The following is a 57,671-nucleotide window of genomic DNA, read 5'->3' on the forward strand; positions in this document are numbered from 1 at the left end:
GCGTGTAGTCGTGGTGTCTATCATATTTTTTGGCACTGATTTTGACTGTCTCTGAGACAGTCATAATAATGTGTTAAATTTATCTGTTTGAACTCTGTATATTTTCTACCCTTTTGCTTCTCACTATTGCTGGCAATTTTAGTGTAACACTGTGTGGCCTTTGTAAAACAGGACTTTCGCCCTATTGCAATAAATCTTTATTCGGCCTTCGCCTCTTTTTTTTTATCTCCGACCACCAGACGTATTTTGTAAAAATTAGGGTTGTAATTTGATGAATAAATATATATACTGATTATTATAAATATGATAGAATTTATTCTTTTCGGCAATAGCATACACCAAATAGCCTGTATTTAAGCTATTGTAGCAGTACGGACAGTTGTCTATTGCTATTATTTACAGTATTTATTAATCATAATTGGGCCCTAATGAAAGAATGCCTTGACCTTGTAGAATATTTTAAAAACCCTCCTTCACAACGACAGAAACAGTACGATGCCATACGTGCTATTGTCCTTGAAAAGCAATCAGTTGAAATGGTTGCAAAAAAATATCATTACAAACGCAGCACGATCTACGCTTTGCTAAGAGATGCAAAAGCGAGAAAAATAGAACTTTTTCCGGTTGTGCAAAAAGGACCACAGCACAAACGAACTCCCTCTGACGTGCAGAAAAAAATCATTGCCTATAGAAAACAAAGGCTTTCAACCCCTGATATTCAATTCCGTTTAACACAAGATGGCATTGATTTGTCAGTAAGCACAGTAGAGCGTATTTTAAAACAAGCCGGCTTTGGCAAGTTAAAGCGTAGAACGAACAAGGAGCTCGGAAAGACTCGTGATGGAAAGATCATAGCGGAACGCACGCAAGAGTTAAATTTTACTGAGCTTGAGAAATTCCATGTTGACTGTCCCAGTGTGGGGGTATTCTTTTTTATCCCCTATATTTTAGAATCCGGCATACTGGATTTAATAAAAGAGTGTAAACTACCCGAATCAAGCGATATTGGAGCAACTCAAGCCTGTTTATCAATGTTACTTCTCAAATTAATAGGCGGCAAACGGCTCAGCCATATTGGCTCTTATGATAAAGAACCGGGGTTAGGGGTTTTTGCCGGGTTAAACATCCTCCCGAAACCTACGTATATGTGTACCTACTCTTGTCGTTGTTCTGAACAACAGTTAATGGACTTACAACAAAAAGTCGTATCGCTTTTTCATAAAAAGTATCCTGCCTTTTATGGAAACGGGTTCATTAATCTGGATTTTCACTCAATCCCACATCATGGAGATGAATCAGAAATGGAAAAGGTTTGGTGCGGAGCGAAAGGCAAAACGATGAAAGGGGCTAATACAATTTTTGCTTCTGATGGTATTAGCAATGCCATTGTGTATACGAGGGCAGATGTATTACGCAGGGAAGAGGCCAATGAGATTAATAAATTTGTAGAGTACTGGAAAAGCATAAAAGAGAATGTTGCGGAAACACTGGTTTTCGATTGTAAATTTACAACATATAGGATACTCGATGATCTGACACAGAGGAAGGTGAAGTTTGTAACCCTGCGGAAACGTTATGCCAGATTGATAAAAGAAACCAGGGAGTTGCCCAGAGGGGTTTGGAAAAAGATTTACGTGCCTATTCCAAAGCGAAAATATAAAAGAGTATCAGTTTATGAGAGCCAGCTCAGGTTAAAGGATTGCAAAAGCTCATTTCGTCAAATAATAGTAAAAGATCATGGCCGCAGCGAGCCTACTTTTATTGTGACAAACAATACGGAATTGCCCCTTCAAAGTATTTTGGAGGTGTATGCGAAACGTTGGAGGATAGAAAACAAGCTTGCAGAGTTAGTGGCGTTTTTCAATCTTAACGCCCTCTCTTCACCACTGATGATTCGGATACATTTTGATATTTTATGGTCAATGATAGCAGATACATTCTATCACAGGTTAGCAAATGATTTACGAAGATTTGAAAATAATCTTGCACCTACAATCTTTAAGAAATTTATTGATGTGCCCGGCAGGGTAGTCTATGATGGCAATAAGTTTTTGATCAAAATAAGAAAAAGAAGTCACACTCCTGTGCTGCTTGGGGTAGAAAAATTACAATCGCCTTTTCACGTGCCATGGCTTAATGGAAAAACTATAGAAATTATTTGGACTGCTTGATTAGGGGAATATTGTGATTATTTCAGAGCCTGTGAAAATCGGTGTTAAAAGCTCCTAACATTTACTTTTATATTTGTTCTACAAATTAGTGAAACTATAAGTCTGCCCAGTCTATTGCTAATTAGTTTTATACGTGTTTCTTCAAAAATACTTGATAATATATTTATTAACGAAAAGAGTAAATATTTATCATTATATTGATTACTTATAAGTTACGTATATGGCTATATTACGCTTCAAGAACGGTTATGTGCGTGATAAGAAAGTTCATATGTTTACCTCCCTGTAAAACAAACTTTATTTAAAACAACTTATCCACCTCATCCTATGTGGTATAGTCTTTATGCTGTATGAATTGAATGAATTTGAATAATAAACCTATATATTGTTGAAATCAAGATAAAAAGAAGTATGATATCTCAGACTAACTGCCTAATGTCGCTTGATATGAGTAGGAAAATATAGATTTTCCATAAACGTGGATAACTCAAAAAATAGTTACTTCACCCACACCCCATCATGGTGAAGTTGATGCAACTATAACTCGTACAAATTGATACAAGATGAGCCAGTTCAAATATAATTAATTTTAAGCTTCTTTTTGTAAATGCTCAATCTGTACTAAATATTCGTAAGTAATTCTAGTGAAGTCGTTATATTCCAGTTTAGACGGTATCGGCAAACGTTTCTCCTTACAGGTTTCTTCTAGCCTCTTGATAAATTTAGAATATAAATCCCAAATATACAGCCCACTAGGTAAAGTATCTTTTACATAAAAAAAACCGTTGAACCAATTTCTTATTTTTATCATAGCTTCTTTTGCCTTATTTTGATGAGATTGTATATCATGATTTTCCAAATCAGAAATATATTTCTTGTATAGTGTCGGTCGAGTCTTGTTTTCCCCATTTACGATAAAACATTCTTTTTTTTCTTCCCAAATTCTTTAGCACCTAAGAAAATACCTAATTCTAAAGGCATATTGAACCTTGGGAGTGCTTTATGAGAATGTGGCCTAAATTTTGAAATATCATGAATGGCTAATCCACACTCACTGATAATATCATATATTTTTCTCATCCTTGTTATGCCAAAATCAGTGGATTCCAGCGTGCATCTTGGTTTAAACCCACAGTATATTGTTGTAAATATTATTGAATGAAATATTTTTGTGAATTGACTGTCAAATGGACAATTTATGAAAACATTAAACCTGTATTCGTTACTCTGTCTAGAAGTGCTCATTTGCCCTCGGAAGGATATTTTTTTATTAATGCATTTATTATTTTTGTACCCACTCCAGTTGGTTTGTGCTTTGGCTTTTTAATTACCCATTTTCTAATCAATTGTTTTTTGGCATCTGATACCTCTTTTCCAACACCAGTTGATTTGAATTTGGTAGCTTTCCTATTTTTTGGTTGTTTCCTCATTTAAATTAAGTTGCAACTATGGTAAAATGTTGCTTTTAAGTTATAATTAACAAAGTAACAATATGCTACTTGGCGTGTTCAGCTATAGTCTAACACGTATAATGCTACATATCAAAATACTTTTTATTGACAACCTAGCGTGTTTGTTTTGCAATCTTTGTCATTATCAATATTTCTTAAATTAATGCAAACAAATTTAGACAAATAAACATATGAGTGTTGGACATTCACTCACAGTATTTTCAGACTTACCACCTAATTACGCTTAATATTTCTATGTACTTTAGAGGAATGAAAACAAACTTGGCTTATGCAAAATTTTCGACGTTTTTGAGATGGACTTACATTGTGCATGTGGGATTTAGATGTTTCCGTTCCACCATTATTACCACCTTCTCCATAACATGATCAAACTTTCACATGTTACTACCTCCTTATAAATGCAACTTATGCAAAATGGTTTTCTCTTGTTATGTAATGGTAATTTTTAGGTGTCCAAAATAGTCATTATTTTCAACAATTACCAATTTATCCAACAGCACTTAAACCTTGTCAAATTAACCAGTTATTTGCAATACATGGACTTAGCAAAAACCTTATTAGAGAGCTCATAACCCGGAAGTCGTAGGTTCTAATTCAGTTCCAGCTACTCTCTACTTTATTAAGCCATTAATAATAAAAGGCTGAGTAAATGTCGAAGCGAGGATTCAAACCCCTTTAGGGTATAATAAAAAAGGGGCATAGCAATTTGCTCACCATACCCCTTGAAATTTTGGTCACAAAATGGTCACACTTTTCAGGATTTCACTGCCTACCACTTGCCGTAAGTCCTTGTTTGATAATATGGGCGATACTGGACTCGAACCAGTGACCCCTTGCTTGTCGAGCAAGTGCTCTAGCCAACTGAGCTAATCGCCCAAAATTTTCTTTCTAAATCTCCTGCCGGCAGCAGATTTTAGATTTTTTTGTGATTTTAATCTTAGCAAAGACTGAGATAGTGTCAAGCAAATTCAAAAGTGTTTAAGCTTCTGTTGTTTATATTAACACTATTGAACCGTCTGCGCTAGAAGGCGCGTCTGAGGCTGGCGAAGGGAATTGCCGGGCAGGCACAAAATAGACATCTATAATTATAATGGAAAAATATTATTATAAAGAAAATGTTTAGATTACCGATAAGTAAGATATCTGAGAAATTTGCCAAGGCAATATGGCAAGCACACATTGCTTTTTATCATTATCACCTTTAAAGAATAAGGACACAAGAAATGGATATTGATCAGGAAGAGTACGTACAACTTTTTAAGTCTATTAAAAATGGGATTGAACTTCTGGAAGCAAACGATCCGGATAACGAAAACATTGATGAACTGAAACTCATACTATCTGATAATGTTTCAAAGGACGGTAAAATCTACAACAGATCTTCTTTAATGAATAAAAACTTTCATCTTTTCTACTCAAATTATAAGGATTGTATGCATAAATACGAAACAGGCCACTTGTACAATTAGTCTTTAAATGATGAATTTTATTACCTAACTGTCTCTAACTGCAAAACCAGCAGAGACTGATCCCCGCGAAGATTGTCCTCGTGTTCACCCGAATCAATTCTCTGGCCAGTCAAACGCACATTCAGGCAGGAACGAAAAAACGGGAAAACATGCGGGAATGACATACTTACACTGATGTAAATTGATATGCGCTTTTATCAATCAGAATTAAACTTTGTGCTTTCAGGATTCCACATTATATGTACTCATAATAAAAACACAACCCAGATTAGAACTTTGGATTTCCTTTCCGAGTAACTTGATGCTCTTTGTACTCTCTGTTTCCTCTATCGTCACTATGTCTCGGTGGATTCATTATATCAATTAAATTCGCATATTTTCCTCCTGCGACTCTTACCTTCTGCTTTAAAACTGTTTTGTCAAGCTGCAGCCTTTTTATCTCATCAACATCCAATTGTAAAGCCTGATAGTATCCATTCATATATGCTATCACAAGTTCCTTGCGTTTAGAAGGTGATAATTGTGAGTATGTGTAGTTTATACACAAGGAAAAAAGAATTATTACCATAAAAATGATGATAATTAACTGTCTTTTTGAACGCACTTCAACTCCTTCAATTAAAATATAAAACACGGTTTGACATGTATCTGTAACCTGTCTAATGCCTAATTCATTAATATTATTCTATTTCAGTCTTAAACGAATAGGCAATTTCCTTAATGCGAGTAAAATGTAATTCTTGATATTTCTCATCATCAAGTTCCCTGCATACCGACTGAAGCTCTTGTATCTGTTTTCTCCAACTCTCTTTTACATTAATAATATCAACAAACAGTTGCTTGAATTCATCCTTGTTTCTCAGTCGACTTACCTGACTCCTCAAGTCCCCCTGTGCCATCTCATCCAGAAGCCGTCGCATGCGGTAAACTGCTCCAGCCATTCTTTGAGAAATAATTAAACTGAAGAAAAAAGTAAAAACTATTGTGACCACCAGGCAAATCGACATTACCGGCCATAAAAGGTCTAAAAGAGAAGATGTTTTTACAACTTTGCCATCTGGAAGACTATCTAAAAAATCAAATGGAATTGGCTGTACAGCAGAAATCTGCAAATCTCCATATTGATAATAGACAAGAACAAGAAAAGAGAGAGAACCAATAACTATGGACGCTGCCAAGATTGCAAATTTACTTATCAAACGATATTGAAATCGACTATCTACAATATATTGCCGTCTTTTGTAACTTCCCTTACCCATTTATCCTTCCACTTTAAAGTTATTAGACCATATAATTGTTAAACCGGAAAAAGCAACTGATATGCTCTGATGCTTGCCGATAGAAAAATTTCTTAATAAACAGAATATTACAACATGTTGCAATTATGTGTAAAATATAAGCAACTTCAGTACCGTAGTACCAGCGACTCCAACACAAAATTTTGCATACTTGTTGTATCAATCTAAGACAACTGCAGTTAGGATATTCTGAAGAACCGATATAATTTATTTTTAGTTTTATCCGTGCCATATTTTAAATCTGGTATCACAACCTAATGCGAAAAAAGTGTTTAATTATAAAACAGAAAAAATGATATCCTGAATGATTTTCTTATTAACTACCTGTATTCAGGAAGAGACACAGATATCAGATAAGCTCGTCCCCGTACCCACCCGGATGAATCAGTTTGCCAGCCTGACAATCATTCTGGCAGGGGCGGGAAAACGAAGAGGAATTCGGGTATGACAAAAGCAGTTTATGCAAAATCTTAACCTGACACTACTGAAGAATTATGAAATTCACTTTCTTGATTGGATTTTATATATAAGAAGGCAGGCTGCTTTTGTTTATGAAACAGGGGTAATGGTCCAAGTGGTAGTTATAGTAGAAGAGAAGAGTATCAATACCTGTTCTGGTACGCCTGACATGGTGAAACAGACAAACCGGAACTGATGATTCGTACTTCTGCCAGACAGTTAGACTGTCGGACATACAAAATAGCAGTAGTTCCACTTGGGCCATATGGAATGAAAACTAAAGGTGTATTGTAATTGTTTCGTGATATTGCTTAAACTTCAATACATTTCAAAAAAGTAGAACTTTATCATCCTGCTGTTCGACAGTTCTACTGTCGAACAGCAGAGTGTTACCCACTACTAAGTCATATTATTTATATGCAGTCAAGAAGCTTCTTCTAATCGCTTTTCCAAAGCGTCTATCTCATCTTTAAGCCCCTGAGGCAATCTATCACCGAATTTTGCAAGGTGCTCCCTTATTAAAGGCACCTGCTTTTTCCACTCTTCCGGATCTACTTTTAACAGTTCATCTAAATCACTGCCTGAGATATCCAGACCGTCAAGATCCAGTGCGTCCCTGGTTGGGACCCATCCAATAGGTGTTTTTTCGGCCTTTCCTTCGCCGCAGACTCTTTCAATTACCCATTTCAAGGCACGGCTGTTTTCTCCATACCCCGGCCACAGGAACTTACCGTCTTTTCCCTTACGGAACCAGTTTACGTAGAAAATCTTTGGCAAATTATCCGGATCAGTCTTTTTCCCCATTTCCAACCAATGTTTAAAATAATCTCCCATGTGATAACCGCAGAATGGCAGCATTGCAAATGGATCGTATCGCAGCTCTCCAACTTTACCGGCAGCAGCGGCAGTTTTTTCAGATGAGGCTATAGAGCCAAGGAAGGTCCCATGCTGCCAGCTGAATGATTGATGTATCAGAGGCACAACACTCGGCCTTCTCCCACCAAACAAAAACGCTGAGATTGGAACTCCTTTTGGGTCTTCCCAGGCAGGATCAATTACAGGATTTTGACATGCATGTGCCGTGAAGCGCGCGTTTGGATGTGCCGCAGTAGTACCTGACTCAGGCGTCCATTCATTACCCTTCCAGTCTGTTAATTTAGCAGGCGGCTCATCTGTCATCTCCTCCCACCACACATCGCCATCTTCCGTATAAGCCACATTGGTAAATATGCTGTTTTCCTTCATTGTAAGCATGCAGTTTGGATTAGTTTTCATTGATGTTCCCGGAGCAACCCCGAAATAGCCGGCTTCCGGATTTATTGCGTATAGACGACCATCTTCACCAAATTTCATCCATGCGATATCGTCGCCTACACACTCTACTTTCCAACCGGGAATAGTCGCATTCAGCATCGCCAGATTTGTCTTTCCGCATGCACTCGGAAATGCTGCTGTAATATATTTTTTCTCTCCACCGGGAGGTGTAATGCCTAGTATAAGCATGTGTTCCGCAAGCCAACCTTCCTCCCTGGCCATCGAAGAAGCGATACGTAAAGCAAAGCATTTCTTTCCTAATAACGCGTTTCCACCATAGCCAGACCCGTATGACCAGATAGTTCTTGTTTCAGGGAAGTGAGTAATATACTTGTTATCGGCATTACATGGCCATGGAACATCCTTTTGGCCTTCTTCCAATGGGCTACCGACAGAGTGAAGGCATGGGATAAAAACGCCATCTTCACCTAAAACATCTAATACCGCTTTCCCCATACGTGTCATAATTTTTAAATTATTTGCAACATATGGAGAATCTGTAAGTTCTATACCAATATGGGCGATTTTTGAACCTAATGGCCCCATACTGAAAGGAACAACATACATAGTACGCCCCTTCATGCAACCGGTATAAAGCGCAGTCATTTCTGCCCTCATCTCATCCGGATCACACCAATTATTGTTTGGGCCGGCATCTTCCTTGTTTTTTGTACAGACAAAAGTCCTGTCCTCTACACGGGCAACATCTGCAGGATCTGAAATTGCCCAATAACTGTTTGGCCTTTTTTCATCATTTAATCTAACATATGTACCGCTCTTAACGAGCATATCTGCCATTTCATCATACTCTTCCTTGCTGCCATCACACCAGACAACCTTATCAGGTTGACACATCCTTGCCATCTCGTCTACCCATTCCAGAAGTTTTTTATTATTAGTTAGCGGGGTTGTGCTGCCCATAGCGTCTCCTGTCTACATTATAATAATAAGATTAGTTAATAATTTTTATGATATAAGATTTTGAAAACCAATTGGGTATTGTAAAACAAATCACCATTAAATTCCAACCATTTTTTCTGTTTTAAAATCATACTTTCCTGGTGCAAATCATTTGAAATATTATATAATCAAAGTTGAAAGTGCTTAGTTGGTTTTTCCACCTGAATCGAATAAGCCTGCCAAGTTACACGCTGAATATGAATTCCTTATACAATAAAAATCTTTTATTGAATCAAGTAAAATGAAAAATGTGTGTGTGTATTGTGGATCAAGGCCTGGAAGAAAGAGTGACTACTCACTGGCAGCCAGACAGCTGGCACGTACCTTGGCAAGCAGAAATATCGGGCTGGTTTATGGTGGGGCCAGCGTTGGAATAATGGGCGAATTAGCTAATGCCATCCTTGAAGAAGGCGGAAACGTAATCGGCGTGATACCAAAGGGACTATTTAAGAGGGAAGTTGCGCATGCCGGCCTTACTGAATTACGGGAAGTTGGTTCTATGCATGAACGAAAATCATTGATGGCGGACCTGTCTGATGGTTTTATCGCTTTGCCCGGAGGGTTCGGTACGATTGAAGAGATCTTTGAAATTATTACATGGTCACAGTTGGGGATGCACAGGAAGCCTTGCGGCCTGCTCAATGTATGCCACTATTATGATAACTTAATTCGTTTCCTTGATCATGCTGTTACAGAGCAGTTCATAAAAGCTAAGCATCATTCCACAATATTAATAGATGAGCGCCCGGATGTTTTGTTGGATAAATTCGAAGCATACAAAGCGCCTGAAACCGCGCAATGGATTGATAGAAAAACAATTTAAGCTGCTATCACCACAATAACAATCCTCTGACTCCTCGTCCGAGCCGGTACGGAGTGTAAAAGCGTATCAATCTTAGATTTTCTCATGTATACTTGTGTAAAACACTATGAAGATATATTTACTTACTTTTCTTATACTCTTTGTCACAATTATTGTGATATTAAAATTAATCACATCACCAACACCAGTAACTACTACTCAGAATCCACCTGGTTTTAAGAATTATAACACAGAAATCTCAACACATCGAAATCGAGACAAAGCATATTATGAGCAAAGTACAAATTCAATAATAGACGACAGAAAATTAATAGCTTTTGCAAAAGCATTTGTTGCGGTACAATCATACATGAATAAAGCTGGTAGTAAGGCAAGTTATAAAGAAACGAGCAAGATTGTTCAAAGCTACGGTTTAAACGTGGAAGATTATACAAAGATAGCATCAAAAATGAATGAGAGTTCAGATTTCCAAAACAGAGTTCAGAAAATGATTAATGACTCAAACTAGCCTGACATCTATTTCAATTCTGATGTTTCCCTTTTTTTACCGACAGGAAGGTGTCATCTTCAGGTATTCTAAACCTGGCTGCCTGACCAACTATGCGATTCTAATTACTGGCAACTATACCTCACTGAAAGGTCTAAAATGAAAACGAAATATATCAAATATACATTAATAATACTTATTTTTATATTTTCAATAAACAAAACAAGCTACGGAATTGGAAAAATTGTAAACTACTTTCTGGACGACCCGAATGCCTGGAATGATACAATGCGGGTTACGAGCAGCACACCAACAAAGATTGTAGTGAAAGATGGTACGGATGGATTGGTTTTTAAACTTACAGATTTGACCGTAGGTGATGTTGTTGCGCTAGTCTTTCTGGAAACAAAAAAAGTAGCAATATTTAACAGCAAGAACATTTGTGATGCCAGTGACAAACTGATACACGGTAAAAACAAAATTGTGTCTGTTATTACAAAGAACTACGGTAATCGCAAAAAATTCTACTATCAATTTTTATTGCAAAAGACAATTAATGCAGTAACCATTGATATATACAACAATGGAGAAGCAGTTCTTGAAAGTAGATACGATGGCACTAAACCGGTTGGAAACATGTCGGAACTGTCCGGCATCAAACTGTTAGAGATTGATGTCCGTTAACGATTTATAAAACACATCTGCTAAAATAACAATACTTAACCTTATCAATTATAATCTGAAGTGGATCCCCATTTATATAAGACAAATAAAATATAAATATTTAAAAATATTGTTGGAATTATACGAGTTTTAGCGTTAACATATCCATGTTCAAGTAAGTTGTTTTCCAAATGACACTTGCTTTCAGGATAACAACTGCATGTAATTGTATATTTCTACATTATTATTTTTGAATCTGAATAGTTGGATTGTTTCACTGACAATCTACTTTTTCTGTCCCGTTATAATTCTTGATAAAAATAGAATAATAGTTTATATCGCTCTATTAATCACATGAACAACAAAGAAAAAGTATCTTCTGAAAACAGAAACTCTGTAAGAATTCCAGACTCCTTCATAATCAAATACAATGTAATTACCCAGAAGGAGTATGATAAGAAAGCCCCTCTTTATATCAGCCGTCGTACATTAAACAGGTCAACAGCCAGGAGAAATGAAGTAGAAAAATTTGATTTTGACTGGTCTCATATAGAGGATGAAGTAGATTTCGACCCGGTACTGGTCAAAATACTGTTTTATCTGGATCAGAAGATTGACAAAGTTATTGCTAATCAGGATAAAATACTCAAAAAATTTGATAAAGTAGAGGAGGTACAAGATGAATCTTCGGCAGGAGAATGTATTGATATAAGCGGATCAGGTGTCAGCATGCTCGTTTCAGAAGAGTTAAATCCACATGCTTTATTAGAGTTGATCATTGACCCTCCTATTAATCCTCCTAAACAGATTATACTCTTAGGAAAACTCACAAGGATATGCCAATCAAATGATAATGAGAACAAGAGCTTTGAATCGTCGGTAACATTTACTGCTATTAATGAAGATGATAGAGAGGATCTGATAAAATACATCTTCCAGAGACAGCGTGAATTGATTTCATCCAGAAAGAGAAGTGGTAATCTTTCTCCTGATACTTAACAAGTATCGGATAGACAGATCAACACTTTGACCGCCTTTTCATTAACCAGTCAGAAAAAATCTCCTTAAAGCATTCTTATATGTTTTTCTTCCCATTTTCTGTACTGAAATGCCATGTATAGCCATTAACATTTCCATTACAGACAAATAATGTATCCACTGTTAACGTAATTTTGGCAGGAATTGGTCGTGAACTACGCCAGGATAACCGTTAGAAAATATAATCTACATATTTATTACGAGGTAACAAACAACGGAAAAATATAAAAACACGAAAAAGATTGACGTTGTCCACACATTTGTATTTTTCATCTTGCGTCTTTCATCTTATTTTAATATCATTTACGTCGTTTACAACTGTAACACCCTGCGTGTAAGGAACATTGCAGGAACATTCTTAGCAAATATCCAACCTCCATTTATAAATTTTTTTATTACATTTACGCGATGAGCTCTATTTCAAATATTATTAAAATGTCGCAAAGCATAATGTACTGCCGATTTGCTCAAGATGCTGTGGATTGCATTATCACCCATTCTATCGCTCCGGCAAAAGCTTAAAAGAAACAGCAAATTAAAATACTATGAAATGGTATAAAATATTTACACCTGAGTTAAAGGAACTTATTGAAAGCAAAAACCTGAAAGGATTAAGCCTTTTATTAAGGGAGATACATCCTGCGGATATAGCAGAGATAATACGGGAACTGGAACCAGCTGAAAGGGTTATAACATTACGTGTTCTTGATAAGACAAAGATGGCTGATGTTTTTTCCCTGTTGGACCCTGAAGAGGAAGAAGAGCTGCTCGGATTCTTTACTGAAAGTCGGGCAAAAACGATCTTGCTTGAGATGAGTCCTGATGACAGGACGCAACTCCTTGACGAACTTCCCGCTTCAATGGTAAACAAGCTTCTCAAACTCTTTCCAATAGAAGAGAGAGAGGAGACAAATATCTTGCTCAATTATCCACCTGAATCGGCAGGAAGGATAATGACTACGGAATATGTAGATTTGGGAACGCAAATCACTGTTTCAGAAGCATTAGAACATATAAGAAGGACAGGCCCTGATAGAGAAACAATTTATACGTGCTATGCAATAAATGAACACAGGGTGTTGTGTGGTGTTGTGTCACTTAAAGATATAATTCTGGCAAAACCTGATCAGAAAATCAGCCAAATAATGAGTGAAAAAATTTATAAGGTCAATACAACCGATGACCAGGAAGAAGCGGCCAAAGCAATCCAGAAATATGACTTTCTATCTCTTCCGGTTGTGGATAGTGAAAATCGACTTGTTGGTATTATTACGGTTGATGATGTTCTTGATATAGTAGAGGATGAAGCCACAGAAGATTTTCATAAGATGGCTGCTATACAAATGCCCGAAGAGAGATATTTTCGCGCAGGATATTTTAAGCAACTGTCAGGAAGAGTTGGCTGGCTATTTGTCCTTGTCCTGGCATCTACTATCTCAGGAAAGGTATTACAAAAATATTCGTTGGCCCTCAGCTCAATAATATCGCTCGCATATTTTATACCCATGCTGATGGGAGCAGGCGGCAATATCGGCTCTCAATCATCTACGCTCGTAATAAGAGCCCTGGCTACTGGAGAATTAGCATTAAGACAATGGTGGAAGGTACTCGTGAGAGAGACTTGTGCCGGTTTTGTAATTGGTTCAGTTCTTGGGACTACTGCATTTTTTATAGCAATAATCTTACTCCATAACACATTGCTGGGAGTTACAGTAGGGATATCAGTAGCCACTGTAGTTACTGTAGGAAATCTCGCAGGAGCCGCCACACCACTCATTTTCAGCTACTTTAAGCTTGATCCTGCAATTGTATCAGCACCCCTTATAACCACAATTATAGACGTAACCGGAATAATTATTTACTTTGAAATTGCGAGAAGGATATTAAGCATATAAATAAAGAACTCTTAAATATACGACCGGACACTACTGATAAATGACAATCTTTTTTACTTGGTTACGTTAATGGACATAAACTTTTTTAATTCGTCCATAATACTGGATTTAAGATTTTCAATGAACGCCTGTCCTGTTTCTCCATTTGATAAGGCACTTTGTACACCTTCTGCTGACGATATATTATTTAACGCTTCAATAAAATCCTCTGCTCCTGCGGGCGTCACACCTTGAACAGGCGTATCAGTTGATTGCGACAGTGCATTCGTAATGCCGGATAGATCTATACCAGTAAGCAGGTTTTTTATTTCCTCTATTTTTTGATTATTTTCATGAGACGTAACATTAGCCAGACCAAAGGTGTTTTGTTCTGAATATTTACGTTTATTCAGTCTCGCATGTACATTGTTTTTCGAAGCATTTCTCATACTTTTTGAAACCGATTCTGCCGAGTTAAAATGGCCGCGATGTTCATTATCAACAGGTCCAGAAGGTCCAGTAGGTAGACTTTGTTCCGTCTCTACCAGGTGAAGAGCGCCACCACTATCACCTTGATTATAAAAGAACCCGTAATTTCTGTTTTTAAGTATCTTTGCTATACCCATCTGAAGTGGAATGTCTCGAAACTCTATTGTTATCTTCTCCTTACCTCCATCGAAAACCCAACCCTTTACACCACTTATCCTCACAACCTCTTGCATAATATCCTCAATGGAAACATCGTTTGCCCGTACGCTTAAAAGATTTTTATCAAAGCAAACTAGTAAATCATCAGCTTTGTCTGAATACGCTCTCTCATTTTCAGAGTTAACAGCAACGTTGTTTAAATCCTCTGAAATCGCTTTGGTTGTGTAGCAAAGAATGGTTATAACAACAACACTTATTATTCTCGCGTACATAACGATAGCTCCTTAAAAACATTTATATAAGATGAATTAATCATGAAGTATAATTTATATTTATTGTAATACACAAAATACACAAAATAAATGTACATATCAAAATATATCAACAGTTTCATATCAGAAAACGGACGGTCACGGAGTAATCATAGTATCCACACAGAATTCCTGTCCAGTTACCGGGTCAACAAACCTCGAACCTAATGTGATGCCGGGAGGTAACAAACCAAGAAAAAAGATGGGAAATGTAGCATTAAACGAAGGCGGCAGTTTAATAGCCCCGCCTGAACCCAGATTTATAACAGGAATCTTTGTACCCGCAATTTCGGCCCAGAATTTCCACTCTACAGGCAGATTTTCAGGATAATCATTGCTTATATGAAAACTGAAAGAACCATTAGTTTGAGGAATAAAATCGCCGGTAATATCACTAAACGACCAAGCGCCAAAGTTACCGGTATAGTCGTTTCCAGGGAAAAAATTCAGGGTATGAGAACCCTGCATTAGCAGCTCAAAAGTACCATCACTGCCAAAATCAATAGAAGCGGTAACTACATTTGCCGTACTGACATCAAGCCTCAAGGTTACCTCTGTGATACCAGCACTCCCCAGCACTGAATTAGTAATATTTGAACTGCTGATATTGCTTTCCAAGCCGTTTAATTTAGAATCGAAAATTGCAATAATATTGCCGGATGGCATCTTTTCCATGCCAAGAACTACTGATTCTGCAGAAGATGCATTGTCAGGTAATGGTATTTCGAGTATCTGTATACCAAAACCGGTATTCACATTCATTCCATTTGTAAGTTTGAATTTACCCTCTACTCTACCTCCTGTAGCAGGCTTGATAAATGGCGTGGCAGTCTCGTTAGTTGCCCCAATCATGCGAGAGCCAGAACCATTGACATTCCATGCATCGTTACTACTAAGGTTCAGAAGACCACCGTTTTCTGCCGTTGGAGAAAACGAAGAATGAACACCGTAAGTCCCAGGACCACCTGGGCCACTGGGAGGCTCCAGGCCATCATCAAATTCATCATTAAGAGTATTTGGAGTACCTAATGTACCACCCACCTGTGTAAACCTGTCAATGTCATAATAGAAATGTGTACCACCATATGAAACATGACTACAAACAGCTATTACTGCAAAAAAAAGGCAGAATAAAAAAAGTAACGATCTCATAGTATTTTTCTCCTTCTTAATACTCAGATATAATTTTACAGAAGAATTCTCTACTACATTAATGAATTTAGATTATTACAAAAGTTTTATGCCTTGTGATATCAGATACATTGGATATAAATGTCACAAAATACTCTTTTATCATATATAAGATAAGTGTGATTGCTCCCAATCTATGCCTCATTTTAATCGGTTTCTATCTTAATTCAACCAAAATTTTCCCATTTCCACTCTAAAATATATATGATTTACAAATCAGTTCGGTAGAGACAATACAACTGCCCAGTCGTACCATTTCAAATCCAAAACGTCATCAGGTTTATCATCTATGATTATAAACCATGCCCATATGCCGGCTGGCAATGGAAAGGTGAATAAATTTGTATCCGACAAGTTTATCAATGGAATATCGATTCCTGATAAAATCCTAAATGTTCCATATGGCGACATTACACCTAGCCACAATTCCACCGGCAGACCAAGACTGTCTCCGGCATCAATAGATAAGGAATAGGTAACATTATCGTTAGGACTAACAGAGACCAAGTCATCATTTCCATTAACTTTAATTTTAACACTGGGCGGTATTTGACCTGTTTGATACCAGAGGATTGCCATATCATTCTGTAACGAAGGCTGGTTAAATGAATATTGCTGCGCAAACTGCTGGTCCCGTTGCATACCTATTGTCGCTGAACTTCCATTATTATAATTAGCATTTCCAAAGTCTACATCAAGGTATTGCATCAGGATGTTTTCTGAATTTTCATAGAAAACAATCTCAAAAGTAGCAGCTCCAACTCTGTTATAATGAGGAACCTGATTATACTGGACGATAAGCTGCCTGTTGGGTGCCGTACCACGAACTTCCCAGAAAACCATATTACTCCCGGATGGGTTTAAGTCATCCCAGAACAACGCAATAAAAGGAACAGATGTGTTACTGTATGGAAGTGTGCTATTAGAGTATTGATTGCCAAAAGAATTATTGTCAAAGTATATCTGTCCGTTAGAACCAATTGAAATATTGTTATAGATTGCCTGACTATTGATACCCGTACCATAAAAGGCTATTGGAAAAGGTATCTGAAAATGGGCAAAATCGTCATCACCTAATGGAACAGGTGTTCCTGTACCGCTTATATCTATCCAGTTAAAAACAACCGTATCATCATAATGGTAACCATCAAAGGACATTACATCTCCATTTATTAATAACTGATAGTTGTTTGTGTTATGCACAGCATCAATAGTAACCGTCAGAGCAGTTACTGAACTCGGCACCCAGGTTCCTGTATATACACCATCATTGGCTGTTACATCAGGGGCCACCCCATTATCTAAAAGGTTAATCTGCCCTCCTGTACTGCCAAATGTGGCTGTCACCGCAGCACCTTTCAATAGAGCGCATGCAACCAATTTTGTCTTAACTATGACATCTTCTCCAACAGTCACTTCAAATCCGTTTTGTAAAGAGGAAGTCAACTGTGGATTACCCGCATCACAGTTAATAGCATTATTTATATTTAACCGCCCATCTGTTAGCGTTTTTCCGGTAAGATTCTGCAGAACATCTACTGTAGATAGAATGGTTTCTTTTACGTCAAGGTAGCTGTATGAAGGGTTTTGTGCCCAAACTAATGCGCACGCACCACCAACGTGTGGAGCGGACATAGATGTGCCGCTGAATGTAGAATAGGTGTTTCCAGGAGTGGTGCTTAAAATAGAACTCCCCGGCGCCGCCAGGTCAACACTGGTTGCTCCATAACTTGAAAAACTTGAAAGCCTGTCATTTCTGTCTGTTGATGCCACCGCTATGATATTAGGTAGATCATAGCCTGAAGGATAAGACGGGGTAGTATCATTATCATTTGAGGCATTGCCTGCCGAAGCGCAGAAGAGTATTCCCGCGTCGCCTGCAGCCTCTATAGCATCATGAAGACCCTGACTGAAACCTCCGCCACCCCAACTGTTATTCGACAGTTTTACGTCAATACCATTATTCTTAAGCCATATGAGATATTCAAGACACTCTATTGCATCTGATGTCGAACCTATGCCGAATGAGTTCAGAAACTTACACCCAATGATTTTAATATCCCAATTCACACCAGCGACACCGATACCGTTATTACCTTTGGCTCCTATGGTGCCTGCAACGTGAGTACCATGATTGCTGTTATCCATTGAATCACCGGTACCGAGAATGGAATTAATCCCGTGAATATCGTCAATATATCCGTTGCCGTCATCATCAATTCCATTTCCGGGTGTTTCACCCGGATTAATCCACATATTTCCAACCAGATCTTCATGGTTGTAGTCAACACCGGTATCTATAACCGCCACTATAACGCTATTACTCCCTGTTTCAGAATTCCATGCTTCAGGAGCGTCAATATCTGCATTTGGTGAACCTCCGCTTTGACCTATATTATTTAGCCCCCACAGATCAGGAAATCGTGGATCGTTCGGAATAGCATCTGCATGAACAATATAGTCAGGCTCTGCATACTCTACCATACCGGATTGATTCAATTGGTCACAAATTTCTTTAACACTTTTTTGTTTATCGACTAATTCAAGCACACAGACACCGGTACAATTAAATGTTTTTAAGATATTTATTCCGGCGTTTTCTATGACACCACCTGCAGATATACCAGCAACCTCACCCTTGAATTTTACTATTATACGGTCCGGATTAAAGTCTATACAACTCTCAGACTTATGAGAAGACGTGCTGTCCGACAAGTCTGCAAAGGATACATTAAGGAGTAAACAGATAAAAAAGAGTGTCGCCGCAATGAACACATTTCTTTTATAAATGGTATTAAGTAGAGTAAGCATAAACCTGGCCCTCCCCTGAGAAAAAAGATGATAATATAAGAATACAGATGTCTATCATTTTGTGATTGTGCTTATTTATAATCTATTAATATCGGCAATTTACCGCTTATTTATTTACCCGCAGCGCCTTTTTCTTGACCAGGAAAAGTGTTCGTGCTGACCGTATGATCTACCTCAGCATACTTCACTATACCAGAATTGTTTAATTGTAGACATATTTCTTTGATAGTTTTTCGACTATCCGTAACTTCAAGAACACATATACCTGTATACTCAAACGTCTTAAGCTGTCTTACTCCCACATTTTCAAGAACCGCAGCTATGGAAGCATCAGCTACACCATCCTCGAACTTTACCATTATGCGCGGTAGATTTGTCTTCGCCCTTTCCTCAAGTTGAACTGAAGGGTCAACATCTGCAGAATCAACGCAGGATGTACTCAGAAATGATGGTAGTAGTAATATGGTGACAAAAAAGACAATTTCTTCTATTTTATATAGCTTATATACCATGAATGATCCAAAACTCCCATCGCATGTTGCAGTAAAAATCAATTTATTATAGCCAAACCAAAGCTGTTAGTACTCATGGTTTGCTCTTGTATTTAGTATTGCCAATATTACTATAGAACACTACCAAAACTTTTAGCAAATTAAAAATCGCTCAACTATTAATTTAAGTCTACAGACAAATTAATTTGAAGATTCCATATATATATGAGAAAAAAAGCGTTTTATGACACTTTTAACGCTATAACATCTTAACTAACTTAGGGTTAATCCATGTAAACAGTACTAATTATTGCCAATTTTGAAAAAATTAAATTCTAACTATGATTTTATTTGAAAATTATAATAACCTGGTATATGATACGCGATTTATATACCTTATTATATAAGATAAGATGTCTTCTTTCCATTTCTAATCGCCAATGGGTTCCCAAGTAATTGCAAAGATTTTTTGCATATTCTGTCAAATGGGTAACAAGCCTATTGTTTACTTTTTGGGTGATGAACCGGAGCCGCTCTATCAGAAATATCAGTCTTAGATTTTAAAAATCTGAGAGGAATGCTAAGCGAGGTTGGTTTCTTTCCAAGTTACAGGAAAAAATCTTTGCAAACCTCCTCTCCGGCTGTTAACCTCAATAAATTGTATTTTTTTATATTGTTTATTATTATAATCAATTATAATATTGATTCTTTGATGATAAATGTGCCTTTAATTATTTGGTCATTTTTTAGCATAGCTTATGGATAACAGTAAACTTATTAGAGATTTTGCGATACACAAAAACGTATCTACGATAGACGTTCCCTTAGAACTTGAATCAGGCGCGAGTAGCTTTTTTTTGATAACAAAAAGATGTTTAGATATTATTTTGAGCCTTTTAGGCTTAATAATTTGCTTGCCTCTCTTTCCAATCTTTGGTTTTATCATAAAGATTGGATCAAAAGGGCCTATATTGTTTCGGCAAAAAAGGTTGAGAATAAACGGTAAACCTTTTATTATATACAAGTTCAGGAGTATGGTAATCGACGCAGAGGAAACTAAATCTTCTCTTTACAGCAAAAATGAGGTAAAAGGCCCTATGTTTAAGATTAAAAAAGATCCACGCCTTACAAAATTCGGTAAAATTATAAGACCATTAAAACTGGATGAGCTTCCTCAATTTTGGAATGTACTGAAGGGGGAGTTGTCTTTTGTGGGCCCAAGGCCTCTGGCAGATGAAGAGATGAGATCTAATCCTGAATGGCGGGAAATGAGACTTAAAGTAAAACCCGGAATTACGGGAATGTGGCAGGTGGAAAACAATGACTATAGATCTTTTGATGAGTGGATACACTGGGATACCTACTATGTGACAAATCAGTCTCTCATACTTGATATAAAAATCCTTTTCAAAACAATTACTAGTTTGTCAAAATTGATTTTTGATAAAGATCATTGAGCAAATGTAACTCTTCATTCTTATTATGAATAATTTATATCATCAAGCCGGGTTGATAAGTTTTCGGTATTTTTCTCTCTTATTCATTGTGATCTTTGGAGGTTGCTCGTTTTCGAAGTACACGCCCAGCTCGGTTACTGAAACATATAACCAAAAAGATGAATACATACACGCTCATGTTGACCCGCAGTATGCCCTCGGTTCAGGAGATATCATAGATATAAATGTCTGGAGGGAAGATGACCTGAATCGAAGGATCTTAATAAATCAATCAGGAGAAATCTCATATCCTTTTGTGGGCAATATCCAGATAAATGGCATGAGCATGTTTCAACTCAAGGATATAATAACAGAAACGCTTTCTGAATATTTTATTAATCCGCAAGTTACCGTAAATATTGTCACTAGTCAAAGCAAAAAAATCTTTGTTTTAGGTGAAGTAAGACAACCGGGGATGTTTAATATGTTCGGCCCTACAACAGCTATAGAGGCAGTATCAATGGCTAGTGGCTTTACGAGAGATGCAAAGAAGAAAAACGTCCTTCTTGTCAGGGGTGGGCTAAACGACCCTGACCTCAAGTCTCTGAACCTCAAGGCAGCGTTAAAGAAAGGCGATATAACTCAGAATTTAGCGTTACAACCAGGTGATGTTCTTTATGTCCCAACAGTGGCTTTTGCCAGTACGGAACGTTTCTTTAACCGAATTAACAGTATTATCAGACCTATTATTAATATGGAATACGGATTAGCTATCTGGCCTCAGGTTGAGGACACATTAAACATTTCGGGGAGGGAGGGTAGCCGCTCAACAACACAGATCCAGCTTATCCCTTAGATTATCATATGATGCTGAAAAGTGGGTGACCCGCCATCACCAGCTCGGCAGGTATACAAAGAATTCATTGCATAATGACAATTATAGCCACAATTGCACTAAGGTCGTATTTTAATTGTAAACAGAAGAATTAAGTAGTACACTGAATGTGCTTATTCTTATTTTGTTATTATATTTCAACGGAGGTTATAATTATGAAGATAAAACAATTAGTAGTGTTCTTTTTTGCCCTATTCTCTGTTTCGCTTGCGATAGCTGGTGATGACACCAGGAAAGGCCCTTTCTTTCAAATGGATTCTAATAAGGATGAAGTTGTTACCAAAGATGAATTCATGGCCTTTCATTTAGCGGAGGCAGAGAAGCGAGGAAAGTTGTTTCATCAGGCAAAGAAACAAAAAGCATTAACGGAAGATAACTTTATGCGTATTTTTATGAAACAACAAGAGGTTAGAGGAAAAAATGTTTTTGATAGAGTGGATAAAGATTCTGATGGCACCTTAACTAAAGAAGAGGTGAAAATTGCCTGGAATCGCATTATTAATGATTACGCAAAGGAAAAAGGCCATAAATAGAAAGTATTTATCAAAACAACCTGACTTGACAGCCTGACAATAACAATGTCATTGAGGCAAGATATATCAAAAGATATATCAAAAAAATTATCGTTCCTAAGCGTATTTCTATATATAAGATAACACCTGCCCGTACAGGCAGGTAAAAAGTTGCTCTGTTACCGTTTTCTGAAATACATCGAATTGATATCGCCTGTAGCAAACGGATTAGATTATTACCGGTTAAGTTATAGTATAAGGATTAGTCGTTGCACAAGAAGGATTGCCCGTCTCAGCCAAAAACACGTAGTACTGGCAAATCAAATGTGGTTAGACTACTTCATTCAGGTGGTTAGGGTGGCAACCAAGTCACCCGGGAAAGAACGCCTACTTCCATTTTTCATATTCTTCACTATTGTATGTATCTGATAATTAAGATGTATGGTAGATCAACAGTAAGTTTGTTTTAATTCAAAATCCCATGGATGTAGAGAGTATCGTACAATATTAAATACTGGTATAAATTCATGAATATTTTAAATGTATGTTTATAGAATTTTTTTTAAGAGTGCCGTATTATAAAAGGCTAAGGAAAGACAATAATGGCAATGCGTAAAAAGACTGCCAGTCCAGGTTTTAAGATGTCAAGGCTGTTGACAGGATTGAGTAAGGTATTTATTGGTAAAATACTTTTTAAAAAATTCCATTTTATACCACATCGCCCTCCAATGTTGGTTGTAGAACTTACTAATAATTGTAATTTGCGTTGCATTATGTGTGAGTACCCATTGATGCAGAGAGATGGGATGAATATGGATACTCAACTTGCTAAAAAAGTGCTGAAAGAGTGTTCAGAATGGGGAATATCCAGGGTAGGGCTCTCCAGATTGGGAGAACCGTTATTGCATCCGGATATTTCTGAGATCATTAAATTTGCTAAAGAGAGTGGAATTCGTCACGTTTCCATGGTTTGCAATGCAATGTTACTTACGGAAGAAAAGGCCCAGAAAATAATCGATTCAGGCCTCGATTTGATTTTATTCTCTATTGATGCTGCCAGAAAAGAAACCTTTGAGAAGATCAGGAAAGGCGCTGATTACGACAAAGTAGTTACTAATATTGAGAGATTCATCAAGATGAGGAATGAGCTTTCTCAAGAAAAACCATGGATAGAAGTAAATATCTGTTTAATGAAAGAGAATGTTGACGAGTTACCTCTGATTATTGAAAAGTGGGGCCAGTTAGTGGAACGTGTTAAAATTTGCCCTGTTGTACCTCTGGAACATACCAACGATAACTTGATTGTTGATGCACCAACTTATAACGGGAAAAAAAAGGCTTGTGATTTTCTTTGGACGAGAATGGTGGTGCTTTCGAATGGAGATGTGACCGTATGTTGTGCAGATAAAGATGGTGATATGAGTGTTGGAAATGCACAAAAATCATCACTCAAGGAACTTTGGAATTCTGACAAGATACGTAGGATTCGCGAAATTCATTTTAGTAAAAAATTTGAGAAGTTGCCATTATGTAAGCAATGTTGTATGGTTGACGAAGATTGGTTTAATGCTGAAAAAGCGATCATAAACAAGTACGAAAAGGAGTGGAAACCGTTTGGTATTTTACCAAGTAGCTTCTTTTCATAATATTTTTGAGTTTTATTAAGCTAAGTGGTAATAAACGTTGCAATTAATATTTAAATAAACATATTGATAACAACTTCTTTTGGAGGGTTCTTTGAGAACGTCCTTAATCAAAGTCGTTTTATATGCCTTTGGCTGTACTTTTTGGTTCATAATAGTAGCATACGGACTATACAAAGGCTTGAAACTTTTTAGATTTTAAGCATAAATTGTGATTTTTGGCTTTTTTTGACTTGCCAATCTAAAATGTAACGTTGTAATGTGTTTTCATTGCCAACAATAAAATTATAGTAATTGAGTATGGATTATACTTCATCGAATCAAGAAAGACTGTTAAGTATTTTATACGTAGTTTTTCGACGTAAATGGTTTATTCTTTTTTTTTCTATTATCACCTTTCTGGGAATTATGGCAGGAACGTGGTTGGCTCCACACTATTACAAAGCAACAACGAAGGTATTTATCCATAATAATCCAAAGCAAGAAATAACTCTTTTTCCTGATATCGCAAAATATGCGGAGCGGGACAACAGGGCAAGTCTTTCACAAGATCTAGTCCAGCTTTTAATAAGTGATGATTTAGCAAGAGAGATAGTTACTCTCTTCGAAATTGATAAGATTTATTATAAGAAAAATTATGAGCCAGAGTCATTACGCGATATCGTCTGGTATTATATTCATAAAACAATAGATGTAATCAAGTACCCATATACATTCTTTAAGTCTCTATTAGTCTATTCTGGTCTATCAGAGCCTGAACCGGAAGAAGACTATTTTTTCTCTGCTTTGGGTTGGTTTACAGGTGATTGGTTAGATGTAAGTGCGGTGAGAGAAGCCAGGGTTGTCAATATTTCAATTTGGGGACCATCGCCTCGCCTTGCTTCAGATATTGCCAACAAGATGGCAGAACTTCTGGTTAAAAGAACCCTTGAAATTACACGCAGTCAGGCTTTGGAAGGTTATGACTTTACTGTCAGTCAGCTTAAAGGTACGGAAGAGCAGTACCTTGACAGCTTGGAATCCTTAAAGAGATTCAGAGAAGAGAATAATATAGTTTCAATTGATGAGCAGAAAAAAGTTACTATATTGAGTCTCAACAAATTTGAAAATGAAGCTGCTGAGCTTATTGCTGAGTTGAGTGGAGTGACAAATAAGGCCAGTGAGATAAGTGCAAAAATAAAAAATGAGAATGAAATGATAATATCTTCCGATATTACTGGTAACAACATCCTTGTGGTGGAGCTTAAATCACGTTTGAAAGATCTGGAAATTGCTCTCAAAACAATGTTACTTGAAAAGACGGAGAAAAATATAGACGTTATTAAATTAAGGAGTCAAATTAACGAAATTAATAGTAAGTTGAAAAAGGAGCTGGAGAATATAGTTAATAGTAAAACTGAAGGGATCAATCCCTTACATCAAAGTCTTCGACAGCAGCTTATAGATCTGGAATCACAGAAACAATATCTTGATGCGAAGAGCAAAGTTGTATACAGTACCATTTCTAACATTAAGAAGGATCTTATTCTTTTGTCAAATAAAGGGATAGAACTTGAAACACTAGTGACATCTGTAGAAATATACAGAACACTCTACAAAACAGTTAAGGACAAACTTGAGAAATTACTTGTTATGAAAGCCAATGAGATCAACGAGTACGGATTAAGCACTATTACCAGGGCAAACCTGCCTGACGTAATGTCAGTAACGTGGCCATGGTTCAAAATAAATGTTTTTTACGTTGGAATTCCCCTAAGTATTATAGCTGCGTTTCTTGCATGTTTCTTTTTAGATTTTTGGGTTGATGTATTTAGTACCAGGAAGGAGATTGAGCTTTTTACGGGATTACCTGTGATTGGTTCAATACCAGATATCAAAAATAAGGGAAGATAAGAACAACCTGGATGTGTGCAAAAAGAATATAAGTCGGAAAACAGCCTTGAAAGTATAGCGTATTTCACTGTTGTATCTTAGCTGATATATTTGATAATTTTCAGATTATAAAGAAAATAATAAAAGAAAATAATAATGGGAGTTTTTAACAAAGTTAACATTAAGGACCAATATTTAGCTGGACGTAATACAATCGCAAACACCTCTTTTTCAACACTGGCAGATAATACCTGTTTGAACGCTATCGAAAACGGTGATGATAAAGTGTATTTAGTTACGAGCGCTTCGTTATATGAAGGAAAAACCACTGTTTCAATTAACTTAGCTCTCCAAATTGCAAAAAGGGGAAGGAAGGTTCTTTTGATTGATGCTAATCTTAGAAACCCTACAATTGGAGATATTTTCAATTTGAAGGGTTTGCCTGGATTTACCCAGGTTATTTGTAATGGAAAGTTAATGACAGATCTTATCGTTTCGGAGGAGAAATATAATTTTGACATAATGCCTTCCGGTAAGATTGATCACGAACCCTTTGAGGTAATGACCTCACCGAAATTGGTAGAAAACCTTGAGTTAGCAAAAAAACTTTATGATTTTGTTATACTAGATAGTCCAGCGGTAAATATCCACATGGATTCTCTTCACTTGTGCCCTGTTGTTGATCAAATTATTTTTGTTATTCTGGCAAACTATACCGAAAAGAATAAAGTAAATATTGCCAAACAAAGGATATTAAATGTAGAGGGAAAAATCCTTGGTATGGTCTTGAACAGAGAAAAATATTCGTTTTTACATAATGGTAAATAGTCCTTTCGAGTTTATATTTATTAATAATTTAAAAAAAAGAATTAGGAGCAATTTTTCATGAATATTCTGTTAATTACTCTTCTGGAAGAGATAAATCCATTAGGGTTATTGCATTTGTCTACATTCCTGAAAGATAATGGGAATCAGGTTACAACCGCATTTGTACCTCTAAACCCCAAAGAAGAACTGTTCGGGATAGAAGGGAATCGAGTTATTAGTGATCACGAAATCTCTGAAACATTAGACTTAATTGCAGAGAAAAAACCTGACCTTTTTGGCATGACCTTGATGACTACACACTACTACAGTGCTGTTAAGCTCACAAAAAAAGTCAAAGAAACTTTTCCTGAGATACCAATAGTGTGGGGTGGCGTGCATCCAACTCTACTTCCTGAAGAATGTATAGAATATGCAGATATAGTGTGTAGAGGTGAAGGTGAAGGCGCAATGCTGGAGCTTGTTAAACATCTTGAAAATGGAGAATCTATTGAAAATATTGGAAGCCTCTGGGTAAGGGATAAAGATAAAATTACACGAAATGAAATAAAGCCTCTAACGCAGGATATGGATTCACTGGGATTTCCCCGGTTTGACTGGGAAAACAATTATGTTTTATATGATGGAAAAATGCAGAACCTGAACAAATCAATATATCAACAATGTGTTCCACGAAAAGGCCGCATATATGATGTATTGACGATTAGAGGCTGTCCATATCGTTGCAGTTATTGTAGTAATTCCAGTTTTCATCAGGTTTATAAAGGGAAAGGGAAAATTGTAAGAGGAAGAAGTATTGAAAGCATCTTGGAAGAGCTGGAATATGTAAAGAAAGAGTTTGACTTTGTGGGAATTATTAACTTTCAGGATGACGTCTTTTTAGTGAAAAGAGATGAAGGATGGTTGGAGAATTTCTGTAATCAATATAAAGAGAAGATTGGACTCACATTTGCTTGTAAAGGTTCTCCAAGGGAAGTATCAGAGGAAAATATCTCACTGCTAAAGAAAGGTGGTTTAGGATATTTTCAAATCGGAATACAAGGAAGTGACCGAGTTAACAGAGAAATATATAATAGGACCACCAGTTCACGTAACAAAATCATAGAGGCATCCAGGGTATTGCATAAACATAAAGTCGTTGCAAATTTTGACGTGATCCTTGATGACCCCTTTGCTACCGATGAAGATACTCTGGAAGTTATCGATACGCTTACAAAGATAAAAAAACCTTTTCTCATCAGCTGCTTCTCAATGACTTTTTTCCCCGCTACAGTAATTACTAAAATGGCAAAAGAACGAGGTCTGTTTTCTAAAGGAAAGGATGGATACATACTTAAAGCTACTCAGGCAAAAAGGACCTATCTTAACAACCTCGTTGAGATTGCTCCCAGACTTCCAGCTTTCGTTATCAGGACATTTGTGAAACATAGAGGAGAGAAACTTGCTAAAGTGATATTAGATGCATATATTTATATACATTTTAATATTATATTTAAAATAATGTATTCAATTTCAAAATATCCAAGGCTTCTTTCCTTTCTTAAGAAAATCCGTTATAGTCTCAGTACTTCCTGGAGATAACCTAGTAAAGGATATTATGAAAATATTATTTATTAATCCATTAGATAAAGCAAATTGTACGCATTTTGTGGTCCAACCACTTGGTTTGATGTACATTTCTGCATTCCTGAGAGAACATTCAAACCATGATGTCAAGATCCTTGATATGAAGGTAAACTTCATGTCAGAAGACGATGCCCTCAAAGAGGTAAAGAAGTTTTCTCCTGACGTTATAGGGATCAGGGCTCTAAGTGTCGAGTCTGCATCTGCTCATTTGATTGCCAAAATGGTGAAAAGAGATCTTCCAAATTGCAAAGTAATAGTAGGAGGTCCATATACTGACGGTTCTTCTAATCATATCCTGAAGGACGCTAATGTTGATTTTGTCGTTGTAGGTGAAGGTGAAGAGACCGTGTGTGAATTGATAACAGAGATTGAGAAAGGGAATGAGTTCCCTGATACACATGGAATTGGTTACAGGCAGAACGGCGAACCGGTCTTTACCCATTCGAGGAGGCTGATTGAGGACCTTGACACTATTCCATTGCCTGCCTGGGATTTAATTGATGTAGAAAGTTATTTCAAAGTACCGAGCTGGAACTTCCATATATCCAGACACATGGCTCTCTTTACTTCACGAGGATGTCCCTACAAATGTGCTTACTGTCACAATATTTTTGGCAAAAAACCGAGGATGCGTAGTCCTGAGAATGTGCTGAAAGAGATTGAGATTCTGTACAACCAGTATGGAGTAAGGGAGCTAAAGATAATCGATGATATATTTAACGTCAGGAGATCAAGAGCACAGCAGATTTGTGATTTAATTGTAGAGAGAGGGTTCAAGGTTGATATCTGTTTTCCAAACGGCCTTCGAGGTGACATCATGGATAGAACCACATTACAAAAGCTTAGAGCTGCCGGTACATTTGAGATTACCTATGCAGTAGAGACGGCCTCTCCTCGATTGCAGAGATTAATAAAAAAGAATATCAATTTGCCAAAATTAAAGCAGGTTATCGAAGATACGGTAGAGATGGGAATATTTACAAGAGGGTTCTTTATGATGGGATTCCCCTCAGAGACCAGGGAAGAGATTCATGACACAGCTAGTTTTTCCCTCTCTTCTAAGCTCCACTGGATGAGCATGTTTATTGTTAATCCCTTCGAAGGCACTGAAATCGCAGATATGGCGAAAGAAATGAATATAGATATTGATCATGATAAACTTGATTTTTCGGGTGGATACAGGGTAAACCCTGTACAATTAAGTCATATGCCAGTGCAGGAGATAAAGGCTTTGCAATTTAAGACCCTTCGGAAGTTTTTTTTAAACCCCGTTCGTCTGTACAGTATCTACAAATGCAGTCACGACAAGAAACAGAAAATTCTCTTTGTATTTACCATGATTCTGAAGGCAATCCTTCCGGCCTCTAAAAGGGACAAATGGATTCGCAAACTATTTACTGTAATCTATTATCTAGGACGAGGCAAATAAAGGTGATACAATGCCAACATGGTTTTTTTCTAAAAAAATATGAAAGAGAGATTTAGATTGCTCGGCAAGATTTTTACGTAATAAATATCAAAACTTTAAAAAATTGTTTACGGGAGTATAGAACGTATGTTTGACAGCTTACTTGATTTGCTTATTTGCCCGGGATGCCAGGGACGTAAACTGAAATTGAATCAGACTGAATACCAACAAGAAGAGATTTGGAAAGCTGAAATTCTTTGTGAGAATTGTTCTCGATCATACCCCATTATAGACGGAATTCCGTGTATGTTAAATCGTGAGCAGCTGGATGCCCAACAAGGCGATGTGTTACAAGAATGGGCTCAAAAGGTTAAGGATATAGATAAAGACATTGTTGATGCAGATATGGATACCTATAAACATCTCTGCAGGAAAAGAACTGGTAGCAACGGTGTAAGCGAGGATGCCGAACGGTTATTGTGGGAAAAAAAATTATTTATAGACAATCAGGTATTAAAAGAGGAAATAGGGGATAAACTTGCGGCAAAGTGGATGGTTGAAAAGAAAAATTTACAGGTCAGAAATAATCATGTATTCAGGTTTTTAGATGAGATTGATAATCAGTTTGAACAGAAATGGATTCTCAATGTCGGTCCGGGCGTTGATGAAGATCTAATAAGTAGATTAGAATTGAAAGGAATCAACCTGATAAACCTTGATATAATCTTAGAACCATTGATCAATTTACGGTCAAAAAGTAGAGAATGCATGTGTGCAGATATAAAATCTTTGCCATTTGATAACGGAACATTTGACGCGGTTTTCTGCTTTCACGTAATTCATCATGCACATCCGATTGAACAAGCGTTATCTGAAGTAGGACGCGTGTTGAAAACGAACGGGAAAGTTTTTATTACAGAAATTAATCCTAATCATTTTGTCTCTTTCCAGGGCAAACTTATTCCGCGCGCAATCAAGAGATTTATACGAAAATGTGCTCGAAAGCATGTAGGCACAAATTCAAGAATTTATAAACCTTCTCCTTTTGAAGAGGTGATTCCTCGCAAAGTTTTAATGAATGCAATGATAAAAACCGGCTTTGATAATATTACAAGAAAAACCGTTGTACATGCTCCGCAATGCTTTCCTGATGCTGTTATAAGTATATGGAATAAGATGGGCTTTAAATTTCCAACAGTATTTGATCCTATCGCTTTCGAGTATATGTTTTTTGGAAAAAAATCACGGGCAGAAACACAACCGCAAAAGGCTGAAGTAAATAATGGACAGGAGTTAAAATAATTATGAAGATATTATTCCCTATGGAACGTAATTCAATGAAACAGCACTGGTTGGGTATTATGACCTTATCTGCTGTTTTAAAAAAGGGTGGTTTCCAAACTGAAGTAGTAGTCGCTGAAGAGGAGATTGTTTTAGAAAAAATAAAAAATAATGAACCTACTATTTTGGCTTACAGTACTCCTACCTTCCTGGCAAAATTTAATATCGAATTTAATCTAAAGATAAAAAAGAGGTTTAAGGATGTATTCTCTATTTTTGGAGGACCACATGCCACTTACTATCCTGAAATGATAGAAAATGAAGGAATTGATGCCATTTGTGTTGGTGAAGGTGAAGGAGCCATTCATGATCTGGCAACAAATATTGCCAATGGACTGCCAGTAACGGATATAAAGAACCTATGGGTAAAAGAAAACGGTAAAATTCGTAAAAATCCATTACGACCATTGGTTGAAAATCTTGATAATCTTCCCTATCCGGACAGGGATATTTTCATTCCTTATCAGTCAAAGAATCCGTTAGCATCTATTTGGACAATGAGCGCCCGTGGTTGCCCTTATAAGTGTACATACTGTTTTAATCACTCTTACAACAAGCTATATCAAGAACAAGGATATAGTGCTGTTAAAGTAAGACGTCGAAGCGTTGATAATTTTATAGGAGAGCTGATTGAATACAAAAAGAGATGGCCAGCGACATATTTTATATTTGTAGATGATATATTTGTTTTAATGCCTGAGTGGATCAAAGAGTTCTCCGAAAAATACAAAAAACTGGTTGATATCCCTTTTGTTTGCCATGTTCGTGCCAATGCTGTCAATAATGAAGTTATATCAGAAATTAAGAAAGCCGGGTGTACACTGATAAAAATGGGTGTGGAAGCAGGCAATGATCATATCAGGAAAGAAGTATTAAAGAGGAATATGTCTAAGGATCTTATTGTGAATGCGGCCAAAATCATTAAGGATAATGGTATAAAGCTTTTCACGTTTAATGTACTTGGTGTCCCTTCAAGCACTATTGATAACGACTTTGAAACATTGGCGCTTAATGCCAAATGTAAGGCTGATTATGCTACAACTTTTATAATGAGAGCTTATAAAAAGACGGAGATATATGAATTCTCACGGAAGAAGAATCTCCTGCATGAAGAATTTATTGAAGATATTGCAGACACACAAAACATTTTTTTCTCTTCACCTATAACATTAAACCCAAAGGATGCGAGATTGTTGGAGAATTTATTGTATCTTTTTTCAATCTCTGTAAAATTTCCTTGGATAGTGCCACTTGTCAGAAGGCTACTTATAAAACTCCCTTTGTCAAAAGTTTATCAATTAATCTTCACAAACCATTACCGATTTATCAAATTACTATATTCGCCAAAAAAGTTTGAAAGGATATACCTTTATCTTGATTCGGTGATAAAAATATAGCATTATTGATGAACACTCTGAGAATCTGTCTAATATGAGCAAAATTGTACCGTTCGGATAGCACAGGGAGCCGTTCCTCTTGTGCTATTTTTTTAGAACATATGATGTTTTACCTTTATTTTATTAAGTAAATATGTCAGAAACCTCCAAAAATAATGATGAGAGTAAGAGTGATGTTGAAAAGGTTGCCAAAGGGAGTGGAATATCCCTGCTCGGCGGAGTTGTAGGTAAAAGCTTATTCTTTATCATTCAGATTGTTATTGTTCGCTTGTTCGGATCTGAATTTTTTGGGCTATATATCCTTGGCCTGGCAGTTGCCAGATTAATTGAGATATTATCAAGATTTGGTCTTGATTTCGGCAGTATAAGATTTGTGTCAATTTATTATAAAATTGATAATGCGAGAACAAAAGGAACAATTATAAGTACGCTTGTTCTCTCTTTTCTGGGAAGTATAGTGTTGGTTGCGATTTTGTACTCATGTGCAGGATTTATTGCCAACACGTTCTTCCATAAACCGGAACTTAAAGAGGTGTTCCGTATATTTGTTTTCTGTATCCCACTTATGTCAGTTTCTTTTGTGGCTACCAGTGCAACTCAAGGTTTTCACACAACCAAATATGTAGTCTGGATTCGAGAGATATTTCAACCGTCAGTTAATTTACTCCTGATATTTCTGTTTTCTTTTACGAACTTTGGTCTAACGGGTCTAGTATATGCTTTTGCAATTTCATATTTTTTGACACTCATCTTGAGTATTTATCTGCTTACCAGATTATATTTAAGCACTATAGTAGAGCAAACAAAGGCGATCTTTGAGATAAAGAAGCTGGTAACCTACTCAGCACCCCTTATGTTTGCAGGTTTTATAAATGTGTTACTTGCCTGGACAGATATTATTATTCTTGGTTATTTTGTGTCTAGCAGAGAAGTGAGTATTTACCGGACCGCATCGCTGGCACCTTTTCTATTAATGTTTGTACTAAACTCCTACATGTCCATATACGCACCTGTAATTGCAGATTTGTACCAAAAAGGTGAATTGGGCAGAGTAGAACGGCTCTTGAAATTAACAACCAAATGGATATTCTATATTACATTACCAGCCATGATAATTATGATATTCTTTGCAGATACTCTAATGAATCTATTTGGACCGGAGTTTGTGAAGGATGGCGCAATAATACTGGTAACATTAGCGCTGTCTAATTTTATAAATTGTCTTTCCGGAGGGCTGGCTTATACTCTTGTAATGACTGGCAAGCAGAAAATAGAATTTATTAACTCGTTAGTACTTATAACATTTAACATTATCTTAAACCTTTTCCTTATTCCCATATATGGAATCCTTGGAGCAGCCCTGGCAAAAGGAATAACCATTTTGGTTATCAAGCTACTCAGACTATTGGAAGTTTACTACATATACAGAATTCAGCCTTATAATAAAAACTTTTTTTCTGGCTTTGCTGCTGCTCTTGCTTCGGTTGTCATACTAACTCTTTTAAATCGGATTACAATATTGTCAAGTTATCAACATTTTGCTCTTGGAATAATTTCCACCGTAGGATCCTTTCTGGTGTTCTTCTATTTTTCCACTAAAACGGAAGACGACAAACATATTATCCAAATTTTAAAAATAAAATTATCAAGTTTAATCATAAAGAGGAGAGCATGAAAAACCAATATTATATAATTATAATAATGTTATTTTTTGTAATACATAGAGGGCAACTGAAAGCATGTTGAAAAATTTATTTTCATTTCTAAATCATTGGCGCAAGAACAATCCTCATTTACGTGGATTTACCAGGAAGATATATCATTCCGATTATTTTCAGAATAGTATGGCTGTCCAATGGCTATGCAGAAAGACTATGAAGAATACTATGGCACTCGGCCTCCGATTTCCAACGCTTTTCTCAATAGAGGTAACTAATATATGTAATGCAGCCTGTGTTATGTGTCCAAGGGAGTCTCTAACACGACCCACAGGGATTATGTCCAATGATATTTTCAAGAAGATAATCGATGAAATAGCTGAAATTGGAAGTGAGGTTATTGCAATCACAGGGTTGGGAGAACCGTTAATTGATAAAGATTTGGAAACTAAAATTAAATATGCAAAACAACGAAACATACGAATTGTACAACTTTTTACAAATGCGGCTTTGCTTGATGAAGAACGCACTGAAAAATTAATCAAAGCTGGCCTGGATAATATCATCATCAGTACAGATGCCGCAGACAAGGAAACCTATGAAAAGATCAGGCTTAACCTCCCCTTTGAGAAAGTGGAAAGAAATATTAAAAATTTTATTCGTATCAGAAATGCATTAAAAGTTGAAAAACCGAAAATCAAACTAAATATGACTGTCTTCGGTGAAAATGTGCATCAACGTACTTATTTCCATAGGAAATACAAAGACTATGTTGATGGAATCCATTTTTCTTATGCGCGTCAGTGGGGCGAAGACAAGTCTACATTTTCAAAGAGTGATACTGTGGTGAATAGATATATGTCTAAAACACGCGTTTACCCGTGTCCGCTACTTTGGCTGCATTTTAATGTTTTCTGGGATGGTAGTGTACCATTGTGTTGCATGGACTTTGACTGCACCCATCCTCTTGGCCAAATCAATACGATGAGCATTAAAAACATATGGCATGGAAATAAATTAAATAGTGTGCGCGATCAACATAACATGGGGAAATCTAACGAAAACAAACTTTGTAAGGACTGTATGTATTACATATCATGGTTTAGCGCATCGGTAGCTGCAAAGAAAAAAGAGTTCGTCGTGTAGGATGAAAAACAGGAAAACATAAAATATTGAAAGTTTATTATGTTAGTGATATTATTTCACTAATCTTTTAAACTTGGTAAACATTATGTCACTCCTTGTATAAACCAATTTCTGAGATGTTTTTAATACCTGGAAAATATTTTGTCGTGATTAAGGCAACAATAGATATTGAAGTTAGATAAACTCTTGTTTTTTATATTTTAAAAAAGGGGAAAAAGGATATGAAGACAATAATAACAATTTTTCTGTTCACAGCTTTTGTATTTATTGGCGTTACTAAAAAGGTTAATGCTATGACCTTCGGTATTGAATATGCCAATCCGGAATGGACAAGCTTTGTAGATTTTCCTAAATGCGCTAAAAGATTTGCCAACATAGATGTTCACGCTATGAAAATCCATGATATCTTATGGCGGGATATAGAACCCAACCCTCCTGTGAATGGAGTTCACAGTTATCATTGGGACGGATTGGACAATCTCATCAGGATTTTTCAGTCAGAGGGTTTCACAGACATCGAAGTACTTTTGCAGAGCACCTCTTCCTGGGGAATGAGATCGCCCTTACCTAAGGAAAAAAAACTTATGAAAAGAAACCCCAGAAAAAAGCTCAAACCTTCTCTACCTCCTCATAAAAAACATAAACAGGATTACTATGATTATATTTATAACGTTGTAGAGAGGTATGACGGTGATGGAGTTAAGGATATGCCAGGGCTGAGGTATCCAGTTTCTCATTGGGAGATTGAAACGGCGGCACAGGGATCATTTTCCTGGCTTGGTACTGTAAAGGAGTACATACAGATGCTTCAAGTCGCGTATAGTGCAGCAAAGTCTGCTAATCCCAACGCCACAATAATATTGAGTGGTATTGAACTGGGTGACCTTCCGAGCCCAACCGTTGATATCAAAAAGAGAATCGAGCAAATAAAGGTTTCTGGTTTTTTATCAGGCATTAAGCGTGCCATGACCAAAAAAATCTGGACCAAGTGGTCTGATTTTAATATTGATATGCTGGAAGCCAAAGAGTTCTTCGATGTTGTAGAGTTTCATGCCTTAGAAGATTATCTAGCGATGTATACAACAGTAAACTGGATAAAAAAATTAATGACACGTTATGGCTACAATAAACCAATTCAGGCTGGTGATGCGTCAGCAGTCCCTACATTTGATATGGGCCCGGTTGCCTCGCATCCACACCCCTTTGCTCCCTTAAATATTAAACAAATCATTAAAATATTAGCAAATAGAGACCATCCCAGACATAATGAAATCTACTCATGGTTTAGGGCTGAGCAATCCAGGCTGGTTGTTAAAAAATCGTTAGCTGGATTAGAACTTGGACTGGAAAAGATCAATTTTGGAATATTTACTGACAGCCCAACCGCATGGTCTGATAAGATGAAAAAAAATGCGCATAAGAATACCTTGCATTATAATTGGGCTCTAGGAGGGTTTATGGACAAAGATTATGTTCCACATCCTGCCTATTACACATACAAGCTTACCGTAGAGAAATTAAAAAATGCGAGATTTGTCAAACGGCACAGTCTCGGATCCGGAGTTTATAGCTTTGAACTCTCATCACGGAATACCCCCCTATTTGTAATATGGAGCGAAAAGAATGTCAGGGAAAGGGTATCTGTTGGCTCCTCATTTAATAAAGTAAAGATTACACATATTGTTACAAAATTTAATGAGCAAACTCCCTATTCTGAGATAGTAGAGGTAAATAATGGAAACGTTACTTTAGATTTGACAGAGGATCCTCTCTTTTTGGAACCCTTTTAAAAAAATGGCTCAGTTAACCTACTACAGGAGCATACAACAGGACAATCCTCACTATTCTTTAGTCAACATTTGCCTTTATGCAACACTAATATTTATACCAATGAAAAGGCTGGCAACATTGGGGTGGTTAGGGCTACCTGTTGAACTCACATTGGCCAAGCTGTTTATTTTATTAACGCTTCTCGTATGGGTATTCCAATTATTGTATACCAAAGACTCTTCTTTTCTGAGTTCACCATTTAAAAGGATTTTAAATACTGCAATTATTTTATATCTGTTTGCCGCTTGCCTCTCTCTTCTAAATGCGACTGAACCGTTTGCAGGTATTGCGCCTGTTGCCAGAAGACTTATAGTTATTCTGATCTATTATTTAATAATAAATATTGTACGTGATAACAAGTCTCTTCGTATTAGTATTATTGCTCTTATTATTGGTAATATCCCAAACATATTAGGTGGTATTTATGAACTGATTAGCCATCAACCAATAATTGATAACAGATTGCTTATTTCTCAAGATGAAGATGCCGGTGTAGAAAATTCTATTGCTGCATTTGGTGGATATATCCGGGTGCAAAGCTTCCTGTTAGATCCTGATATATTTGCCTATTTTACTATTCTTATAATGGGTTTAGTCCTTGCGTCTCTCTTTAGTACTTTTTTTTTCAGATCCAAGCTGATATACACATTGTTGGTTTTGTTAGTTACTATGCATATTATCAATGTTTTTGCCGCTTCGTCCAGGGCAGGTTGGTTAGGGTTATTTGGTTGTCTGGTTACATTTTTCTTATTTATGCGGATAAAATATAAAGCCCTGCTATTAGCTGGTATTACGGTCATTACGATAATACTTTTTACAGGATTGGCCTTGTTGTCAGAAACTCCTATCCTGAGTAGATTAATGGGTGAATCCGGTCATCACTCGATTTCACAGAGGGAGGAAGATGCCAAACTTGGAATGACCACATTTAAGTCTGCTCCTATTCTGGGAGTTGGAATGGGTAATGTGGAAATTGTTCGACATCGTTTTTTCAAAACCGTTCCTGGATATCTTGAGAAACCGTGGATTAAATACTTTACTAATGGTTACATCCAGATTCTCGCGGAGTGTGGCCTTATCGGCCTTTGTTGCTACTTATTGATTGTTATCTCTTTTATTATGATGATGGTGAAAGTAATCAGACACTCTACCAATAGAGGACAAATGACCTTGGCCTTGGGGATATTAGCATCTTTTTCTGGACACCTTATTATGTTAATAGCTTACAACCTTCATGATAGTGAGATTGTGTGGATTCTTACAGGTTTTGGTATGGCCTTATATACGATAAACGAAAAGGAAACATCTTCTACTATCAACCAAAAAACTCCTCCTTCATGGGTAGGGACAATTCTTTATCCACAGAAAGAGAAGTAATAATTTCATTTTTTTAGTGATAAGATATGGTATTATACATATCTATAGAGTTATCTCTTGTTGTATTTTTAGTTTGTTCACTTTTTTATAAACTTACCGAAAAACCCGGGATGCCACAAAACCGAATCCATGAACAACTGAGTAGAAAGAGAACAGGCACATCCTTTGCTGATCTGCATGAGTGGATGTGTGGATCTAAACTTACTTGTAAAGAGTATGAGCAAAGGCATACTATTATTAATATCCTTGATAATATACCATATGTTAGAAAACGTTGGGGAGAAACGGGTGTTCAAGAATATCTATATCATTTTCACGATGATTTTGAACGAAACAAGGCTATCAGATTAACAAATTTTTTTATGAAACTACCCCTGGTTAGATCAATTTTGAAGTCTACTGCAATTATTTATGATTTTATGGCGTATCTTTTTATTTCAAAATAACCTTTTATCTCTCAACACAAATATTTATACTCAGATTCTGTTGAATGGAGAGAGTATACGAAAATGTCTATTGATATAACTATTGGTATAATTACATGGAAGGCAAAGAAGCTGCTGAAACAGTTATTGGATTCCATTCAGACTAATGTTAATAGTGTTAACCATGAGGTAATAGTACTGGATAATCAATCAGCAGATGGTACGGTAGAGATGTTAGAAAGTGATTATCCTGATATCAGACTTGTCAGAAACCCAACTAACGAAGGTGTTGCGCCAGCGAGAAATAAGATTTTCAGTCTGGCACAAGGAAAATATATTGTCATTTTAGACGTTGATACTGAAGTGCTCCCGCGATCCATGGAGACCCTGTTGGATACTATGGATGCTCATCCAGATGTAGCGATTGGAGGCCCGAAACTGGTCTATGGAGACGGTAGACTTCAATTATCATGTAGACCATTCCCTACTCTTTTCAATATAATAATTGAAGGTACATTTTTAAAGAACTGGTTCCCGAAAAGTAGTTTTGTCAAAGATTATACTATGGAAGATTGGGACCATACTGATATGAGAGAGGTTGACTGGATGTATGGAGCATGCTTGATTATTAGAAGAGAAAGCCTTTCGACAATAGGATTTTTTGATGAAAGTTTCTTTTACCTTTATGAAGATGTTGACCTTTGTTTCAGAGCCAAAAAACTGGGGTTCAAGGTAATGTATATACCGGAAGCAACGGTAATACACTTTCTCGAAAGAGAAGAGAAAGGCCTGTTTCATCCAAGGATCCGTAGTCATATAAAGAGTGTTTTCCGTTACCTTGTCAAGGATTATTACGGATTTGCACGAGTTAAATGCAGGCTGAATAGTAAAAAAGCTGAGGTTAAATAAGTTAACAAGTCAGATGCAGAATGTAACAAAACGGAATCAAGAATCTTGACTCTAAATTTTATATATTAAATTAACGTCACTCCAGACATTGCCCCCTGTTGAGGTTTGTGCAAAATGTACTGGTGGACTGAAGGGATTGTCTTGCTGTGAATTGTAATCTTTGTAACTCAAATAAGATTCATAGAAAATATACTCTTACTGAATTTGATGTGCTTCAATGTCAGAATTGTAATCTGGTTTTCCTCTCTCACATACCTGATGAGGAAGAGCTAAAGGAACTTTACTCTTCAGATTACTATCGGGAAAGAGAAAAATACTACTTTGACAATATAGTAACAAATCCGGAGAGTGGAAATTTCGATGAAAATATTGAAGCATTCTCCTCTGGACTTGAAAAATTAAATTCCATGAAGACTGGTAAGGGAAAACTTCTTGATATTGGATGTGGGCTGGGGATTTTTCTAAATATGGCAAAGGAGGACGGTTGGAGTGCGTGTGGAGTTGATGTATCACCATATGCGGTAAAGTACGCAAAGGAGAAATTCGGCCTGGACGCGCACAATAGTGGTGTATTGGGGAACATTGAATTTCCATCTGAAACTTTCGATGTAGTAACTCTATGGGATTCTTTAGAACATTTCCCTGATCCTTTAGGACAATTCAGAGAAATTCACAGAGTACTAAAAAAAGATGGTTTTGTTATGCTGAATGTTCCTAACGAGACATCCCTTATGAGAACAATCGCAAAATACTTATATATTACGACAGGAAGTTTTTTTAAATATCCTGTAAAAAAACTATATCATAATTATCATCTTTATTATTTTGATATGGTTGCCGCCGGAACACTTCTGAAAAAAAGTGGATTTGAAATCTTCCTGGTTGAGAAGACAACAATTCCGACTGTAAAAGCAAGGGGTTCATCCCTTGAAAAAGGTGTGGTAAAAATACTTTCAAGTCTTGAAAAAAGTTTTGGCATGGAATACGAATTACGTATAATAGCAAAAAAAGCTTACGTGAACGATCAGAATGAGGAGTAACAATGGATAATAGAAAAGTTTTTCTTTTGGGTCTGGACGGAGCGACATTTAATTTGATTTTACCATGGGTTTCCGATGGTGAACTACCAGCATTTTCAAAATTTATCTCTGAAGGTGTATATAGCGAGTTAGAATCTGTGCCCAACCAAAGGAGCGCTGCGGCATGGACATCATTCATGACAGGGAAAAACCCAGGCAAACACGGCATATTTGAGTTTTATGAATACCTGCCGTCAACATATAATTTACGTTTTATTAACGGGAAAGCCAGGGATGGAGATAGCCTATGGAAAATATTAAGCAATAACGGAAAAAATGTTGGAATAATCAATGTGCCAATGACGTATCCCGCTGAAGATGTAAATGGTTTTCTTATAGCCGGACTTGACAGCCCCAGTGTTAAAAGCAGGAACTTTACGTATCCAGAGGATCTTTACAACACCCTACAGGAAAAATTTGGTGACTATATTCTCGAACCGGGACTTACAGGCGCAATTGTTGGCGGAAGAATTGAAGACGCTATTGAGTTGATCAAGGTTGAGCTTACACAGAAAATGGACATAAGCCGTTACCTCATGAGTACGTACCCATGGGACTTTTTCACGGTAGTATTGAGAAGTCTGGATGCCGTACAACACTGTTTCTGGAAGTATATGGACATTTCGCATCCACATTATAATGTTTCAGAGTCGAGAAAATATGAGAAAACTATTCTCAATACGTACAAAATGATAGACCGTTTTCTGGCAGAACTTATGGAGATATTAGATGAAGATACCAACTTTATAATAATGTCTGATCATGGTTTTGGACAAAAACACCCAGCTACAAATCAGTTGAATCAGTGGCTTGAAAGTAAGGGTTACCTCGCATATAATAAATCTCCGCAAAGCGGTTCCTCAGGTTTACTGGGTAAATTATACAGAGGTGTTGTTGGCAGAACTCCCAGAAAAACAAAAGAGTGGTTGTGGGAAACATTTCCATCTTTGAGGGACAAAGTACAGACACGACTCTGTTTTGCAAATATGGACTGGTCTAATACTCTGGCGTACTCAGATTCACTTTTCCCTAATGTTAGAATTAATTTAACGGGGAGAGAGTTGCACGGAACAGTAAAATCTAAAAAAGAGTATGAAGATTTAATTAAAAAACTGGTTACTGAACTGAAAGAGCTAAGAGACATAAATACTGGGGAAAAGATAGTGAAGGATGTTTTCAGAAGAGAGGAAATTTATCATGGGAAATATGTGAACAATACTCCTGATCTCCTTTTAAGGTGGAGGGAAGATATCACTATTTCAGGTATCAGCATAGAACAGTCAACTGAAACAAAACCCACTACTCCATTCATACCGGGAGAAGATTACCGTGTAATTAGTGGTGATCATCAGTTAAATGGTATTTTTATGGCTAGAGGTAAAGGTATCAAAGATGGAATAAAACTGGATAAAGCCAACATTATGGATATTGCTCCAACTGTTCTGTATCAAATGGGAGTGTCAATCCCGGATGAGATGGATGGGAGTGTACTTTCTTCAATATTTTGTGAGAGTTTTCTGGACTCCAATACCGTTGCCTATAAACACAACAACTTGGATGGAGCTGAATCCCGTGATTTTGCAGAATATACAGAAGAAGAAGAGAAGGAACTGGAGAACAGGTTAAGAGGATTGGGATATATTGAATAAGAGGGTAATTTTGTGAATAACAATGATAAAATAAAAGATGATTCGGGCCGGATTCAAACTATTCATGAATCCGAGAAAAACTACTTTGACAATAAGGCACAGACAGAGAGCGAGGAGTTTGAAAAAGGAGGATGGTTCGTTGACCATACGCGTCACAAGGCAGTCCTTAAGATTTGGGGGCTTGATGAAAGTCTAAATGGCAAGAAAGTTTTGGAATGTGGTTGCGGAACAGGATTCTTTACTACGCTTCTCGCTAAGATAGGAGCGGAAGTCTGGTGTTTCGATCTCTCTTCAAAATGTGTTGACTTAACAAAGAAGAGGGCTGAACTTAACAAAACAGGTGACAAGATCAATGCGAGAGTAGCTTCTTTTGAAAATATGGATTATGAAGATGAAAGTTTTGATATCGTTTTGGGGAAAAATATACTCCATCACATTCCGGATATTGATGCAGCCGGCAAACAAATCCGGCGTATACTGAAGACCGGAGGAAAAGCTGTATTTTACGAGCTTAATGCCAGCAACCCGATCCTGATTTTCTTCAGAAACCACATAATTGGAAAAACTCGATTAATACCTAAGCTTGGCACGCATGATGAACACCCTTTAACAGCTGATGAAGTGGAAAAACTGTCCAGGATATTTAATCATCGTTGTAAAATAAGTTATCCAAAGTTTCGTTTTTTTGGCAAGTTTGACCGGCAAGTATTTCAACAGCGTTATAAACCAATCTCTTTCTTTCTTGAAGGAATAGACAATATGATTTACCTTTTTTTTCCTCCATTGAGGAAATATAGTTACAAGATACTACTTGAGTTTGAAAAGTAAGAATGAACTGAGGCAACGATATACAAACAAAACAGTCTATTAATAATATGCACTGAAGTATTCCCGATTTTTTGAATCAAGCATGATGTCCATGGATATATGGATACTGACTATGGCCTTGAGTTGGAGTCAAGCAGCGGTAAGATAATTTAACAAAGTGAATCGGCATTTTGGGTCAATAACAAACGTGGAATAGTTCCGTAAGCATCAAAAAAACTACAACTTATGGTTCCATATCTGAAATAACATGCCTGGGACGCTCTTATACCGATATGTCTATGCGAGAGTGATTGCCATTTTTTCTACTATGTTTACTAAAATAATAGTGCAGGAATAGAATATTGAGGGTATTTTGAAAGATACTAAAGGCAGTGTTAAAAATGTGATTATGCTCTTTAGCATGAGTTTTCTTCCTTATCAAGGGCGCTATATGAGGGTATACAATGAAGCAACGTCACTTGTTAAAGCGGGTAAAAAAGTTACTATAATTGCATGGGATAGAGATTGCAAGTCGCCCAGAGAGGAAGTGATTGAAGGAGTACGGATTGAAAGGATATGGAGTAGGGCCGGATTCCAGCGTGGTCCATCTAATCTGTTTAGTGTAATCATGTTCTATCTTCGACTCTTCCCCAGACTTTTCAGGAAAAAATTTGATGCAATACACTGTTTTAATCTTGATACCATATTTCCGGGATTATTTATTGCCAAGATAATGGGCAAGAAAGCGGTGCTTGATCTTTGTGAACCGAATTATTATACAAACTGGTCAAATCGGTTTAGTTTTTTTATATCTCTCCTTCAATACTTTGAGCGGTTTTTTTCCCGGAAATTTGATTATCTATTTGTTCATAATGCTTACCAGATTAAAAAATTTCGTGAGTACGGTGTAAGTAATATAGAACTGATAGGTTCATATCCAAATAGTTCTTTGATAAAAGAGAAGGTTAATGTTCAAAAAGGAAATAACGGCAAAGTAGTAATTGGCAGATTAGGCTCCATATACAAGAATAATGGAATTGAAGAGATGATAGATGCTTTTAAGAAATTGAAAGAAGTTTTGCCTAACGTTAAACTACTGTTGGCGGGAAGAGTTTTTGAGGAGTTTAGAGAAGAGTTCGATAGTATCGTCTTGCCGCTTGGTGATGCAGTCGAGATTATTGGTGAGTTCTCACCGGAAGATTTACCCGCACTTTATGATAAAACAGATATTTCTCTCCAACTTTCCAGACGAACTGATTGGTTTAAGGACATTACACCTACTAAGTTTTTTGAAACTCTGGCATGCGGTGTACCGGTTATAACCTCTGACATTGGTGATTTGAGGGAGATTATTGAAACATGTAACTGCGGAATAGTTGTAGATGAAACCAGTATTGAGAGTGTTTTTTCCGGAATGAAGAGTTTGGTTGAAGACCCTGTCTTACGATTGAAAATTGCGGAGAATGGTTTGAATGCGGTAAAGGAACAATATAACTGGCACATCATGGAGCAGAAGATCATTAAGGTATATGAGACTTTGCAGGCCAACAGTTGAATTAAAAGATAATAAATATCCGGAGGAAGTGCAAGAGTGGGAGTATTACGTTCTTTATCCAAGATTTCGCAATTTAAATACGGTTCAAAGCGCCAAAGCCCCTTGAATGCGGCCCTGAGACATTGTGTTACTTTCTTACAATATAATAGCTGCAAGAAGATGATCAATCTGGCCGTAGTACTAGTGCAGTTTTATTTAAAAAGGCCGATAGTTAAAGGGTATCCTTTCATTTTAAAGGTGGAACCTACTACAAGGTGCAACCTGAGATGTCCCGGATGTATTGCGCATGGCACAGATTTTCCCATAGAAGATGGAGATATGTCACTTGATCTGTTTAAGAAGCTCTGTGATGAAATGGGTGATTATCTTTATAAGATATCACTATACATAACAGGAGAACCCTTATTAAATAAACAACTTTACGATATGATTGAATACGCTACAAAAAAACGTATTGGCACCGTTATCAGTACCAATTTCCACATCTTCAATGAGGAGAAGGCGGAAAAGATGATATCTGCCGGTCTAAGCCATATTATAATATGCATTGATGGAGTAAGTCAGAAAATTTACGAAAAGTATCGCATTGGGGGTAAACTTGATAAGGTCTTAAAGAATATTGAGATTTTGACACGAAAAAAGAGAGAGATGGGAAGCAAACTGCCTTTTATTGAAATACAAGCCGTTCAAAATGAATACAACGGTGAAGAACTCCCTTTAATCCGGGAAATGTCGGTAAAGATGAAAGCTGACCGTTTTACCACACGTGAAGACTTGCGAGACTATAAAGATGCTACACATGACCGTACATGCTTCTGGCTATGGTTCACTTCTCTTATAACAGAAAGAGGCGTTGTGATTCCCTGCTGTGCGTCCGCCTGGTGGAGTACAGATAAAAAAGAATTTGGCAATATCAGTACCAGTCGCTTTAAAGATATATGGAATAACGAAAAGTATAGAACGGCAAGAGAAATATTTCATAGAAATGGAAAAGCAGCCGGGCAGAATAATAATTTTAATCCACTTTGTGAGGGGTGTACTATTTTTAGATGCCCAAGATAATAAAATGAAAAAATACTTAATTATAGGTGCAGGCCTTTCTGGTCTGAGAATTGGACAACTTTTAGCATTAGATGGTAATAAAGTAGATATCTTTGAAATGGAGGATGAAGTTGGAGGTCTGATGAAGACCAGAGAGAAGGAAGGATTTCTTTTTGATATAGGTCCTCATATTTTTTTTAAAGACTATGCGGAGGAGTATAAAAAACTTATCAGTAATGATTTGCATAATATCAGAGTGTTGTATGGCGTAGGTTTCAGCAATAAAGACATAATTTCTCCTATACGTCCAGTCAACTTGCTTAAAAATCTTGGTATCAGGAAAAGCCTGCCATTGGTTGCAGATGTAATGTTACACAAAATGAGCAAAAGCAATGAAAATGCTGAAACACTGAATAACGCTGAAGATTGGGTAATTTCCAACTTTGGCAAAAAGGTGTATGAATGTTTTTTTAAGGATTACATTCCCAAGGTGATGGGCCTTCAGGCATCTAAGGTCACAGAGGATTGGGGAACGGAAAGACATAAGTTCTATAAAGAACACAACCTCTCTCAGAAGTCTTCAAAATTCCTGCTCAATTTCATCTTTAATAAAGAAAACAAGGGTGGCTACCTGGATGTCTACTATCCGGAAAACGGAGCTCAGCAGGTACCTGTGGCAATATGCGAGGAGATCAAGAAACTTGGTGGTAAGATACATTTAAAGACTAAGGTTGACAGGATAGAAATAGCTGATAGCAAGGTTACCGGGATAGTAATTCAAAAAGAAGGTGGCATTGAAGAGAAGATTAATACCGGCAATGATACTGTTGTAATAAATACAATGCCAATCACCAACCTGTTTAGCTCAATAATGACTCCTGATGCAAATAGTGACGCTATAAAAGGAATCTCATCTAACCTGAAATACAGAAATCTCTGGCTGTTTAATTTTATACTTAAGAGGGATAAATTAAAGAATAAAGCCCAGATATATTTTCCGGAGAAAAAGTATATATTTAAACGCGTATATGAACCAAATAATTTACTTAATGATCCTGTTAGAAACGGCAAGACTGCAATATGTGTTGAGGTATGCTATAACGAGGGTGATGAAGTAGAGTCAATGGGAGAAGAGGCATTGTATTCACGAGTAATGGAAGGATTAAAAGATTTCTATAGTATTTCCGATGAAGATGTTCTTGATATGTGGAGTATGAGAGTGCCATACTCTTACTCTATATATAATTTAGGTTACAAAGAGGTGTTGTTAAAAATGGTAGAATATCTTTTTGAAATAGACAGTCTTATTTCATTTGGAAGGCAGGGCTCATTTAAATACAATCATATGACTAACAGGGTGATGGATTCCTGCAATTCATTACAGAAATTCTTAAAGTCTGGATCTGCCAAAAAGAACTTTTTAACGTCTCCTGATTGTAAATCCGATTTTTTTTGAGAAAGAGCAGATTCAGGTTTTTCTGCCTGGAAGTGTTTTATTTACAACCCATTGCCAGGCGATTAAGATTCGAATTTAATGGTGTTCTCCATCATGTAGTATGAATGGGCAATGCATGGTGTATCAACGATACAGACCGTGAGTTATTTGTTGATAGATAAATATGCGTTAACGAGTAATATCGCTTATAGTGTCATGCATGTGGTATCATGAATAATCATTTCAATTTACCTTTTTCAACTTCGGTTGGCAACTCTTTTAAAGCTATTTGGCAATCAGGGTGCCTACATATAAACAAATAATGAATTGTGATTTTCTTATAGTTGGTGCTGGTTTTGCCGGAAGCGTTCTTGCTGAAAGGCTTAACTCAATTGGGAAAAAGGTCATACTTATAGACAAAAGAGACCATACAGGAGGCAATTGCTGTGATTATTACGACAGCTCAGGTGTATTAGTCCATAAATATGGCCCTCACTATTTCAGAACAAACTTTCAGGATGTAAAGGAATATCTATCGAAATTTACAAGTTGGAGGAAGCATGAATACCGGATAAGGGCAAGTATAAACGGCTTATTATATCCATTACCAATTAATAGAGATACCCTCAACAATTTTTTTAAGATAAACCTCAGAACAGAAAAAGAAGCAAAGGAATTCCTGAATTCCAAAAGGAGCCCCATTAAAAACCCAAAGAATGCAGAAGAACAGGTACTTGCCTTTGCGGGAAGGGAGATTTACGATGCGTTCTTTAAAAATTACACAACAAAACAATGGGGCATCCATCCCAGAGAGTTGGATGCATCAGTCACTGCAAGAATACCGATAAGAACTAACACTGATGACAGATATGTTAATGATCTATTTCAAGCCATGCCTGAAGACGGTTATTCCAAAGTATTTGAAAATTTACTGAAAAACATTGAGGTAATTCTGACCGCAGATTTTAAAAGAGTAAAACATCGAATTAAATTCAAAACGCTGCTTTATACTGGACCAATTGATGAGTTCTTTGATTATAAATACGGAAGATTACCGTACAGAAGTTTGCGGTTCAGATTTGAAACACACAATAAAGAGTTTTACCAGGATTGGTCTCAGATAAATTATCCTAATGATTATAAGTATACAAGAATTGTAGAGATCAAACACGCGACAGGACAGATAATTCCAAATACGACTATTGTAAAAGAATATCCTTGCGAAAAAGGGAGTCCATTTTATCCAATACCAAATCCTGACAATCAAAAAATCTATTTAAGATATAAAAGAGCTGCGGAAAAATTAAACAATGTCTATTTTATCGGAAGATTAGCACAATACAGATATTTAAATATGGATCAGATTGTTAAAGAAGCTTTAGATTTATTTAAAACGCTAAAAAATAAATACCAATTGTAATGTTTAAATAAAGCATACGCACTCTTAGGTGTATATTTTTTTAGGTAAAAAAAGCAGAAGAGATGTCAGTAAAAGATTAATTATTTCCGATTTTACCACCATGTAAACGGTAAATCTTGACTTCGGGATGGATGGAGTTTTTTCTAAATTCTATAAGTGAATCTTCATATTGAAATGTTTTTACAAGACGGCACTCATTCTCTAATGATCTGAAAAAGTTATAAAATGCCGGGTATTTAACCCTGTCTTCTTCTAAAGAATAATTGTCTCCGGTTTTCTCCCTGGAGACAACAACGTAATCAAATCCAATTTTTTTGTATTCACTTATAGTCAGCACTCCTAAACGTATAATCTCTATAGAGTGCTGTCCTGGATAATTTCTCAAAAATCTATCAGGACAATAAAAATATTCTATATTATAGGATGGTTCCCGGATATTTTTCATTTTAATCTCCAACGTTTTTAACGCATTTCCATGATAATCTTGTATTGTGTTAATTTTAGCTTTATATCTTAAGAATCTTCTGTATAAACTTACCTTGCTTTCGTTTAATGGTATTACGCCATGCGTACTCCCCTTTCCCTGTAATAATATGTGAGAGCCGCGGGGTATATTTTTTTCAATCCAATCTTTCGCCATTAAACGAGTATCTTTCCGCAAAAGCTGCTTATTGTGCTTAATTAGCCATAAGGTGTTTGGTAATAGTAATACAAGGATTATCAGTAAGAAAATCCACTGCCGTACTTTCTCTTTGAAGAATAAGTTTTCTAATAAATAAATTAAAAATCTGGAAGCCAGTAGTAAAAGCACAGGATAGGCCATGATGATCATTCTGGGCAAAGAAAACACCAGTAACGGTTGGACCACAAAAAAACCGGCTAACAGTGATAAGAGTAGTTTGTCCTTTATGTCTCTCTTGTAGATGGCGAAGAGGACACCTGCCACAGATAAAACGGCGAATGGTATTCCCATAGTAAAATCAGCACAAAACAAATTGATTATTTGATAGTAGAAACGCATTGCATATCTTTTTAATGTTGCAACTATTACACCACCATATGTATTTGTCGTATCGGTGTTCTGGTTTTCAAACACATCATGGGTCAAATCTGTATTCAGACTTGGCATTGAGTCAAACATACTTCCAACATTCACATTGAAAATTATTTCTTTCAAACTAGCATGATAATCGATAAATGTATAAGGTGTACATGTTACAAAAATGAATAAAGCAGGAATAAAAGACAATAATAATCCTTTTTTTGTAGAAATGTGGATAGCTTGATTGATAGCTTTGTGATTTCTCCTCCTTATTACTATAGCCATCAACAAAGGCATGACAAAGAAGATCATAGTATATTCAGTAGCAAGACCCAGGCCAAGGCTAACACCAGCCAGGACATAATCCCTTTTTCTACAATTCTTTAAAATATTAAAGACAAAAAAAATGCACAGGATTCCAAAGAATGTGGCTATGCTCCTGATTCTAATTGTCTGTGATTCAATGATATGGAGGGGTGTCACAGCCAGCATAAGTGCAGCACAAATGGCTATCTTATTACACCAAAATCTTTTACCAATTAAAAAAACCAGAATAATGGTTCCTATCCCAAAGAGTAAAGATGGCATCCTGCCTGCTACCAGGAAAGGAACCAGATTGTTAAAGAAAAGTATGCTGAAATCATCTAGTGAGTGTACAAAACCAAATAAGAAACTAAATATAAACAAAACTGCTTCAGTAAGAAATGTAATATAATAAGAGAGAGCCGGATGGGTGAAATAATGAGGATTTATATCACCGGCACCAAATTTCATTGCTTGTGCCAGATACCGCAAAGCGTCACCGGAAAATTCTAAAGGGTAGAACAAACCGGGGAGCCTTACAAGAATGGCTAATGGTACTATGGCAAAATAAAAGGTAAAATTTAATTTTGTAAATATTTTCATAATACGTAAAGATTACAGGTTTGAGAATTAAGAATATTGATTAAATTTAAATTCCCAGTTTTAAGCAAAGGAATTAAAAGGATAATTGGTGTATTTCATAACATGATATACATATTATATAATTTCTTGTAAAAGGTGTTTATATAATATGGGAACTATTGCTGGATACAATACGAATGAAATGTAACTTCACCTTAGATGAGTTGAATTATGTTCCGTAGAAAAAGGGTTATAAAATACACTATCGTTTTTCTCTGTTTATTTCTCTTCAATTTAATGGTATCGCATCAAGCACGGTGATTTCTACTTTCTTTGATTCACTGATGCCATTTCCATCATCAACGGTAAACACTACGGTATAGCTGCCACTCTGAGAAAAACTGGGTACCCACCAGAAATTCTTACGGCTTCCCCACGTTTCTCCCCGCTCACCAAATGAAGCTCCCTCTGGTATACCTGTTGCGGTATAGGTTATAGAGTTATTCATATTTCCTGTCTCTTCATCATCTTCAAGCTCGTTCGTATGCGGAGATATCAAGACAAGTTCACCTTCACGTACTGTGATATCTTGCAGACCGCTGAGAGTCAGTGTACCGTCACCTTCTGCATCAGAGCTATCGGATACTCTTACGATAAAACTGAAGCTTGCCTTTCTGCTTTCATTGTCTGTCACTGTCAGATTTGTAAAGTAATTACCAGTAGAATATCTGTGAGCAGTTATTTTTCTTGTAGCATTTCTGGAACCGTCACCAAAATCCCAGAGATATTCTAAAGACCCTCCGTCCAGATCAGTAGAAATTCCGGTAAAATAAATGAGAAATAATGGTGATATGCCAAACGGTAGATATGTTGGGCCATAATCCCGTATTCCGTCATTATCAAGGTCTCCATCTGCCTGGAGGTTGAGTATCCATGCTATGGCAATTGGATCTGTATTAAACGTATCGAGTAAAGAGTCCGCAACACCCAGGAAAGCAATATCTACGACAAAATCGGGAATGGTTAAGCTGTTAATGCCGGAAGCAAATACTACTTCACCAAGCTTCATACCTGTTGCAGGACTAATCCAATAACCTTTGCCAGAGAAAGGGAAGTTGTACGTTGCAATTTTTTCCGACAAAATATTTTTGTGATTGTCGTAATGATGAAAGTACATGCCAACTTTTTCTTCCGAGGTTAATCCATATGCCCGCATTAATTCGTCATCGAAAAGTTCTACTTCTGACATTCTCAAGTCGTTCTGGATTACCATATTTGAATACCATTGCAGGATATGAACATATTGCCGCTCTATAGGGCCGAGATAGATATTTGCCGCAAGTCCGGAATTTGCATTAGTGGAACCACTGTTATTCCAGAAAATAAGGCTGATTTCGTTAAAGAAGGCTGTCCAGCTTCGAATACGCATACCTAATGCAGAGTCAGTCATCCAGTTACCTGGCTCTGATTCAGCGGAACTATTACCATGTTCACCAACTATTACCGGTTTGTTTTGTAATTTCCAGAGTTTTGCCTGCTGCGATGTTACTTTGTCCGAATCTAACACGTTTTCATGGAGATACCAGTGTGGTGTGTTGATTTCTATCTCGTTTAATTCGGGTTGTGGAAAACTTGTTGTGATTAAGTGATTGTATGGATCCCACTCTCTTAAATATCCGGCTACTGTTTTGATCCAATCAGCATAGGCAGATCGTTCATTCTGAAGCTCCCAGATGTCAATATACGCTCCCCATCGGTTTATAACATAATCTATAAAACAAAACAGTTCTGATTGCGGTGGAACGTCGGAATTATTCGGAAGCAGATACCCGAACAGACCGAAGAAAATTCGATAGTCATTTGTTCGTAATTGTTTCATTAACAGATCAAAATACATTGCATTATCTTTGTAATAGATGGATAATGACTCATCAACCAAATCAGGTGAACAGTTACTCTGAGAAAAACGAAAAATATTAAATCCGGCCTGATTATAAGACTGTAAAAAGATATCCGTGCTGATTTTACCGCCAAATACCCCACTACGATCACCACCGTCCATCTGCTGGATGTTATTTGTTGATATACAAGTATTAAATCCGATCGGAACAAATGGTTCTCTGTTTTCAAACTGAAATCTAAAGGGATTAACCGGGTTCTGTCTCAGAAAACCTGGATTGCTTCCTTCAATAACGTTAAACGTACCGTTTCCTGTTGTTTGACTTCCCGTCGGAATATAGGTGAAAGAATAACTGTATGTCCAGATTCCAGACTCTTCAGGTGCAAACCTTACCTTCCACAAAGAATTATCCACTGCAATGGTATCGTAATAGAAGCCATGGATCTCTCTTATCTTACCGGAGGGAGAAACAAATTCTACCGTAATATCTATATCAAAGAAATTGTTCTGTTCTCCATAGTCTGCAGGATGCTCAAATGTCATTTCAAAAATATCGAATTTTCCCACTTCAGCAGGCTCTACAAGTTCCGGAGAGGTATAATGCACTTTCACTGACAGATCCTTTTGATCAACCGGTGTTGTTGATGCTGCATTCACAAGACCAGGTATTGTCATAAAAATCAGTAATACGAGAGAGAGGTTAATCAACTTTTCATTGATATACATTTTTTTCACTCCAGAATTAATTTTTAAAATAAACACTTGACTTAGTTTCTCACGAATGACCAGAAGAGTTTAAACTGGCGTCTCAAAGTTTTAAAGTGACCTTTAGTCAGTCTTGAGAAAACATATGATGGCCGTAAATAATAATTGATATATGCTTTTTTTGTCAACGTCTTGAGCTCTTCTAATGTAATATCGTTAATGACAGCTTCCGGAAAAAGTGTATTATCGCTAAAACGTAAGCCAGGGTTGCTCTCTGTTTTCTCAAAAAGCTTCGTTCCCGGATATGGCGAGACAATATGAAAAAGCGGATAATCCGGCCAAAGCTCATATGCAAATTTTACGATGTCTCTCATATCTTGCCGATCTGATTCGGGAAAACCTATCATAAAGAAGCATGCAGTATCGATTCCTGCTGTTTTTACCTGTTTCATCCCTTTGCGTATCTCGTCCATAGTTATGCCTTTGTTTATTGTCTTCAGTATTCTATCACTGCCAGCTTCCACACCAAAATGAATTAAGCGGCAACCCGCTTTCTTCATATAGCTGAGCAGTTCATCGTCTACGAGGTCAAAACGCGTTTGACAGCACCATGAAATTTGATAGTTTTTTTTGTCTATATACTTACAAAATTCTATAACCTGCTTACGGAAGACGGTAAATTCCAGATCAATGAAATATATGTTTCGTGTCCCAAAACTATTGATCACGTGTTCTAACTCCCGGATAAGTTTATCCACACTTTTTTTACGCACACCATGTCCATATGGCTTTAACAGGCAAAAACTGCAATCTGACGTGCAGCCACGGGTCATTTCAAGGATGCAGAAATTGTCACCTACCATCTCATAATAGTATTTGTTCATGGGAAGTAAGTGGAAAGCAGGAATAGGCAGCTCATTCAAGTCAACCAATTTTTGATCGGGATTTTCGATTATCTTATTGCCACTACGGTACGTGATACCTGAAGTTTCTGAAAATGTATGGTTATTACAAAGGTCTAAAATAGTATATTCAGGTTCTCCTCGTATAACGGCACACGCACCGGTTGCCTGAAGCATCTCCACAGGTCTCACTGTCCCGTGGCTGCCAGCGATATAGACCTCTGGAACAACTTTTTTTAGCTTGGAGACAGTGTCCAGAAATGGACTAATATCCAGAGATGGACATTGCCATCTGTCTAAACTCGTTGAGGTGATAAAAACCTTGTGATATCCCATCGCTCGTCTTGCCACTCTCTCCGGGCCTAACTGTTCCGCATTTGCATCGAGAATTGAAACATCTATACCTGCATTCTCAAGTATTGCCCCACAGTTTGCCAGGTCAAGAGGCTGCCATGTACGATTATAGATTCGTCCTTTTCTATTTACCAACCGCCCCTGAAATGGATTTACTAATAGAACTCTCATTTTCTTGTGCCTGTACTATCTGAGCGGTAAATCTCCTCTATAACATACAACGGTCTCTGTTTTACTTCATTAAAAATTCTTCCAATATATTCTCCTATTATGCCCAGACAAATCAACTGAATACCGCCTAAAAAGAGTATGCCTGCCATTATAGTAGCCCAGCCTTGAACGGTGTACCCCAAAACCTTCTGAACAAAGACACTGGCCATATACATAAACGCCAGAAAAGATGTACAATATCCAAGCCACGTTGCCAGTTTTAGAGGCATGTTTGAAAATGAAGTAATCCCATCAAAGGCAAATTTAATCATTTGACTATACGAATATTTTGTCTCTCCGACAAACCTCTTTTCTCTGGAATAGTAGACACCGGTCTGTTTAAAACCAATCCAGCTTGTCAGACCCCTGACAAATCTGTCCTTTTCTCTCAAACTCTTAAACTGTTCAACCGCCCGTTTACTCATTAACCTGAAATCACCCGCATCCAGGGGAATGTCAAATTTTATTATAAGCTTCAGTAATCGATAAAAAATTCCCGCAGAAAGAAGTTTCATTATGCTTTCACCCTTTCTCTTCTCACGAATACCATAGACTACATCATAGCCCTCCTCCCACTTTTTGACAAATTCAATTATTATTTCAGGAGGGTCTTGAAGGTCGGCATCAATTACCACTACTGCATCTCCGGCTGCCATGTCAATTCCGGCAGTGATCGCAATTTGGTGACCAAAATTTCTTGAAAATTTTATAACCCTGATATTAGAATCTGAATTTGCCAGACGTATCAATTTCTGATAAGAGCCGTCATTGCTTCCGTCATCTACAAAAACAATCTCATATGACAAAGTTTTGAGAGAATCTACTACATCTCTAACGCGACCATAAAACTTGTCAATGCCCTCATTCTCATTAAAGACAGGAACTACAATTGATATAATTCGTTCTCCATCAACTTGGTTTCCATTAAACATATCAGCACTTTCAGTTTTTTTTTCAATCATCGTGTTGGTTTTGGATATATTCTTCAATAATATAGTAATAAAACAGTAAAGCAAAGAATGTGTAAAGAAGCCGTTCAGTCGTTAAATGCATGTTGTTTTAGCACTCTCCTTTTATATCTATAATACAGCTCTTTTATGGGAGTTATCCAACATCCGAAAAATGAAAAACGGATTTTCTTAATTATACGCACTATTTGGGCCCTTCTCATTAATTGGTACATTTCATCTTTTTTGATATCTTTAGGGAGGTATACAAGAGTCGCCTGATTCCATTTGCAAAAATCGGGTTCAATGATCTTTCCGTATTTGTCAGCCATATCGTAAAATTGTGTTCCCGGGTAAGGTGCTGCAAAGGAAAACCAGGCCCTGTCCGTAGGAAGTGTAAAGGCAAAACGTATTGTATCATTAACTGTTTTTGATGTCTCTCCAATGTTTCCAATCATGTACATTCCCGCAACATAGAAACCATTTTTTTTTAAAAGATGGACGGCATTACTCGCTTTTTCAATAGTAATGCCTTTTTTAATGTTTTTTAAAATCTGCTGATTGCCTGACTCTATTCCTATGTAAATCCATTGTATACCTAAACGCTTCATAAGCCGTAGAACTCGTGGGGTTATAACATTAGCGTGGACCTGACATTGGAATTTAAATTTAAGATTACGTTTTTCCAGCTTAATTATCATTTCTTCCATGCGTTGTTCTGAATATATGAAAATATCATCCAAAACTATTATTTTCCTAAATCCAAGCGTTTGAGATATATAACCAAGAAATTCAACTATGTAATCTACAGAATGAAAACGCTTATTTGACGAGCGAAAACCATCTTTACAAAAAACACATTTGTATGGACAACCTCTGGCAGTAATAATAGGAAATTTCGGATCAAGCGATGGATCAAAAGCAGTTTCATCCAAATCTTCTTTTTTAGGGAAGGGAATAGAATCCATTTCCTCTTCGGTTAAAGGTTTTCCCTGAAAAATCTTTCTTTGAGAACAAATTGGTTTAGATGACGTTATCTGTCGCATACAGTGTTCACCTTCACCCTGTACAACAACATGTCCATGCTTCAGAGTTTCTTCCGGTAAAGAGGTAGGATGTACTCCACCATGGACTACGCTTACATTGGATTTCCGCATTAAGGCATCTCCAAGTGCCATCGCGTCCAGTGACTGGCTGGTCATGGAGGATATGCCAACGATACCGGGGTCATGGGTAAGTATCTGATCCGCTATGTCATCAATCGATAAATGAGCATAGTTTTTCTTGAAAAGATCAAATAATTTAACAGTATATCCACTTTGTCTGACAAAGCTTGATATATACATTATGCCATAGGGAGGCATTCTACGACCAGAGTAGGAACCGGAATCACTGTTTTTCTTAACACCGGGATTTGGATTATTTCTGGATCTAACCAGAATTAAATCAACCATTTACATTCCTTCGAATTCTCTTATTTAGTAAAATGTAATGCAGTATAATATCATTATAAATGACAAAATATATTTATTAAAAGATCGGTTCAGATATTTAAAACGGGTAACTGCCCTCTACGCAGACGAATTCCACCTAAAACGGTAAGCACCAGACTATAGACAGCAATTCCACAAGAAAAGCCGACTAAAAGACTGGATGGTCTGAGTATGATAAGTAATACTGTCATTAAAAGACTTGCAACAGTCGGGCGCCATAATCTTTTTAGAGATACAAATGGCAAATCATGTATTGTTGCATACTTAAACAATAGTATGCCTGTCAGACATTCTGTAAAAACCGTCGATATTGCGGCCCCGATGATCCCATACCTGGGAATCAATAAAACATTTAAAACTATATTTACTATTATAGAATATAACACTGTTTTCAAAAGAATATTTTGATAACCTCTGGCAATGAGCCCTGCCCACGGTACTATACGAATTACTGAAAAAGGTATGCA

47 protein-coding genes and 1 tRNA gene (1 of these 48 running past the window's edge) are annotated in these 57,671 nt (G+C 36.8%); 32 read left to right on the forward strand and 16 right to left on the reverse strand.

Annotation, left to right across the window (positions count from 1 at the left end; translation table 11 throughout):
• Nucleotides 1–428: 428 nt before the first annotated feature.
• Nucleotides 429–2,171 carry a transposase gene (locus tag SCALIN_RS06935; protein WP_096893728.1) on the forward strand — a complete coding sequence of 581 codons (1,743 nt, stop codon included), beginning with the start codon at nucleotides 429–431 and terminating at the stop codon, nucleotides 2,169–2,171.
• A gap of 909 nt (nucleotides 2,172–3,080) precedes the next feature.
• Here the strand turns inward: SCALIN_RS06935 and SCALIN_RS06945 are convergent.
• From SCALIN_RS06945 to SCALIN_RS06955, 3 genes are all read right to left on the reverse strand, one after another.
• A complete protein-coding gene (locus SCALIN_RS06945) occupies nucleotides 3,081–3,416 on the reverse strand; it encodes a hypothetical protein (protein ID WP_096893732.1) in 336 nt (111 codons plus the stop codon).
• Nucleotides 3,413–3,601: a hypothetical protein gene (locus SCALIN_RS06950; protein WP_096893734.1), complete on the reverse strand. Its 189-nt coding sequence runs from the start codon at nucleotides 3,599–3,601 to the stop codon at nucleotides 3,413–3,415. Before SCALIN_RS06950 ends, SCALIN_RS06945 begins: the two co-directional genes overlap by 4 nt.
• A gap of 844 nt (nucleotides 3,602–4,445) precedes the next feature.
• A tRNA-Val gene (locus SCALIN_RS06955) sits at nucleotides 4,446–4,519 on the reverse strand.
• 347 nt (nucleotides 4,520–4,866) lie between these two features.
• Here SCALIN_RS06955 and SCALIN_RS06960 point away from each other — a divergent pair.
• Nucleotides 4,867–5,112: a hypothetical protein gene (locus SCALIN_RS06960; RefSeq protein WP_096893735.1), complete on the forward strand. Its 246-nt coding sequence runs from the start codon at nucleotides 4,867–4,869 to the stop codon at nucleotides 5,110–5,112.
• A 268-nt stretch (nucleotides 5,113–5,380) separates the two neighbouring features.
• Here the strand turns inward: SCALIN_RS06960 and SCALIN_RS22030 are convergent, their stop codons facing one another.
• Both SCALIN_RS22030 and SCALIN_RS06970 read right to left on the reverse strand, forming a co-directional pair.
• Nucleotides 5,381–5,593 (reverse strand): hypothetical protein, encoded by a 213-nt coding sequence (locus SCALIN_RS22030; protein ID WP_162532192.1) that lies wholly within the window; start codon nucleotides 5,591–5,593, stop codon nucleotides 5,381–5,383.
• 199 nt (nucleotides 5,594–5,792) lie between these two features.
• A complete protein-coding gene (locus SCALIN_RS06970) occupies nucleotides 5,793–6,371 on the reverse strand; it encodes a methyl-accepting chemotaxis protein (RefSeq protein WP_096893737.1) in 579 nt (192 codons plus the stop codon).
• A 343-nt stretch (nucleotides 6,372–6,714) separates the two neighbouring features.
• Here SCALIN_RS06970 and SCALIN_RS22035 point away from each other — a divergent pair, with 343 nt between their 5' ends.
• Nucleotides 6,715–6,858 carry a hypothetical protein gene (locus SCALIN_RS22035; protein WP_162532193.1) on the forward strand — a complete coding sequence of 48 codons (144 nt, stop codon included), beginning with the start codon at nucleotides 6,715–6,717 and terminating at the stop codon, nucleotides 6,856–6,858.
• A gap of 12 nt (nucleotides 6,859–6,870) precedes the next feature.
• The gene (locus SCALIN_RS06975; protein ID WP_096893739.1) at nucleotides 6,871–7,065 is read left to right on the forward strand and encodes a hypothetical protein; all 195 of its coding nucleotides are present in this window, start codon (nucleotides 6,871–6,873) and stop codon (nucleotides 7,063–7,065) included.
• A gap of 227 nt (nucleotides 7,066–7,292) precedes the next feature.
• Here SCALIN_RS06975 and SCALIN_RS06980 read toward each other — a convergent pair whose 3' ends face one another.
• Complete coding sequence (locus tag SCALIN_RS06980) at nucleotides 7,293–9,104, reverse strand: phosphoenolpyruvate carboxykinase (GTP) (protein WP_096893740.1); 1,812 nt, start codon at nucleotides 9,102–9,104, stop codon at nucleotides 7,293–7,295.
• Between the two features lie 280 nt (nucleotides 9,105–9,384).
• Between SCALIN_RS06980 and SCALIN_RS06985 the strand changes: the two genes are divergently transcribed.
• The 5 genes from SCALIN_RS06985 (at nucleotide 9,385) to mgtE (ending at nucleotide 14,049) form a co-directional block, all read left to right on the forward strand.
• Nucleotides 9,385–9,966, forward strand: coding sequence for an LOG family protein (locus SCALIN_RS06985; protein ID WP_096893742.1), 582 nt, complete (start codon nucleotides 9,385–9,387; stop codon nucleotides 9,964–9,966).
• Between the two features lie 106 nt (nucleotides 9,967–10,072).
• Nucleotides 10,073–10,474, forward strand: coding sequence for a DUF4168 domain-containing protein (locus SCALIN_RS06990; protein WP_096893744.1), 402 nt, complete (start codon nucleotides 10,073–10,075; stop codon nucleotides 10,472–10,474).
• A 138-nt stretch (nucleotides 10,475–10,612) separates the two neighbouring features.
• Nucleotides 10,613–11,137 (forward strand): hypothetical protein, encoded by a 525-nt coding sequence (locus tag SCALIN_RS06995; RefSeq protein ID WP_096893746.1) that lies wholly within the window; start codon nucleotides 10,613–10,615, stop codon nucleotides 11,135–11,137.
• 333 nt (nucleotides 11,138–11,470) lie between these two features.
• The gene (locus tag SCALIN_RS07000; RefSeq protein ID WP_096893747.1) at nucleotides 11,471–12,115 is read left to right on the forward strand and encodes a PilZ domain-containing protein; all 645 of its coding nucleotides are present in this window, start codon (nucleotides 11,471–11,473) and stop codon (nucleotides 12,113–12,115) included.
• A 584-nt stretch (nucleotides 12,116–12,699) separates the two neighbouring features.
• Entirely contained in the window at nucleotides 12,700–14,049 is a 1,350-nt protein-coding gene (gene mgtE / locus SCALIN_RS07005) for a magnesium transporter (protein ID WP_096893749.1), read from the forward strand.
• A 53-nt stretch (nucleotides 14,050–14,102) separates the two neighbouring features.
• On the opposite strand, the gene SCALIN_RS07010 is transcribed toward mgtE, so the two are convergent.
• The 4 genes from SCALIN_RS07010 to SCALIN_RS07025 all read right to left on the reverse strand — a co-directional run bounded on the left by SCALIN_RS07010 (nucleotide 14,103) and on the right by SCALIN_RS07025 (nucleotide 19,501).
• Complete coding sequence (locus SCALIN_RS07010) at nucleotides 14,103–14,948, reverse strand: hypothetical protein (RefSeq protein WP_096893751.1); 846 nt, start codon at nucleotides 14,946–14,948, stop codon at nucleotides 14,103–14,105.
• A 138-nt stretch (nucleotides 14,949–15,086) separates the two neighbouring features.
• Nucleotides 15,087–16,139, reverse strand: coding sequence for a hypothetical protein (locus tag SCALIN_RS07015; protein WP_096893753.1), 1,053 nt, complete (start codon nucleotides 16,137–16,139; stop codon nucleotides 15,087–15,089).
• 255 nt (nucleotides 16,140–16,394) lie between these two features.
• Nucleotides 16,395–18,989, reverse strand: coding sequence for a S8 family peptidase (locus SCALIN_RS07020; RefSeq protein ID WP_096893755.1), 2,595 nt, complete (start codon nucleotides 18,987–18,989; stop codon nucleotides 16,395–16,397).
• Between the two features lie 110 nt (nucleotides 18,990–19,099).
• A complete protein-coding gene (locus SCALIN_RS07025; protein ID WP_096893757.1) occupies nucleotides 19,100–19,501 on the reverse strand; it encodes a S8 family serine peptidase in 402 nt (133 codons plus the stop codon).
• A 737-nt stretch (nucleotides 19,502–20,238) separates the two neighbouring features.
• On the opposite strand from SCALIN_RS07025, the gene SCALIN_RS07035 reads away from it, so the two are divergent.
• From SCALIN_RS07035 to glf, 23 genes are all read left to right on the forward strand, one after another.
• The gene (locus SCALIN_RS07035) at nucleotides 20,239–20,937 is read left to right on the forward strand and encodes a sugar transferase (RefSeq protein ID WP_096893761.1); all 699 of its coding nucleotides are present in this window, start codon (nucleotides 20,239–20,241) and stop codon (nucleotides 20,935–20,937) included.
• A gap of 25 nt (nucleotides 20,938–20,962) precedes the next feature.
• Nucleotides 20,963–21,772 (forward strand): polysaccharide biosynthesis/export family protein, encoded by an 810-nt coding sequence (locus SCALIN_RS07040; protein ID WP_096893762.1) that lies wholly within the window; start codon nucleotides 20,963–20,965, stop codon nucleotides 21,770–21,772.
• A gap of 194 nt (nucleotides 21,773–21,966) precedes the next feature.
• Entirely contained in the window at nucleotides 21,967–22,344 is a 378-nt protein-coding gene (locus tag SCALIN_RS07045) for an EF-hand domain-containing protein (RefSeq protein WP_096893764.1), read from the forward strand.
• 581 nt (nucleotides 22,345–22,925) lie between these two features.
• On the forward strand, nucleotides 22,926–23,969 hold the full coding sequence (locus SCALIN_RS07050; RefSeq protein ID WP_096893766.1) for a radical SAM/SPASM domain-containing protein: 1,044 nt from the start codon (nucleotides 22,926–22,928) through the stop codon (nucleotides 23,967–23,969).
• Nucleotides 23,970–24,266: 297 nt separating this feature from the next.
• Nucleotides 24,267–25,859: a GumC family protein gene (locus SCALIN_RS07055; RefSeq protein ID WP_096893768.1), complete on the forward strand. Its 1,593-nt coding sequence runs from the start codon at nucleotides 24,267–24,269 to the stop codon at nucleotides 25,857–25,859.
• A 135-nt stretch (nucleotides 25,860–25,994) separates the two neighbouring features.
• Nucleotides 25,995–26,666, forward strand: a complete 672-nt coding sequence (locus tag SCALIN_RS07060) for a tyrosine-protein kinase family protein (protein ID WP_096893770.1) — start codon at nucleotides 25,995–25,997, stop codon at nucleotides 26,664–26,666.
• 57 nt (nucleotides 26,667–26,723) lie between these two features.
• Nucleotides 26,724–28,244, forward strand: coding sequence for a B12-binding domain-containing radical SAM protein (locus tag SCALIN_RS07065; protein ID WP_096893771.1), 1,521 nt, complete (start codon nucleotides 26,724–26,726; stop codon nucleotides 28,242–28,244).
• A 16-nt stretch (nucleotides 28,245–28,260) separates the two neighbouring features.
• On the forward strand, nucleotides 28,261–29,718 hold the full coding sequence (locus SCALIN_RS07070) for a B12-binding domain-containing radical SAM protein (protein ID WP_096893773.1): 1,458 nt from the start codon (nucleotides 28,261–28,263) through the stop codon (nucleotides 29,716–29,718).
• A gap of 126 nt (nucleotides 29,719–29,844) precedes the next feature.
• Nucleotides 29,845–30,999 carry a methyltransferase domain-containing protein gene (locus SCALIN_RS07075; protein ID WP_096893775.1) on the forward strand — a complete coding sequence of 385 codons (1,155 nt, stop codon included), beginning with the start codon at nucleotides 29,845–29,847 and terminating at the stop codon, nucleotides 30,997–30,999.
• Between the two features lie 2 nt (nucleotides 31,000–31,001).
• A complete protein-coding gene (locus SCALIN_RS07080; protein WP_096893777.1) occupies nucleotides 31,002–32,435 on the forward strand; it encodes a B12-binding domain-containing radical SAM protein in 1,434 nt (477 codons plus the stop codon).
• A 133-nt stretch (nucleotides 32,436–32,568) separates the two neighbouring features.
• Complete coding sequence (locus tag SCALIN_RS07085) at nucleotides 32,569–34,110, forward strand: flippase (RefSeq protein ID WP_096893779.1); 1,542 nt, start codon at nucleotides 32,569–32,571, stop codon at nucleotides 34,108–34,110.
• A 64-nt stretch (nucleotides 34,111–34,174) separates the two neighbouring features.
• Nucleotides 34,175–35,239, forward strand: coding sequence for a radical SAM/SPASM domain-containing protein (locus tag SCALIN_RS07090; protein WP_096893781.1), 1,065 nt, complete (start codon nucleotides 34,175–34,177; stop codon nucleotides 35,237–35,239).
• 221 nt (nucleotides 35,240–35,460) lie between these two features.
• The gene (locus tag SCALIN_RS07095; protein WP_096893782.1) at nucleotides 35,461–37,029 is read left to right on the forward strand and encodes a hypothetical protein; all 1,569 of its coding nucleotides are present in this window, start codon (nucleotides 35,461–35,463) and stop codon (nucleotides 37,027–37,029) included.
• Nucleotides 37,030–37,129: 100 nt separating this feature from the next.
• The gene (locus SCALIN_RS07100; RefSeq protein WP_162532194.1) at nucleotides 37,130–38,446 is read left to right on the forward strand and encodes an O-antigen ligase family protein; all 1,317 of its coding nucleotides are present in this window, start codon (nucleotides 37,130–37,132) and stop codon (nucleotides 38,444–38,446) included.
• A 26-nt stretch (nucleotides 38,447–38,472) separates the two neighbouring features.
• Nucleotides 38,473–38,892 carry a hypothetical protein gene (locus SCALIN_RS07105; RefSeq protein ID WP_096893786.1) on the forward strand — a complete coding sequence of 140 codons (420 nt, stop codon included), beginning with the start codon at nucleotides 38,473–38,475 and terminating at the stop codon, nucleotides 38,890–38,892.
• Nucleotides 38,893–38,955: 63 nt separating this feature from the next.
• Nucleotides 38,956–39,780 carry a glycosyltransferase family 2 protein gene (locus tag SCALIN_RS07110; protein WP_096893788.1) on the forward strand — a complete coding sequence of 275 codons (825 nt, stop codon included), beginning with the start codon at nucleotides 38,956–38,958 and terminating at the stop codon, nucleotides 39,778–39,780.
• 146 nt (nucleotides 39,781–39,926) lie between these two features.
• Entirely contained in the window at nucleotides 39,927–40,820 is an 894-nt protein-coding gene (locus SCALIN_RS07115) for a class I SAM-dependent methyltransferase (protein ID WP_096893790.1), read from the forward strand.
• A gap of 2 nt (nucleotides 40,821–40,822) precedes the next feature.
• On the forward strand, nucleotides 40,823–42,508 hold the full coding sequence (locus SCALIN_RS07120) for an alkaline phosphatase family protein (protein WP_096893792.1): 1,686 nt from the start codon (nucleotides 40,823–40,825) through the stop codon (nucleotides 42,506–42,508).
• 12 nt (nucleotides 42,509–42,520) lie between these two features.
• On the forward strand, nucleotides 42,521–43,336 hold the full coding sequence (locus tag SCALIN_RS07125) for a class I SAM-dependent methyltransferase (RefSeq protein ID WP_096893794.1): 816 nt from the start codon (nucleotides 42,521–42,523) through the stop codon (nucleotides 43,334–43,336).
• Between the two features lie 352 nt (nucleotides 43,337–43,688).
• Nucleotides 43,689–44,870, forward strand: coding sequence for a glycosyltransferase family 4 protein (locus SCALIN_RS07130; RefSeq protein ID WP_096893796.1), 1,182 nt, complete (start codon nucleotides 43,689–43,691; stop codon nucleotides 44,868–44,870).
• 36 nt (nucleotides 44,871–44,906) lie between these two features.
• The gene (locus tag SCALIN_RS07135) at nucleotides 44,907–45,932 is read left to right on the forward strand and encodes a radical SAM/SPASM domain-containing protein (protein WP_133111741.1); all 1,026 of its coding nucleotides are present in this window, start codon (nucleotides 44,907–44,909) and stop codon (nucleotides 45,930–45,932) included.
• 4 nt (nucleotides 45,933–45,936) lie between these two features.
• A complete protein-coding gene (locus SCALIN_RS07140) occupies nucleotides 45,937–47,367 on the forward strand; it encodes an FAD-dependent oxidoreductase (protein WP_162532195.1) in 1,431 nt (476 codons plus the stop codon).
• A 301-nt stretch (nucleotides 47,368–47,668) separates the two neighbouring features.
• Nucleotides 47,669–48,766: a UDP-galactopyranose mutase gene (glf, locus tag SCALIN_RS07145; protein WP_096893801.1), complete on the forward strand. Its 1,098-nt coding sequence runs from the start codon at nucleotides 47,669–47,671 to the stop codon at nucleotides 48,764–48,766.
• A gap of 76 nt (nucleotides 48,767–48,842) precedes the next feature.
• Here glf and SCALIN_RS07150 read toward each other — a convergent pair whose 3' ends face one another.
• The 6 genes from SCALIN_RS07150 to SCALIN_RS07175 all read right to left on the reverse strand — a co-directional run.
• Nucleotides 48,843–50,714, reverse strand: coding sequence for a glycosyltransferase family 39 protein (locus SCALIN_RS07150; protein ID WP_096893803.1), 1,872 nt, complete (start codon nucleotides 50,712–50,714; stop codon nucleotides 48,843–48,845).
• A 268-nt stretch (nucleotides 50,715–50,982) separates the two neighbouring features.
• Nucleotides 50,983–53,319, reverse strand: coding sequence for a DUF5060 domain-containing protein (locus tag SCALIN_RS07155; protein ID WP_133111743.1), 2,337 nt, complete (start codon nucleotides 53,317–53,319; stop codon nucleotides 50,983–50,985).
• Between the two features lie 41 nt (nucleotides 53,320–53,360).
• Entirely contained in the window at nucleotides 53,361–54,725 is a 1,365-nt protein-coding gene (locus tag SCALIN_RS07160) for a B12-binding domain-containing radical SAM protein (RefSeq protein WP_096893807.1), read from the reverse strand.
• Nucleotides 54,722–55,726, reverse strand: a complete 1,005-nt coding sequence (locus SCALIN_RS07165) for a glycosyltransferase family 2 protein (protein ID WP_230406573.1) — start codon at nucleotides 55,724–55,726, stop codon at nucleotides 54,722–54,724. The genes SCALIN_RS07160 and SCALIN_RS07165 overlap by 4 nt, the downstream gene beginning before the upstream one ends.
• A 74-nt stretch (nucleotides 55,727–55,800) precedes the next feature.
• Nucleotides 55,801–57,165, reverse strand: coding sequence for a B12-binding domain-containing radical SAM protein (locus SCALIN_RS07170; RefSeq protein WP_096893808.1), 1,365 nt, complete (start codon nucleotides 57,163–57,165; stop codon nucleotides 55,801–55,803).
• Between the two features lie 89 nt (nucleotides 57,166–57,254).
• Nucleotides 57,255–57,671: the end of a flippase gene (locus tag SCALIN_RS07175; RefSeq protein WP_096893810.1), read on the reverse strand. It continues 990 nt past the right edge of the window; 417 of the gene's 1,407 nt are visible here — the last part of the coding sequence; the start codon falls outside the window, past its right edge; it ends in the stop codon at nucleotides 57,255–57,257.

This window comes from Candidatus Scalindua japonica, assembly GCF_002443295.1.
Taxonomy (GTDB): domain Bacteria; phylum Planctomycetota; class Brocadiia; order Brocadiales; family Scalinduaceae; genus Scalindua; species Scalindua japonica.

Excerpts from the sequence above, each read along its gene's own strand:
- SCALIN_RS06935 (WP_096893728.1), top strand. The coding sequence starts at position 429 with ATGAAAGAATGCCTTGACCTTGTAGAATATTTTAAAAACCCTCCTTCA.
- SCALIN_RS06945 (WP_096893732.1), bottom strand. The coding sequence starts at position 3,416 with ATGAGCACTTCTAGACAGAGTAACGAATACAGGTTTAATGTTTTCATA.
- SCALIN_RS06950 (WP_096893734.1), bottom strand. The coding sequence starts at position 3,601 with ATGAGGAAACAACCAAAAAATAGGAAAGCTACCAAATTCAAATCAACT.
- SCALIN_RS06960 (WP_096893735.1), top strand. The coding sequence starts at position 4,867 with ATGGATATTGATCAGGAAGAGTACGTACAACTTTTTAAGTCTATTAAA.
- SCALIN_RS22030 (WP_162532192.1), bottom strand. The coding sequence starts at position 5,593 with ATGAATGGATACTATCAGGCTTTACAATTGGATGTTGATGAGATAAAA.
- SCALIN_RS06970 (WP_096893737.1), bottom strand. The coding sequence starts at position 6,371 with ATGGGTAAGGGAAGTTACAAAAGACGGCAATATATTGTAGATAGTCGA.
- SCALIN_RS22035 (WP_162532193.1), top strand. The coding sequence starts at position 6,715 with ATGATTTTCTTATTAACTACCTGTATTCAGGAAGAGACACAGATATCA.
- SCALIN_RS06975 (WP_096893739.1), top strand. The coding sequence starts at position 6,871 with ATGCAAAATCTTAACCTGACACTACTGAAGAATTATGAAATTCACTTT.
- SCALIN_RS06980 (WP_096893740.1), bottom strand. The coding sequence starts at position 9,104 with ATGGGCAGCACAACCCCGCTAACTAATAATAAAAAACTTCTGGAATGG.
- SCALIN_RS06985 (WP_096893742.1), top strand. The coding sequence starts at position 9,385 with ATGAAAAATGTGTGTGTGTATTGTGGATCAAGGCCTGGAAGAAAGAGT.
- SCALIN_RS06990 (WP_096893744.1), top strand. The coding sequence starts at position 10,073 with ATGAAGATATATTTACTTACTTTTCTTATACTCTTTGTCACAATTATT.
- SCALIN_RS06995 (WP_096893746.1), top strand. The coding sequence starts at position 10,613 with ATGAAAACGAAATATATCAAATATACATTAATAATACTTATTTTTATA.
- SCALIN_RS07000 (WP_096893747.1), top strand. The coding sequence starts at position 11,471 with ATGAACAACAAAGAAAAAGTATCTTCTGAAAACAGAAACTCTGTAAGA.
- mgtE (WP_096893749.1), top strand. The coding sequence starts at position 12,700 with ATGAAATGGTATAAAATATTTACACCTGAGTTAAAGGAACTTATTGAA.
- SCALIN_RS07010 (WP_096893751.1), bottom strand. The coding sequence starts at position 14,948 with ATGTACGCGAGAATAATAAGTGTTGTTGTTATAACCATTCTTTGCTAC.
- SCALIN_RS07015 (WP_096893753.1), bottom strand. The coding sequence starts at position 16,139 with ATGAGATCGTTACTTTTTTTATTCTGCCTTTTTTTTGCAGTAATAGCT.
- SCALIN_RS07020 (WP_096893755.1), bottom strand. The coding sequence starts at position 18,989 with ATGCTTACTCTACTTAATACCATTTATAAAAGAAATGTGTTCATTGCG.
- SCALIN_RS07025 (WP_096893757.1), bottom strand. The coding sequence starts at position 19,501 with ATGGTATATAAGCTATATAAAATAGAAGAAATTGTCTTTTTTGTCACC.
- SCALIN_RS07035 (WP_096893761.1), top strand. The coding sequence starts at position 20,239 with ATGGATAACAGTAAACTTATTAGAGATTTTGCGATACACAAAAACGTA.
- SCALIN_RS07040 (WP_096893762.1), top strand. The coding sequence starts at position 20,963 with ATGAATAATTTATATCATCAAGCCGGGTTGATAAGTTTTCGGTATTTT.
- SCALIN_RS07045 (WP_096893764.1), top strand. The coding sequence starts at position 21,967 with ATGAAGATAAAACAATTAGTAGTGTTCTTTTTTGCCCTATTCTCTGTT.
- SCALIN_RS07050 (WP_096893766.1), top strand. The coding sequence starts at position 22,926 with ATGGCAATGCGTAAAAAGACTGCCAGTCCAGGTTTTAAGATGTCAAGG.
- SCALIN_RS07055 (WP_096893768.1), top strand. The coding sequence starts at position 24,267 with ATGGATTATACTTCATCGAATCAAGAAAGACTGTTAAGTATTTTATAC.
- SCALIN_RS07060 (WP_096893770.1), top strand. The coding sequence starts at position 25,995 with ATGGGAGTTTTTAACAAAGTTAACATTAAGGACCAATATTTAGCTGGA.
- SCALIN_RS07065 (WP_096893771.1), top strand. The coding sequence starts at position 26,724 with ATGAATATTCTGTTAATTACTCTTCTGGAAGAGATAAATCCATTAGGG.
- SCALIN_RS07070 (WP_096893773.1), top strand. The coding sequence starts at position 28,261 with ATGAAAATATTATTTATTAATCCATTAGATAAAGCAAATTGTACGCAT.
- SCALIN_RS07075 (WP_096893775.1), top strand. The coding sequence starts at position 29,845 with ATGTTTGACAGCTTACTTGATTTGCTTATTTGCCCGGGATGCCAGGGA.
- SCALIN_RS07080 (WP_096893777.1), top strand. The coding sequence starts at position 31,002 with ATGAAGATATTATTCCCTATGGAACGTAATTCAATGAAACAGCACTGG.
- SCALIN_RS07085 (WP_096893779.1), top strand. The coding sequence starts at position 32,569 with ATGTCAGAAACCTCCAAAAATAATGATGAGAGTAAGAGTGATGTTGAA.
- SCALIN_RS07090 (WP_096893781.1), top strand. The coding sequence starts at position 34,175 with ATGTTGAAAAATTTATTTTCATTTCTAAATCATTGGCGCAAGAACAAT.
- SCALIN_RS07095 (WP_096893782.1), top strand. The coding sequence starts at position 35,461 with ATGAAGACAATAATAACAATTTTTCTGTTCACAGCTTTTGTATTTATT.
- SCALIN_RS07100 (WP_162532194.1), top strand. The coding sequence starts at position 37,130 with ATGAAAAGGCTGGCAACATTGGGGTGGTTAGGGCTACCTGTTGAACTC.
- SCALIN_RS07105 (WP_096893786.1), top strand. The coding sequence starts at position 38,473 with ATGGTATTATACATATCTATAGAGTTATCTCTTGTTGTATTTTTAGTT.
- SCALIN_RS07110 (WP_096893788.1), top strand. The coding sequence starts at position 38,956 with ATGTCTATTGATATAACTATTGGTATAATTACATGGAAGGCAAAGAAG.
- SCALIN_RS07120 (WP_096893792.1), top strand. The coding sequence starts at position 40,823 with ATGGATAATAGAAAAGTTTTTCTTTTGGGTCTGGACGGAGCGACATTT.
- SCALIN_RS07140 (WP_162532195.1), top strand. The coding sequence starts at position 45,937 with ATGAAAAAATACTTAATTATAGGTGCAGGCCTTTCTGGTCTGAGAATT.
- glf (WP_096893801.1), top strand. The coding sequence starts at position 47,669 with ATGAATTGTGATTTTCTTATAGTTGGTGCTGGTTTTGCCGGAAGCGTT.
- SCALIN_RS07150 (WP_096893803.1), bottom strand. The coding sequence starts at position 50,714 with ATGAAAATATTTACAAAATTAAATTTTACCTTTTATTTTGCCATAGTA.
- SCALIN_RS07155 (WP_133111743.1), bottom strand. The coding sequence starts at position 53,319 with ATGTATATCAATGAAAAGTTGATTAACCTCTCTCTCGTATTACTGATT.
- SCALIN_RS07160 (WP_096893807.1), bottom strand. The coding sequence starts at position 54,725 with ATGAGAGTTCTATTAGTAAATCCATTTCAGGGGCGGTTGGTAAATAGA.
- SCALIN_RS07165 (WP_230406573.1), bottom strand. The coding sequence starts at position 55,726 with ATGATTGAAAAAAAAACTGAAAGTGCTGATATGTTTAATGGAAACCAA.
- SCALIN_RS07170 (WP_096893808.1), bottom strand. The coding sequence starts at position 57,165 with ATGGTTGATTTAATTCTGGTTAGATCCAGAAATAATCCAAATCCCGGT.